Here is a 42270-nt window from a genome sequence, read left to right as displayed (position 1 = left end):
GACGAATTCAAAAGAATTCTGGTCCACTCCCTTTTTAAGTTTAATAAGTCGTTAATTAGCGCTACCTAATAATTCATTTGCTAATTCAACAACGTAGGCTAATTTAGCCCATTGTTCTTCTTCTGTGAGTTGATTTCCCTCTTCAGTAGAAGCAAACCCGCATTGTGGACTCAAACAGATATGTTCCAAATCAACATATTGCTGTGCTTCTTCAATGCGTTGTTTAATCAAGTCTTTGTCTTCGAGTTTAGGTGTTTTCGATGTGATTAAACCAAGGACCGCATATGCATCTTTATTAAAATAACGTAAAGGCTCAAAGCCGCCAGAACGATTATCGTCATATTCTAAGAAAAAGCCATCCAAATGTTCTTTGAATAAATAAGGCGCAATGGCTTCGTAACCACCTGAAATCGCCCACGTTGATTGATAATTTCCTCGACAAATATGCGTAGTTAAAATCAAATCATCCGGAAGTCCTTGTACTGCCTGATTGATTACTTTATATGCCAATTCGCGAGCTTGGACTTTTTCTTCATCCGTACGTTGACGTCCACGTACCTTTTGACTTCCCTCAGTTAAACCGGCCCAATATACATCATCAATTTGTATGTATCTTGCACCTAAATCGTAAAAATGTTGCAATGATTGACGATAAGCTTCAGCAATATCATGAGCAAAATCTTCAATGTTTGGATAAATGTCTTCGTTTAATATGTTAGGGTGAAATAATTGATTTGGACTTGGGATAGAAACTTTTGCAGTTGCGCGACCATCAACTTTATCATATAAGAATTTAAAATGGTCAAAGTGAGGATGGTTAGGATTATACTTCACTTTATCGACGATTTTCACATTATGTGCACGTGTTTCAATGCCTTCAAATTCTAAACCGTGGTCGGGTGTATAACCTTCTACACCATCAATATGCTCTAAGAAATCAAAGTGCCACCAACTTCTTCGGAATTCGCCATCAGTGATGCTATGTAACCCAATTTCTAATTGTTTCTCAATAATGCGTTCGATTTCTTCATCTTCTACTTGTTTTAGGTCATTGGCTGAAATTGTATTATTTTGATATTGTGCACGTGCTTCTTTTAAACGCTTTGGACGTAATAAACTTCCTACGTGATCTGCTTTAAATGGTCTTTTGGTCATTAACCATTCCTCCTTTATCACTTTATTTAGAATTTTCAGATAATATAATTTTAAATCTATCAAATACGCGTATTTTTGTCAATTTTCCCTAAAAAATGAATAGATGTAGTAAAATAAAACTGAAAAAATTTATGGGTTTATGTGTGTAATGCAAATAAAAACGACCAAAGATGACATTAATAGGTTAGTTTAATATAATAATGACAAGGAGTTGGTGGCTTTATGAAAATAAAATATATAGATAAACGTCACTGGCGTCGCCTATTAGAACGTGATTATATAGAAGTTAAGGTAAATAATAATAGATTTAAGGGTATTATTGGCTTGGTCACGATGAAGAAGGTTCGTGAACCTTTAGAGGTGACGGTAGTAGGCCAGAATATAATTGTTGCTAATGACAATTATCAATGGTTGCAGATTTTGCCGGAGAAGAAACGTTATAGTATTACTGCAATGTTTGATGATAAAGGAAATCCATTGGAGTATTACTTCGATATTAATATTAAAAATATTACACAAAAGGGCAATGCTAGAACACTTGATTTATTCTTAGATGTGCTCGTATTGCCATCTACTGGAGAATATGAACTCGTTGATGAGAACGACTTGGAACTAGCATTAAAAAATGAACAAATCACTAAAAAACAATATCATGAAGCCTATATGATTGCGCATCAATTGATGATTGAAATCAATGAGAATTTCGACGATTTAAATAACCGAATCATGTATTGTTATAACAAGATGGTTGGTAAATTGAAGAAACCAAATTACAATAAAACCTATAAAAAACATATTCAGCATCATAAGCCACATTTAAATAAAGGGGAACGATATTAACACAATCCTTTTATATTAGGAGCGAAACGAGACAATAAGTCAATGCAAGGCATGCGTTTTAACATTTTTCGTTTCGGTCTTAAATTTTGTGTTGCTCATAGCCAAGTTCATGAATAAACATTACTAGGGGGAAGCTATGAAAATAGAAGACTATCGATTATTAATTACACTCGATGAAACTAAGACGTTACGTAAAGCAGCAGAGATATTATATATTTCTCAACCAGCTGTAACACAACGTCTTAAAGCTATTGAACACTCATTTGGTGTGGATATATTTATTCGTACAAAGAAACAACTAATCACTACCACTGAAGGTGCTATGATTATTGAACATGCGCGTGATATGTTGAAGCGCGAACGCTTATTTTTCGATAAAATGCAAGCGCATATCGGAGAAGTGAATGGCACAATTTCGATTGGGTGTTCATCTTTAATTGGTCAAACGTTATTACCTGAAGTGTTGAGTTTATACAATTCACAATTTCCGAACGTTGAAATTCAAGTGCAAGTTGGCTCTACAGAACAAATCAAAGCCAATCATAGAGATTATCACGTAATGATTACGAGAGGTAATAAAGTCATGAATTTGACCAATACGCATCTCTTTGACGACGATCATTATTTCATCTACCCGAAAGAAAAAAGAAATGACGTTTCTAAGTTGCCTTTCATAGAATTTCAAGCGGATCCTATCTATATTAATCAAATTAAAGAATGGTATAATGAAAATCTTGGTCAAGATTATCACGCAACGATAACAGTGGATCAAGTTGCAACATGTAAAGAAATGTTAGTAAGTGGCGTAGGCGTAACGATTCTCCCAGAAATCATGATGAGAAATATCGACAAAAATATGTTCGAATTTGAAAAGGTGAATATCGATAATCAACCGCTTATTCGCTCAACATTTATGAGTTATGACAGTAGCATGTTACAGTTGCCACAAGTTGAGTCATTTGTCACTTTGATGATTAATTTTATTCGCTAATCATTAGAATGATGTGTTATATCAAAGAAGAATAGGGGTAGGAAAAATGTTTGCAGCATTGTTGCATATAAAGAACTACAAATTATTCGTTGTGAATATGATGCTATTAGGTATGGGTATCGCCATTACCGTGCCTTACTTTGTGCTATTTGCGACGAAAGAACTAGGAATGACAACAAATCAATTCGGTATTTTGCTTGCCTTAGCAGCGGTGAGTCAATTTACTGTAAATTCTATTGTCGCTCGCTTTTCTGATACGCATAGTATAAATAGAAAGGTACTCATCATTAGTGCGTTGATGATGGGGGCGATTAGTTTCTCAATATATTTTTATATTCATCATATTTGGTTGTTTATTATTGTGTACGCTATTTTTCAAGGGTTATTTGCCCCAGCAATGCCGCAGTTATATGCATCTGCACGTGAATCAATTAATGTTTCTTCCTCAAGAAATAACGCTAAATTTGCAAATACAGTTTTACGTTCAATGTTTTCTTTTGGTTTCTTGTTTGGACCATTAATTGGTGCATATTTAATTCAATTTATGGGATATGCTGGCCTTTTTGGTGGCACCGTCTTTATATTATTATTCACACTTGTTTTACAAATTTTCTTTTATAAGGATTTAAATTTATCCGCTAAAGAGCAAGTTGGTGGTACAGCTAATATTGAAAAGACTGCTCCCAATATGCTTAAGGATAAAACACTTTTTGTACCATTCATTGCATTTATTTTATTACATATAGGGCAATGGATGTACACAATGAATATGCCATTATTTGTAACGGATTACCTCAAAGAGCAAGAGGGTTATGTAGGAACGTTAGCCAGTTTGTGTGCAGGTTTGGAAGTGCCTTTTATGGTGATATTAGGAATGTTATCAGCTAAACTGGCTACACGTACGTTGTTAATTATTGGTGCAATTAGTGGTGGTGCCTTCTACTTTAGTATTGGTGTGTTTGAAAATATCTATGCCATGATGGTTGGACAAATCTTCTTAGCACTATTTCTAGCTATATTGCTTGGTTTAGGTATTAGCTATTTCCAAGATATTCTACCTGATTTCCCGGGTTATGCATCAACATTATTTGCAAATGCAATGGTCATTGGGCAATTACTCGGAAATTTATTAGGTGGAGCAATGAGTCATTGGGTTGGCTTGGAGAATGTTTTCTTCGTGTCAGCATCATCTATCTTTATAGGAATGATATTAATCTTCTTTACGAAAGATCAAAAATATACGGAAGCGGATGTGACAGTTAAATAATGGAAGTTGTTTTATGGATTTTAATACTATTATCATTTGTTTTAGCTTTTGTAGGTCTAATTAAGCCAATTATTCCATCAGTACTTGTACTATGGGTAGGCTTCTTGATTTATCAATTTGGATTTCCTCAAGAAGGGCTATCATGGATATTTTATGTTGCCATGATTTTATTTACTGTATTTATCTTAGTATCAGACTTTTTAATGAATAAATACTTTGTAAATCGATTTGGTGGTTCTAAATTAGGGGAATATGCTGCGTTAATAGGTGTAATCGTAGGGTGCTTCGTTTTCCCACCATTCGGCATTATTATCATACCGTTTATTGCAGTACTTATTGTAGAATTAATTCAGGACTTTGATTTTGGAAAAGCCCTTAAAGCAAGTGTTGGATCAGTAATCGCATTTTTAGCGAGTTCAGTTGCACAAGCATTCATTATGCTAATTATGATTATCTGGTTCTTTATAGATGTATTTTTAGTTGGATAATGATCAATAAAAAGAGGTTAAGTCATTCATATCAAATGAGCGATTCGTTGCCAATCAGTATAATGGAAACGTAATTGCATAACTTTGATAAAAATGCTTAACCTTTTTTGATAGCTCATGCGCTACTTAGCAAATGCTAAGTAATGATGCTAAAAATTATAAACTCGTATTAGAATCTTTATTCACGAAATGATGTTGTATATAAAAAGCAATCGGTGTAATGATGGCAGAGATAATAATAAATGACCAATTACTAATCAGAACATATGGACCAAAAGCTAAAAATGATTGTGGAATAAAAAAGACATAAAATAAAGCGACTAATAATAGTGCTATAATACAGTAATTTAATAGCCATACCCAGTGCGAGTTGTTGAAACTTTGTAGTTGGACAGTCTTAAATATGACTAGTATAAACATAAAAATAATAAACAATCCTGCAACAACAGTAATAGGGAATGTATATAAGTAAACTTCATTATTATCGCCACCAATAAAAAAGCCAATAAACCCTTTGAAGAAACAAAAAATACCAATTAAAAAAATAAAATTCCGAAATATATACTTAAATATATTTTGAAATGTTTCATTAGGCAAAGATTTAATTTCTTTTTTAGCGTGTGCTTTAGGGTTATGCTCGAAAAACTCTAATGCGAGTGTGCCTTCATTCTCAGCTTCTAATAATCTTTTTAATATGCGACTCAGCATTACCTCGCTATCATGCGGATTGACACTCAAGTCAGCACGAACGTATGTCATATAATTCTCAAAGATTTCTCTATCTGTATTATTTAGTCGCAATGATTTTACATTATTTTCACGTGCTAATTTCGCAGTGGATTTCATTGACTAAACTCCTTAACGTTTAAAATTAATTTATTTTTCAAAATAATAGACTATTATATGTTAAATATGGATAATCATACCATAGATAAATATAGAATATAATGTTTATAACAAAGGAAGTTATTATGCGGAAACTAACTGTTGAAGATATTGACTGGATTGAAACAATAGCCAAGATACAAGAACATCATATTGAAAGGCGAGAATTACATTACAATGCAACTCAACTATCGATTGCCTTGCGTCAAGATATGATTGTTCAACGATTAAAGCATAGTGATGATATGATTCTAGTTGAATTGCGTGAAAACACAAACCACGTCATCGCATTTATTTGGGGACATTTTGAAGCGGTGCATGAAAAAGTAATAACAGAGATGCTTTATACAGATCCACATTTTCGAGGGCTGGGATACGCTAAGCGTTTAAAAGCTGCACTCGAACGCTGGGCGATTGAAAAGCAAGCTAAATCTATTGAAGGCACAATCGATGCTAAGAATGCCGCAATGATTGAACTTAATAAAGCGAATGCTTATGAAATAAGTCATGTAAAAATGCGTAAAGACCTTAGGTAAAAAATGAATAGGTTCTAAATTCATGTTAAAATAAGATTACTCATTCGTTATAAAGGAGAAAAGCATGAAGAAATGGTTAATACTCTTACTGTCAGCAACACTAATGTTGTCTGCATGTGGTAAGAGTGATGAAAGAACATCGTTAGAAAAAGATGTGAAGCAACTACAAAAAGAAAATGATGATTTGAAAAAGCAAAAGAAAGATTTAGAACAACAAAAAGAGAAACTCAACGATCAACGTGAAAAACTTCAAAAAGAAGTGGATGAATCAGTAGCGTCAGAATCTGCTAAGGACGACTCAGATAGTGATGACAAAGATAATAGTGATTCAACGTCAACGGAATCATCAGGCAGTCATACAGATAAGCAGACTAAGAATGAAAGTACATCACAAAGTGGTGCATCAAGTAATGAATCAAGTACTTCTGAAACGCGTAATAGCAATGACGCACAATCAACTAAGAATGCCAAACACAGTCAATCAAATAGCCAAGCGCATCCTTCTAGCGAGCAAAGTAACACTCAAAATACATCATCAAGTAACAGCCATTCATAATGGTCATTTTTAAATAATAGAAGCCATCTGGCTCGCGTTATGGCAAGTTTGATATGTATGCATGAAGGGTAAAATAAATTTAAATCAATTTTGAATTCACATTTTATCTTTTTAGATGTATTTAGTGGACTAAAATGGACGACATCATAAAATGATTAAATATAAACTTTATAATATTGGAGAGATGACATATGCATGAACAAGATTTTCATATTTTAGAAGGTCGCGACATAACATTACCTGAGTTAGGACGTGAAATTGAAAATATTACTGGACGTACTATCGTTGATTCTACTGGAGAAATCAAGCGTGTTATCGCACATTTACCTAACTTTGAATCTGATACAGATACATTTGTAGCTACATTTAAACTTAATCATCGTAATGATTTTGTCGATGCAACTTTTGTTGCGCCTAAAGATCAGCGCGATCGTTTAAAAGAAATTCCAGTACACATTGAACTCGTTAGTTACATATCTCGAGGATAATGAGTTAATCAATCAAATTTAAAGATGGATAAAGTGTGCTATGGTTAATGCGCCATATCGCACTTTTTTAATCATGTATTTCTTTAAAGTGGGGTGTTGAAAATGGCTACATATATAGAAACGGAAAGACTAAAATTACGAGATTGGAAGCAAGAAGATTTATTGCCATTTCAGAAAATGAATGCCAATCCTCAAGTGCGACGCTATTTCCCAAGTCTGTTAAGTTATCGACGTTCTGAATTAGATATGAAAAAAATGGACGATATTATTAAAGAAAATGGTATTGGCTTATTTGCCGTTGAACTTAAAGAAACTGGGGAGTGGCTTGGTTTTATTGGGGTGAATTATATTCCTCAAGACAGTTCATATCCGTTCGAGGAGTTGCCATTATATGAAATTGGATGGCGTCTGATTCCAGAAGTATGGGGGAATGGGCTTGCTACAGAAGGTGCAACAGCCGTATTAGCATTTGCTAAAGAAAAGGGGATTGAATCGATTTACAGTTTTACTGCAGAAAATAATCTACCATCTAGAAAAGTGATGGAAAAGATTGGTATGACATTATATGACCATTTTGAATTACCAGAACTAAGTAAATATCACATGTTGAAACGACAAGTACGCTATTATAAACAGTTATCAATTTAAACGTGAAAGCGACATGATATTGGAAAAGTATATTTCGTGATAAGTCATCACTAAATGAAATATAAAAGTCCAAAACATGTCGCTTTATCATTAATCGTATGTACGTGTGCCTAACGGTTTAAAGTTAAGTAACCCGTTTATTAAATCTTCTTTAGTATTGTATAAAGGAGCTAAGTTTTTATATTTTTCATCAATAAAACCTTCTTTAATCATACGATCAATAAGCTGTTGAAGTGGTTCAAAGAATCCATTTAGATTATAGACGCCGATGGGTTTTTCATGAATGCCGATTTGTGCCCAGCTATATGTCTCGAAAAATTCTTCGAGCGACCCAGCGCCACCTGGTGCCATCACAAATGCATCTGCAAGTTCGGCCATTTTCTGTTTGCGCTCATGCATTGAGTCTACAAGAATCAGTTCGCTAACATTTTGACTCGTGATTTCTTTTTCATCTAACATCTTTGGCATTACACCAATAGCGTGACCACCATGATCTAACACACCATCTTGAATCGCACCCATGATACCTATAGAACCGGCACCGAAGACTAATTCGTACCCCTGTTCAGCCATATATTTTCCAAGTTCGTATGCTTCTTTAACATAAATAGGGTCTTTCCCTTTACTAGCGCCACAATATACTGCAATTCGCTTCATTATACATCCTCCTTAAGTCGCTTGATAACAGCATGAAATGCACGCTCAAATTGTTTTCTATCTTCCTTTGAAAAGGGTGGAGGTCCTTTGTGACGACCACCTTGCTTTCTTATTTGTGCATTATTATAACGTTGTTGCAATAACAAATCTATATTACTGGAATGATAACTATGACCTTTATGATGCATGACAATCTTAACTTTAGAAAGTAACAAACTGGCCAAACCATAATCTTGAGTAATTACAATGTCTTCTGACGAAGCTAATTTCACAATTTTATAATCAACAGCATCTGGACCATCATCGACATAAAGCGTTTCAACATGATTTGGAAGTACTTTATTTGAGAAGTGACTAAAGCTACGCAAAATGATAACAAAAATGCCTGTCCCAGCAGTTAATTCAATTACAGAATCAACAACTGGACAAGCATCTCCATCAATGATTACCCGTGTCATAAAGCGTTACGCCTTATTATTCTCTTCGTTTTTATTTTGTGAAACAATACTATCAGCTTCATGACCGTCCAATTTTTTCATTTCTTTGATGCGCGCTTTTTCTTCTTGCTTTTGTAATTTTTCTTCTTCTTTATGACGTTTATCAATGTTTTTTTGAAGTTTTTTATCTAGTTTATTAACGTCTTTTTTGTTCTCTTTTTCGAGTTTTTCGCCTTTTTTCTCAGTCTCATCATCAAGTTTACCAGGCGTTAAACCAACTTTTTCTTGATATTTTTGAGTCTTTTTCATATCTTTCACACGTTGTTTTTCATTCTTTTCACGTGCTTTTTCTTCTTCTTTATGGCGTTGCTCTATATTTTTTTGAAGCTTTTTGTTCATTTTATCAGCTTCTTTATAATTTTTCTTAGCTAATTTTTCGCCTTTTTTCTGAATGTATTCAGGATCGTTTTCTTTAGCAATTTTTTTCAATTCTCTCTTGTTGTCAAATTCTTGTTTCTTGTCTCCTAAATAGTCTTTTGCATCTGATGCTTTATTCGCAATAGCGTGACCAGCATTAGTCGTTGCGTTTGTTGCTTTTTGTACCTCAGGGTGAGATTTAATGCGTTTACGTTCTACAATTAGTGGCACAATAATGATTGGTAAAACATTAATTGCCGTTTTAATGAGTTTCTTTTTGTCCATACACGTTGCCTCCATTAGATTTACTATTTATCTTCATTACCCTATGATACATGATACTAAACGAAGGAACTAGCTAGAACACTCATAATATCTTGAATAAACAATAGACGTGAACATTAAATTGTCTTTCAGTGCAAAAAATGAGAGCGGGACAGAAATTAAAATAAATTCGTTGTCCCGCTCTCGTTCAATGGTATTAACCATAATTTAATTTTAAATGCCTTTACCAATGCCGAAACCGAAGTACAGAATAGCAATAATGATTACTAATACAATACGATAAATTGCAAATGGTACTAACTTAACTTTATTAATTAAGTGTAAGAACGTTTTAATTGCAATTAAGCCGACAACAAAGGCAGCCAAGAACCCAATTAAGTAAAATGGGATATGTGAAAGTTCGATATATTGATAGTTTTTAAATAGTGATAACGCACTAGCAGCTAGCATAATAGGTACAGCCATAATGAATGTAAAGTCAGAAGCAGACTTATGATCTAACTTCATTAAGACACCTGTTGAAATAGTAGATCCAGATCTACTGAAACCAGGCCACATTGCTACTGCCTGAGAGATACCAATTACAAACGCTTGAACATAATTAATCTGGTCAACAGATTGAGGATTTGTCACTTTCTTGCTATATTTGTCTGCAATGATCATATAAATTGCACCTAGGAATAAACCAATCATTACAGTAGGAACGCTAAACAAATGTTCTTCAATAAAATCATCAAATAAGACGCCTAAAATACCAGCCGGAATCATACCTACTAAGACGTGTAGTAAGTTTAAGCGACGTGGTTTAGAACGAAATTCTTCATTAATTGACGTTTTTCTGTATTTGCCAATATGTAGCATTTCGAAATAACGCTCACGGAAGACCCATGCTGCAGCAAAAACAGAACCTAATTGAATTACAACCTTGAAGGTAAAAGCTGATTCAGAACCTAAAAATTCAGTCGATTTTAGCCACATGTCGTCTACTAAAATCATGTGACCCGTAGATGAAACTGGCGCAAATTCAGTTAATCCTTCGACGATACCTAGGATAAGGCCCTTGATAAACTCGATAATAATCATAAGTAACCTCTTTCTTTTATTAGAAATTTAAAATATTGTTGTCTTTAAATATATTGTTGTCAAAATTCACTTTACTATAATATCATAATGCATTAAATCTATGCTAATAATATTAAGACAACTACTTAAGCCTTATGTATAAATGTTAGTGATGCTTTGAGTAGACTTTTATTTAAAAAGTGGAAAAGTGTTTAACGACCCACAATATATTTTTATACCTTTTCCAATGTACTAGTATAACAGAGCATTTCACAACAGTCTTAAGTATGAAATGGTTACTTTAAGAGGCGCATATATCATAAATAATTCGAATATAAAGCAAAAATACATAATCTAATAACATGTTCATTATATTGTCACTGTTTTTCAAAAGGTATTAAATGCTAAACCATTAAGAACCTTTTATAATAGGAAATTAGGTGAAGATAAAGTGAAAAAATTAATGAATTTAGTCTTTAAATATAAAATGTTTCCATTGTTAATGGGAATTGTAAGCACATGCCTAGCAATAACTGTCGTTATTCAAAATATAAGTATTGCGACTTTTTTAGATCAAGTCTTATATGATCATACAACGTCTATTTTTTCATTGTTAATTATCATTTTAATCGTCTTAATTCTAAGAGCAACATTGAATATGATTAACTTGCGATTAGGTGATACGTTAGCTAGCAAAGTGAAACATCAATTACGCAAAGAGGTTGTTTTAAAAGACACCGTCGTTGCTACAGGAACGCAAATTAATATTTTAACCGAGACTATAGACGGCCTGTCTCCATTTTTTAAAAACTATTTACCACAAGTCTTTAAGTCAATGATGATTCCTTTAATAATTATCATAGCAATGTGTTTCATCCATTTAAATACCGCATTAATTATGATTGTTACAGCACCATTCATTCCACTTTTTTACATTATTTTTGGCCTTAAAACGCGTGATGAATCTAAAGATCAAATGACGTATTTAAATCAGTTTAGTCAGCGTTTTCTCAATGTGTCTAAGGGGCTTATTACACTTAAGCTTTTTAGACAGACCGAACACACGAAAGCACATGTATATGAAGATAGTACGCGATTTCGTGATTTAACGATGTGCATATTAAAAAGCGCGTTTTTATCGAGTTTAATGCTCGAGTTCATTAGTATGTTAGGTATTGGATTGGTTGCTTTGGAGGCTGCTCTAAGTCTTGTGGTTTTTCATAGCATTGATTTTAAGACGGCAGCAATTGCCATCATATTAGCACCTGAGTTTTATAATGCGATTAAAGATTTAGGACAAGCCTTCCATACAGGTAAGCAAAGTGAGGGGGCGAGTGATGTCGTTTTTGACTTTTTAGATTCTGACAGTGCAACGCTTGTAAATCAAGAGAAGGTCAAAGTACAGCAGAAACCTCAAATTTGTATGACTCATGTAACGTATCACTATCCGAATCAATCATCTTATGCGATTCAAGATATGTCTTTAACAATCAATAGTGGGGAGACTATCGCTATTGTAGGACCAAGTGGTGCAGGTAAATCAACTTTGGCTAAGCTACTTACTCAAACGATTCGACCAACATCTGGCCAAGTAACGTTTAACTACAATGTTCATCAAATTGGAGTGTTGAGTCAAACGCCATATATTTTTTCTGCATCTATTAAAGATAATATCGCCATGTTTAAAGAAGTTGATGATGACCAAATCCTTCATGTATTAGAAATGGTTGGCTTAAAAGAGAAAGTATTGTCACTAAAAAAGGGGATTTATAGTCAAATTGGTGAAGGTGGCGAAATGTTATCAGGTGGTCAAATGCGTCGTATCGAGTTATCTAGGGTGTTACTAATGCATCCTGATGTAGTTGTGTTTGACGAACCGACGACTGGCTTAGATTTAGAAACGGAGACAATCATTCAACGTGTCATCGCTCAACACTTTAATGGTGTAACGATGATTATGATTGCACATCGTGATTCAACGATTCGCCAAGCAACACGACGATTATTTATTGAAGCGGGTCACTTAGTTGAAGATGACCAGACGATTTCTGTAAGACTAGATAAAGGTGGTGACTTCATATGAAACCACATATTCGATTTCGGCTGGATAAGGATTTAATATTAGCCATCTTGACGGGGGTTATAGGGAGCATCGTTGCCTTAGCAATGTTCTTCTTAAGCGGCTATATGGTAACCCAAAGTGCATTAGGTGCACCTTTATACGCATTAATGGTGTTGGTTGTATCAGTTAAGATGTTTGGGTTTATACGTGCTATTGCACGATATGGGGAACGTTTACTCTCGCATAGAACAACATTTACAATGTTGCGAGATGTTCGAGTTCAATTTTTAGAGCAATTAATTCCAAGAGTACCTAATTTGTATCGTAAGTACTCATCTGCTGATTTACTAACAAAAATGATAAGCAAAGTAGAAGCTTTGCAAAATATTTACTTACGAGTCTACTATCCACCGGTTGTCATTGGTTTCACAGCAATTATTGCAGCTGTCACATTAATTTATTTTAGTGCGATGCATGCGATTGTTATCGTAATAAGTATGTTATGTTCACTATGGTTGATACCGTGGTTAAGTGCTAAGCGGGTAGGCCATTTGAAGGAACAAGTTGCACAGCAACAACAAACTACGATTACGCAATTTTATGATTACAAGGAAGGATATGCTGAGTTAGCTCGTTTTAACAACGTAGAAGACTATCGTAATCATTTGATGCACGCATTAGAAGCATATGACAACATGCAATCGAAAGAATCACGATTTTTAACATTATATGATTATATGCTCAATTTAATCGCTATGCTCGCTATATTTGCGACTTTAGCATTAGGCATTTTACAAGTTAAAGAAGGACAATTAAATGTGGTGTACTTAACGAGTATTGTACTGATGATGTTAACTTTATTTGAACAAACAGTGCCGATGAGTAACTTTGCATACTATAAAGCGGATACAGATGAAGCATTGCATAGTTTGAATGATGTGTTGTCGTATCCAGTGGACGAATCGAAGCAAACGTTAGAAGTGATGCAGCACCGTGTTTATGATATTAGAGATATGTCATTTAGTTACGAACATCAAGAAATGCCTACGTTATCCAATATAAACTTAACTGTAGATAACGGCGAGAAAATAGCAATTGTTGGTCCATCAGGTTCTGGGAAAAGTACGTTACTACAAATCATGAGTGGCTTGTATGATATTGATAGTGGACAAGTAGCTCTTTATGGACAAAACGTTTCACATCTAAATGAAGACAGTCGTTTTGAACAACTTAATGTACTACTACAATCTCAACAATTATTTGATGGTACACTGCGTTCTAACATGTTCACGAATCAAAATGATATTGTTATTCAAAATGTTTTAACAAGATTGAATTTAGGCCATCTTAATTTGGAAAGACCCATTACTTTAGATGGAAATACATTATCGGGTGGAGAGATGCAACGTATTGCGCTAGCACGGCTATTTCTAAAAGATGCCAACGTATGGTTGTTAGATGAACCCACGACGGCATTGGATGAGGATAACACTAAGCAAGTGATGCAAATGGTTGAGGAACAAGCTGAAACAGTGATTGTTGCAACACACGATTTGAAATTATTGCCTCACTTTGACAAGATTGTCGTTCTCATTGATGGTCAAGTGAAAGAACAAGGACGTTATGATGAATTAAGTCACGGTGATCACTATTTGAGTCGTTTATTAAAAATGAACTAGCGCACATATGCTATAAACGAAAAACCTGAGATATCTACGATAGATAACTCAGGCTTTTCGTTATTGATAAATATATTTTAATTTGATTCGAAACGAATAACTTTAATTGGCTTAGTATTAGCATGTCATTTTATTTTGACTCGGTAAAAGCGTCGATGACTTTACCTAATAGACGATTAAGTTCGTGTACTTCATCTTTACTTAAAGAAGAAGCAGTTGCAACTTTCTTAGATGCATCGCTTAATTCAGGTTTAATTTTTTCACTCTTCTCAGTAAGATGAATGAATACTTCACGTTGATCAACTTCAGAACGTTCACGTTTGATGAGATCAACATGTTCCATTCTTTTTAATAAAGGTGATACGGTACCAGTATCTAAAGCTAGTTCTGTAACTACCTTTTTAACATTTACAGGAGATTCATCCCATAAAATACTTAGCACTAAAAATTGTGGGTAAGTAAGATTGTACTTTTTAAAGACTTTATTTGAATAGTAGCGATTAACTTGTCTTTGAGCATTGTACAAACTAAAGCAGAGTTGCTCTTTCAAATTATGTTGTTCAGACATTAAAGTTCTCCTCCAGACATTCTATCCGTCTCTCTATGTTTCGGATTAAATTTCGTCTATGTTGTATAAAATATAACTTGCAACACACTTCGTCTCAATGCCATGCTAAAATTAAAGTATGTTTAAATTCTAGAAGATATTTCTATTTTAATCAAGTGTAATCTAAAATAAATACATATATTATCATATTCGAATTAATTTTAAAAAGAAAAGAGATTTTAAAATGATAAATAATAAAAATGAAAAAATATCAATTACAATTGTAAATGGCTTTTTAGGAAGTGGTAAAACTACATTTCTAAAACATTATATAGAGCAATTATTAAAAAAAGATGAGAAAATAACAATTATTATGAATGAATTTGGCAGTTTCGACGTTGATAGTTTATTACTTGGAGATGACGTATCCATTCGTTCATTAATTAATGGCTGTGTGTGCTGTGATTTAAATAGTGACTTAGTAAATCAGATGAAGCAGTTAATTGAACTTCAAGAAACCAGTCATATCATAATCGAAGCCACAGGTTTAGCGCATCCGCTTGAGATTTATACGGCTTGCCAAGATCCGATGCTTGTAAATAACGTTCATAAACCTACAATCATTGGTATTGTAGATGCACAAAGATTTATAAAGAAAGATGTATATAGTCCGTCAACTGCTCAATTATTAGAAGAACAATTAAGTTATAGTGACACAATAATATTGAATAAAGTTGATTTAGTAGATGAAGAAGCCATCCACAACATTAAAGAAAATCTAAAGCAAATCAATCCGAATGCGCCTGTTATTGTTACCACTTACAGTCAATTTCAATATGAACAAATTCATGTTAATGCGATTCAGCACCATGAAAAACAACATAAGCATGCCCATCATCATGGTATACAATCAATGCAATATACATTTACAACTGCTATAGATCGCCAATTGTTTTATCAATTTATTATGCGTCTACCAGATAGTGTGCTTCGACTAAAAGGCTTTGTGACGTTTAGAGATTTGCCAGAGGTCACTTATGAATTTCAATATGCTATGGGATTACCTGATTATGGCATTATCGACAAAGAGGTGCCGTTGACAATTGTCATCATCGGGGAGGCATTAGATACGAATCGATTACGTAATCAACTTGATATGATTCAATTTACTTAAATAGGTTATTGTCACAGTTATGACATAGGCGTTTGCTTTTTAATCATTTATAATTGAACATAGGAGGGTTTGACCATGAATAACGAAGATAAACGTGCGAAGCAAATTCGCTTTGAATTTAGATGGATTACGATTCCATATACAATTTTTGCTATTATCGTACTGCTGTTTAATATATTTTATACCAATATTAAAGTAACAATGGTTTTATTTGGACTCTTTTTCGCTTATAATTTAGGGATTTTATTTATCGCATTCATTAATCGTTTTAAACGGACGTTGATTTTATCCTTAATCTTAACCATTCTAAGCGCAGCTACATTCTTTACATTATTATATGTTTTTGGACTAAATCGTGAAATTTTTAGTTAGGTAAATACATGTTAAATGATATGAACTTTGTGATAAGCAATTAAATGTTTATCGCAAAGTTTTTTTGTTTCTAATTGTCTGAAAAGTGACTATTTTGTGTATTTTATCATATAATCGCCTTTGATAAAGCGCTTTCTTGATATACTGACATTGACGAATTGAGGGAGGGGTAATTATGAAGAAAGTACAATCAATACAGGGCAATGATAATCTTTTAAAGCATGACAAAGAAAAGAAACGTAAAAGTGGTTATAAGCCACTTTGGATTATAATCAGTTTTGCTGTTTTATTCATCATCTTAGTATTACCAACACCAGCAGGTTTACCGATTATGGCTAAAGGCGCGCTAGCAATCTTAGCGTTTGCGGTCATTATGTGGGTGACAGAAGCTGTAACATATCCAGTATCAGCAACGATGATACTAGGTTTAATTATTTTGATTTGTGGATTTAGTCCGGTTCAACAGCTGTCAGAGAAGTTAGGTAATCCAAAAGAAGGAGATAAAATCTTGTCTGGCGCAGATTGGCTAGGTACTGGGAATGCATTGACGCATGCCTTTAGTGGCTTCTCCACATCTGCGGTTGCATTAGTTGCGGCAGCATTATTTTTAGCTGCGGCTATGCAAGAAACACAATTACACAAACGTTTAGCATTACTCGTGTTATCTATTGTTGGCAATAAAACACGAAACATTGTGATTGGTGCTATCTTGGTTTCAATATTACTTGCTTTCTTTGTTCCTTCAGCTACTGCTAGAGCAGGTGCCGTTGTACCAATCTTATTAGGAATGATTGCTGCATTCAAAGTTTCAAAAGAAAGTAAACTGGCCTCCCTTTTAATTATTACTGCAGTTCAAGCTGTTTCCATTTGGAATATAGGCATAAAAACTGCAGCTGCACAAAATATCGTAGCGACAAATTTTATTAACCAGAACTTAGGACATGACGTATCATGGGGCGAATGGTTCTTATATGCGGCGCCATGGTCTATACTTATGTCCATTGCATTATTCTTTGTCATGATGAAAGTAATGCCACCTGAACATAAAGAAATCGAAGGGGGTAAAGAATTAATAAAAGCAGAATTAGATCAATTAGGACCTGTTTCTTATAGAGAATGGCGACTTATTATTATTTCTGTATTGTTACTCTTTTTCTGGTCTACTGAGAAGGTCTTACATCCCATAGACTCTGCGTCCATTACTTTAATAGCTTTAGGTATTATGTTGACGCCTAAGATTGGTGTGATTACATGGAAAGGTGTAGAAAAAACAATACCTTGGGGAACTATTATTGTCTTCGGTGTAGGAATTTCATTAGGTAATGTTTTATTAAAAACAGGTGCTGCACAATGGCTGAGTGATAAAACATTTGGGCTTATGGGATTACAACACATGCCATTAATCGCTACGATTGCACTAATAACGTTATTCAATATCTTGATTCATCTTGGGTTTGCGAGTGCAACCAGTCTATCATCTGCACTTATTCCGGTCTTTATATCACTTACAGCAACATTACATTTAGGTGATCAATCGATTGGGTTTGTGTTAATTCAACAATTTGTTATTAGCTTTGGGTTCTTATTACCTGTGAGTGCACCACAAAATATGCTTGCCTATGGAACAGGGACATTTACAGTCAAAGACTTCTTGAAGACTGGTGTGCCGCTAACGATTATTGCGTATATCTTGGTACTAATTTTTAGTTTGACTTATTGGAAATGGTTAGGACTTGTTTAAGTGTGACACGTTCTTTGAAATTGTCATCCTATGAAGCGGATTTTAAATTGTTAGAAAAAGGGTAAAGTTAATGAACCTTTAATAACAGGAGTGAAATAATGACTATTGGTGTAATACTTAATCGCGTTTTTAGAATTCATAATAATCCATTATTTGAATATATAAATCAAAATAAAGAAGATATTGAGAAATGTTATCTCATTATTCCACAGGAAATATTTGAAGAAGATGGTACAGAAATGAAAGCAAATTACTATTATGGTGTCTTGCAATCATTTCTTGAAGCACTTCATCAATACGATATCGAGCCGTTTTTATTAGATTATCGTGAATTAGGAGATTTTTGTTCTGATAAGGGCATCGACGAAGTTGTCATTGCTGGGGATATTATGAGCTATCATCATGAAAGTTATGACATTCGTCATTTGAAAAAGGCTTTCAACAAATACAATATTACGGTTACTACCGTTCGTGCAAATCACTATTTCAAACCAAGCACAACGATGAATAAACAAGGTGAACCTTACAAAGTCTTTACGAGTTTTTACAAGGCACATCGCTCTAAACTTAGACAACATGAATCATATAATTACGAACTACGTGATTTGTCACACTTATGTGTCAAATCGCAGCAAACACTAAAACAAGATTATTCAAATAAGGGTCTTTCAGAATCACAGGCTATAAGCAATTGGAATAACTACATCGAGCAAGATATACAAAATTATGAAACCAATCGTGAATATTTACCTGAAGTCTTAACAAGCCAACTCAGCATTGTGTTAGCTTATGGCTTAATAGATATTAAGCAAATTGTTACACAATTGTTAGAGGCTTATGAAGAGGATGAACATAATATTGAACAATTTATCAGAGAGCTTATGTTTAGAGAATTTTATTATGTATTAATGACCCATTATCCACATACTGCGCATGAGGCGTTCAATGAGAAGTATCGTGATATTCAATGGTCATATAATAAAAATAATTTTAAATGTTGGTGTGAAGGACAAACGGGTTTTCCAATTGTTGATGCAGCTATGTCTGAGTTAAATCAAACTGGATTTATGCATAATAGAATGAGAATGGTCGTTTCTCAGTTCCTAACGAAAGATTTATTTATAGATTGGACGTGGGGGGAAGATTATTTCAGAAGACGATTAATTGATTTCGACTCTGCGTCCAATGTACATGGATGGCAGTGGTCTGCTTCAACTGGAACAGATGCTGCGCCATATTTCAGAATGTTTAATCCAAGTCGTCAAAGTGAACGATTTGATAAGGACGCATTATATATTAAGACCTATATACCACAGTTAAATGATGTTAATGCTAAATATTTACACGAACCTTTCAAACATGAAGAAGCATTGGAACAAGAAGAAATTAAATTGGGACAAGACTATCCCAAGCCTTTAGTGGATCATAAAGAAGCGAGAGCACATGTGATGTCAGTATTTAAGCAAATTTAAAATAATTGAAGTGGGCCTGGAATAAAACAAATTATTTCAGCCCACTTTATTGTTTTGGCAGTGGCTGACTAAGTTGAAATGATGCTTCAATCAAGCTTCTTTCAAATCTAGTCATCTTTGCCGAAGGACCCCTAATATAAAATTTTCCTTCGAAACATTCTATAATTAGGGGCCCGTTACAACATGATTTATATTTCATTTCTAGATTTTCGTAGCATTTGAAAAATAAGACTTTTTTCATATTTGCTTAGTCTTAATGTTCTAGGCTTTGAGTTTATTTTAAAGCGAATAAGCAAATATAAACCGCCACATATTCTAAGAAAGTGATGATATACATGTATTTTAATCTTAATTTGATATCAAGTGGCACTTCCCAATTAGGATAGTGACGTTCATAATAAAAGATTTGAATAAGATACAAACCAATCCCTAATGGTAATAGCATGAGGAGAATGCTATGTGTCATGCTGAAACCATTTTTATGAAAGAAATGACCGATAATGAGTTGTAACAATATAATAATGAGAAAAAGAATAAACATATGCCCAATCATTTAGCAACTCTCACTCCTTTCACAAAGATAATGATAACGGTTTGTAATAGAACCATTAGTAAAATAAAGGTAATGGTCTGTGTATTTAAAGACGTGATCACTTGATGAATGATTGTGAATGGTTCAGTAATTAAATGAACAGTATGGAATCGTAAAAAGCGTCCCATATAAATTCCTAAACCATTTAAAAACATAAGAACAATAATTAAAGTCCGATTAAGCCATACTTTTGTAGTAAAATGCATAATATTTATAAAAATAAGAATCATACAATACATTGCTAAGAAAACACCTAGTAATATGTAGGTGAAATATAGCCATTCCATAATATTTAATCGAACATAAAAATCAAATGTGAATTGATTTAAATGAATTAAATCTGTCAGCATATAAAATGTATTAGGTACTAGTAATATAAAAATCAAACCAAATACGATAAAGAGTGGCCACTCATAATTTTTTCTTGGTTTGAATAAGTGTAATAGTAAGCATAATTCAAATGGAATATATGCTAAAAATAGATTTAAGCTCATAAAGTTAAAAACACGTGTTTCAAATAATGAGAATGTGAAAAGGATTATAAAATAGAGTCTGGCAATATAACGCGAAGTCATGTTATACACTACTTTCTTTAAAACTAAATGTTCATTTTTGTTAGTCAATGATTAATAATAAAGGTTACTTAAATGGTAATCAAATAATAAAGCATTTATCTTATCTAAATAGGTAGCATGAATCATTGTAAAAAATGAAGGAAGATATAAATAACCCATAGATGCGTAACTAAATAGGCTATCTATGGGTTATTATCGTTGTATTAAGGTCTTAATAAGTTTAATCCAGTTTCTTCATCATGTGTGCGATTAATATCTAAGTTTGTCATTTGGATTACGATTTCTGCAGTAGCTGATACCACAGCTTGAGTTAGATGACCACTTAACGTTTGGAAATCACGTGTGCCAAAGGTACCGTGTAAATGGGCAAATGGTTTATCATCTATGTGAGAAATATTGCCAAGTAAACTTGTTAATTCTAAAGGTTCTTTAATTTCACGTGCTTCATATTTTTGACTATCTAAATTATAAAAATTGAGTGTTACATTATCACAGGCACCGATACCACTGACTGATCCAAATTTCATTTCTTGTTCCACAGCAAATTGTGTAACAGCTTCTACAATATCTTCGCCTTTATCTAGTACTAAAAGAAACGTTTGACCATCTTTTTTATATTTCATCATTGTCACCTCAATTTGATTAGTTACATCTATTATACTAGCCAGTAAGTTTAATTGCTTAGAATTTAAATTTTACTATTGTAATATAGAAGTTAAATAGTATACAATGTCCTAATATTATGTAATTTTCAACTATGTCATTGTACATTGCTCGTTTAAATTGAATCAAAAGCAAGATTAAATTTAAATGAGACGATTGAATTTACCAATTATTTATGAAATGAGGTGTCATCATGAAAAAACAATTATTTACATTGTACTTCAATATTTTCTTAATCTTTGTAGGTATCGGATTGGTTATACCTGTACTTCCTGTATACTTAAAGGATTTAGGCCTAAAAGGTAGTGACTTAGGTATATTGGTAGCAGTGTTTGCCTTGTCTCAAATGATTATTTCACCATTTGGCGGTACGATGGCCGACAAACTTGGTAAAAAATTAATTATCTGCATTGGTTTAGTTTTATTTGCTATATCTGAATTTCTATTTGCGATTGGTCATCATTTTCCTGTGCTCATTGCTTCCCGTATATTAGGTGGTTTTAGTGCTGGAATGGTTATGCCTGGTGTAACAGGTATGATTGCAGATATCTCACCAGCAAAAGACAAAGCAAAGAATTTCGGATATATGTCAGCCATTATTAATTCAGGTTTTATTTTAGGTCCAGGAATTGGAGGATTTTTAGCAGAATTCTCACATCGTGCGCCATTTTACTTTGCGGGTGCATTGGGTGTAGTAGCCTTTATCATGTCTTTAATATTAATTCATAATCCACGCAAAGAAACAACAGATGGTTTCACAACAATTGAGCCGGAAGTATTTACTAAAATTAACTGGAAAGTATTTATTACACCAATTATTTTGACGCTGGTATTAGCTTTTGGACTATCAGCATTTGAAACTTTATTCTCTTTATATACAGCTGAAAAAGCTAACTATACGCCAAGAGATATATCCATCGCAATTGTTGGAGGCGGTGTGGCCGGAGCGCTATTCCAAGTCTTCTTCTTTGATAAATTTATGAAATATATGACTGAATTAACCTTTATTATTTGGTCATTACTATATTCAGCGATTGTGCTTGGCTTGTTGATAGTGTCACATAGCTACTGGACAATCATGTTTATTAGTTTCATTGTTTTCATTGGTTTCGATTTAATCCGTCCTGCACTTACCAATTATTACTCAAATATTGCAGGCAATCGTCAAGGTTTTGCTGGTGGTTTAAACTCCACATTTACAAGTATGGGGAACTTTGTTGGCCCGTTAGTGGCAGGTGCCTTGTTTGATGTTAACGTAGAGTTCCCATTGTATATGGCTATTATAGTCATGTTGTTTGGTATAGTGATTATTTTTGTTGAAAAAGCACTCCAAGCCACAAGACGTCGAAAACGTGCTGCGAAATAATTAATAGTCGCAAAAAATGATAATATGAATATTAAATCTAATAAGCAATGACATTATTCGTTTTTAAAGGATTAAATGATGATGTCATTGCTTATTTTTACATTTAGGTTGTTAAATTGTAACAATATAGCGTCGTTTATTAATAGAAGTATTACAAAGATTACAGTTATTTTAAATTGCAGTCTACATAATTATTTTTACTCAATTTATATGTTAAGATAAATAAAAATTTAGAGAGAAATGTGGGTAAGGAGATGAATTTAAAAAACATACTTTTAGGTATGGTAGCTGTTATTCTATCAATTTGTTTAGCGTTTTTATTATTCATAGCTACGAATCAAAATGCCTTAGCTAAAGTACATCAAACGATTTCTACATTTTCAAAGATGAATAATGTTTCTGTAGCAGAGAAAATGTTAAATATAACGGCAAGTCACACTGCTAAAGCATCAGAAAAAGACGTCAATGAACGTAAAATAGAAGCACATTATAATAAATTAGATTCAACTACGCGAGATAACGACAAGCGCAACAAACATGAATACTCTTCAGAAGAATGTAGAATCATTGCTCAAAATTATACAAATCACCAATACGGCAAAGTTGTTAATTTAGAGCGTAGCGGTGAAACCAATCAAGATATTACGTATCAATTGAATACACATCATTCATCGCCAAATAGCAATATCGCAGTAAATAAAACGGGTAAAATAGAAACAACATCAAATAACGCACAATGATAGCGCCTTTTCTAATAGTAGAGAAGAGCGCTATTTTTATTTTTTATAGCAAGGTAGTAATATAATAGGTAAAGATGAATAGAGGTGGATGTGAATGAAACACAAGAAAACAAATGCAATGCGTATGTTAGACAGAGCCAAAATAGATTATGAAGTCAAAACATTTGAAGTTGAAGAAGGTCATATGGATGGCGAACGCGTTGCAGAACTCGTCGGTGAAAATGTCCAAGATGTTTTTAAAACACTTGTATTAGAAAACACTGCGCACGAGCATTTTGTGTTTGTAGTTCCAGTAAGTGGCTCATTAGATATGAAAGTAGCGGCACATGTTGTTAATGAAAAGAAATTACAACTTATGCCATTAGATCATTTAAAACAAGTGACTGGTTATATACGTGGTGGGTGTTCTCCAATAGGTATGAAACATTTATTCCCAACGACGATTGATCAATCTGCATCGTTACGAGACAAAATTATAGTGAGTGGTGGGCAACGAGGTGTTCAAATTGTATTGCAACTAGAAGATTTAGTGTCAATGACAAATGCTCAATTAGAAGACATCGTTCAAAAATAGCAATATAGTGACAGATATTACCAATGGGATGACAAATTGTGTAATATCTGTTAATTTTTAAATTGAAATGAATGTTTTTGATTGTTTTTGACGATTTTTGATTGAAAATTGTAAGCGTACACATTATAATGTGAGGTGAAGCGGGGTGGTTATATGATTTCTGAAAAAAGACACGACTTAATACTTCAGGAATTAAGAAAAAAAGATTTTCTTACACTCCAAGAATTAATAGAGCGAACAGGTTGCAGCGCTTCAACTGTTAGAAGAGATTTATCGAAATTGCAACAACAAGGTCGACTTCAAAGAGTTCATGGAGGAGCAACATTAAATAGTAATAGAAATAATGAGCCGATTCTGTCGGATAAAATGTCTCGAAATCTAAAAGAAAAAAGAGTTATTGGTCAAATTGCAGCCAAACACATTCAAGACAATGACTGCATTTTTATGGATGCTGGTTCATCAACAATTGAAATGATTCCATTTATAAAAGCGCGAAATATCGTAGTGGTTACAAATGGATTAACCCATGTTGAAAAGTTGCTTAAGCAAGGCATTAAAACATTAATGATAGGTGGACAAGTTAAAGAAACAACACTTGCAACTGTAGGTGCCAGTGCACTTGATACATTAAGTCGTTATTGCTTTGATAAAGCATTTCTTGGAATGAATGGTTTAGATTTAAAACACGGTCTAACAACCCCAGATGAAAAAGAGGCATTAATTAAAGAAAAGGCTATGGAACAAGCAAATCAATCATATGTTTTACTTGATCATTCAAAAATAGGTGCTGTTTATTTTGCGCACGTTCCAATTAGTGATAACCATGTTGAAATGATCATAGCTAAACAAACAGTAGCACATTTAAATTTTAGTAAATATAAAGAGAAATATGCATTCATTGGAGGTTAATCATGATTTATACAGTTACATTCAATCCATCGATAGATTACATTATGTTTACTGATGGCTTTGAATTAAAAGGATTAAACAGAGCGACATCTACTTATAAATTTGCAGGTGGGAAAGGTATTAATGTTTCACGTGTATTAAAAACTTTAGGTGTTTCATCTACTGCATTAGGATTTGCTGGTGGTTTTCCTGGAGCGTTTATTGCACAAACACTCGAAAAAAGCCACATTAAAACGGACTTTATTAAAGTAGATGAAGATACGCGTATTAATGTCAAATTGAAGTCTGGAGATGAAACAGAAATTAATGCACCTGGGCCATCAATCACAGATGATCAATTTCAAGCATTATTAAATCAAATTAAACAGACAACGAACGAAGATACCGTAATTGTTGCTGGCAGTGTGCCAAAGAGTATTCCAAGTGATGCTTATGCGCAGATTGCTGAAATCACACAGCAAACGGGAGCAAAATTAGTGGTCGATGCTGAAAAAGATTTAGTGAATACAGTATTAAAATACAAACCATTATTTATTAAACCTAATAAGGATGAATTAGAAGAAATGTTTGATATGACTGTAGAAAGTGACCAAGATGTTGTTAAATATGGTCGTGAAATCTTAAAAGAAGGCGCACAATCAGTCATTATATCTTTAGGCGGAGATGGTGCGATTTATATTGATAACGAACGTAGTATTAAAGCTCAAAACCCTAAAGGTACGGTGATCAATACAGTGGGTTCAGGCGATAGTACTGTTGCAGGTATGGTCGCTGGTCTTGAATCAGGATTGACACTTGAGGAATCATTTAGACAAGCAGTCGCTTCAGGAACAGCTACAGCATTTACAGAGGACTTGGCAACAAAAGAAGGTATTGAAAAAATAAAATCACAAGTTACAGTGACGTTACTTGATGGGGAGTGAAATAAATGAGAATAACAGAACTACTAACTAAAGAAACCATAGCAATGGACTTGGCAGCAAATGATAAAAATGGCGTTATCGAAGAATTAGTAAATCAATTAGATAAAGCTGGGAAATTAAGTGATATTGCACAATTTAAGGAGGCCATTCACAATCGTGAATCTCAAAGTACTACTGGTATAGGTGAAGGTATCGCCATTCCACACGCAAAAGTGGCAGCGGTTAAATCTCCAGCTATTGCGTTTGGTAAATCTAAAGCGGGCGTTGATTATCAAAGTTTAGATGGTCAACCAGCACATTTATTCTTTATGATTGCTGCACCAGAAGGTGGTGCGCAAACACATTTAGATGCACTTGCGAAATTATCAGGCATTTTAATGGATGATAAAGTGAGAGAAAATCTATTGCACGCTAATTCGCACGAAGAAGTCTTACAAATTATCGATAATGCGGATGACGAGGCTACAAAAGAAGAAGAACAAGAAGCGCAAGAACAAGCGGCTTCATCAGGAGCTGTAGCAGGTAGCGGTAATGTGGCAGATTCAAATGAACCATACGTATTAGCAGTAACGGCATGTCCTACAGGTATTGCACATACGTACATGGCTCGTGATGCATTGAAAAAGCAAGCCGACAAAATGGGCATTAAAATGAAAGTTGAAACAAATGGCTCAGGCGGTATTAAAAACCATATCACACAACAAGATATAGACCGCGCAACAGGTATTATTGTTGCAGCAGATGTACATGTGGAAACAGATCGTTTCGATGGTAAAAATGTTGTAGAAGTACCCGTAGCTGATGGTATTAAACGACCAGAGGAACTCATTAATACAGCGTTAGATACAAGCCGTAAACCATTTGTTGCACGCGGTGGAAGTTCAAAATCAAAAGATAGTGAAAGTAATGAAAAACAAAGCTTTGGTAAAGCATTCTACAAACACTTAATGAATGGTGTATCCAATATGTTACCGCTTGTTATTGCTGGTGGTATCTTAATGGCAATCGTATTCTTATTCGGTGCGAACTCATTTGATCCAAAAAGTGCTGAACATAACGCCTTTGCTGAACAATTATGGAATATTGGTAATAAAAGTGCCTTTGCTTTAATTATTCCAATTTTATCTGGTTTCATTGCACGTAGTATTGCTGATAAACCAGGATTTGCAGCCGGTTTAGTAGGTGGTATGTTAGCTATTTCTGGTGGTTCTGGGTTCATTGGCGGTATCATTGCAGGTTTCTTAGCAGGTTACTTAACTCAAGGTATTAAATATATTACGCGTGGTTTACCACAAGCAGTTGAAGGTTTAAAACCAACGTTAATTTATCCATTATTAAGTGTAACAATCACAGGATTATTAATGATATATGCATTCAACCCGCCAGCAGCGTGGTTAAATAACTTATTGCTTAACGGTTTAAATAACTTATCAGGTTCTAACATTGTATTACTTGGATTAGTTATTGGTGCTATGATGGCCATCGATATGGGTGGACCATTTAACAAAGCAGCCTATGTATTCGCGACAGCCGCATTAACAGAAGGTAATGCAGCACCAATTACGGCAGCAATGGTTGGTGGTATGATTCCACCATTAGCAATTGCTACAGCGATGTTATTCTTTAAACGTAAATTCACTAAAGAACAACGCGGTTCTATCGTGCCTAACTATGTAATGGGCTTATCATTTATCACTGAGGGTGCCATTCCATTTGCAGCAGCTGACCCATTACGTGTGATTCCATCAATGATGGTTGGTTCAGGTGTAGGTGGTGCAATTGCATTAGCACTTGGTTCAAGTATCAATGCACCACATGGTGGTATTATCGTAATTGCAGCAACAGACTTTAGTCATATTTTACAAACATTAATTGCATTGATTGTTGGTACACTTGTTTCAGCAATTATGTATGGTTTATTAAAACCAAAAGTTACTGAAAATGAAATTGAAGCATCAAAAGCTATGGATGAATAGATGCGATAAGAGTTTATGATATAAATAATATAACGATGCTATTTTGCAAATTTGCAGTAGCTAACAGAACCGAGAAGGTGTAAGCTTTCTCGGTTCTAGTCATTTTTGTGGGCCTGCATAGCAAATAAAATTTAATCAAGAAATGATATAAGCAAAGCAAGTTGGGAGTGGACGACGAATTTAAAAGAATGCTGCCCCACTCCCATTCAACTAAATCGTTTAATTTATTGAATAATGAATGTTAAAACATACAAAAATGGGTAAACATATGAGAATATAGAATAAGAAGGCAAGTGAATGCGTAATAAAGTCTTAAGCTTTAAATATGGAAATTTAATGACCGGCAAAAGTACTTCAATTAAGGTACCGTTTTTGTATGTTAGTTCATTGTACGTTGGTTTCTGTCACTTTACGCTTACCTTTCTTGACTATTACGCAATATTAGTTTTAAATGATAAGTTGTAACTTTTTAATCAAAAGGGTTACAATCAACTATTTGTAATTGATATATGATAAAATAAAAGTAATACATTTTTTCGGGGGTGTCGCAATGGGAAGGTCTTAACATGTGCATATATTGTTAATAAGCAAAACACAATAAATCCGTGTTACCCATATGGGACACATAATATTTGGAGGTGAATCCCTAGAAATAGGGAATTAATTGGAAACAGTGACCATAATAAATTTAGTAATATTCTTTCTATTAATCGCATTAACAACAGTATTCGTAGGATCGGAGTTTGCATTAGTTAAAGTGCGTTCAACGCGTATTGAACAACTCGCTGAAGAGGGTAATCGTGGTGCTAAAATTGTCAAAAAGATGATTGCAAACCTTGACTATTATTTATCAGCCTGTCAATTAGGTATTACAGTTACTTCTTTAGGATTAGGTTGGTTAGGAGAACCGACATTTGAGAAATTGTTGCATCCTATTTTTAATTTATTACAATTACCTGATGCATTAACTACAACGATTTCATTTGTAATTTCATTCATAGTCGTAACTTATTTACACGTTGTATTAGGTGAATTAGCACCGAAATCGATTGCGATTCAGCATACCGAGAAGTTAGCGTTAACATACGCAAGACCATTGTATTACTTTGGTAATATAATGAAACCTTTAATCTGGTTAATGAATGGTTCAGCACGTGTAATTATTAGAATGTTAGGCGTTGATCCTGATGCTCAAACAGATGCTATGTCTGAAGAAGAAATTAAGATCATTATTAACAACAGTTATAATGGTGGCGAAATCAACCAAACAGAATTAAACTATATGCAAAATATCTTTCAATTTGATGAAAGACATGCAAAAGATATCATGGTACCACGTACTCAAATGGTGACTTTAAATGAACCATTTAATGTTGATGAATTATTAGAGACGATTAAAGAACATCAATTTACGCGTTACCCAATTACTGAAGACGGAGATAAAGACCATATCAAAGGTTTCATCAATGTTAAAGAATTTTTAACAGAATACGCTTCTGGTAAACCGATTAAAATTAACAATTACATCCATGAACTGCCAATGATTTCAGAAACAACACGCATTAGTGATGCATTAGTTAGAATGCAACGTGAACACGTACATATCAGTTTAATTATTGATGAATACGGTGGTACAGCTGGTATTTTAACAATGGAAGATATTCTTGAAGAAATCGTAGGTGAAATTCGAGATGAATTTGACGATGATGAGGTGAATGACATTGTTAAATTAGGCGATGACACTTACCAAATTAATGGCCGCGTTCTATTGGATGACTTAAATGAACAATTCGACATTGAGTTTGAAGATTCAGAAGACATTGATACTATAGGTGGTTGGCTTCAAGCCCATAACACTAACCTACAAGTTGAAGATCATATCGATACGCAATACGATCGTTGGATAGTATCTGAAATGGATAACCATCAATTAGTTTGGGTTGTACTTAAATATGAATTCATCGATAATCGACCAACATTCGGTGGAGATGAAGATGAAAATGAAGACAAAAAAGATAAAAAAGACGAAACACATGACTAATTTAAAATGATTAATAAAGTAGCATTTGAGACATAGATACTATGATAATGCTACTTGGCAAATTCGCAGTAGTTGACTGAACTGAGAAGGCGCTTAAATCNNCTGGGAGTGGGACGACGAATTAAAAATTCTGTCCTGCTCCCTTCTTCTGTATATTTAAATTACATACGATTTATTTGTCTATCCTATTACAATTGAGTTATCCTAAATGATGATAATGTAAAGCATTAATAGAAAAGTCAGGAGAAGATAGAATGGTTAATGATACACAAATTTTAAATAATGGTTATCCAATGCCAAAAATCGGCTTAGGTGTTTATAAAGTCTCAGATGAAGAAATGGAAACAGCGATTCAGGCTGCAATAGACGATGGTTATCGTGCATTTGATACAGCATATTTTTACAAGAATGAAGAGGCACTTGGAAAAGCATTAAAAAATAGTGGCGTACCTCGTGAAGACTTATTTATTACAACAAAATTATGGAATGATCACCAAGGGTATGACCGTACACTTGAGTATTTTAATCGCTCATTAGACAATTTAGGTTTAGACTATATCGATTTATATTTAATTCATTGGCCTTGTGAGAACGATCAACTTTATATTGAAACGTATAAAGCACTAGAAAAATTATATGAAGAAGGTAAAGTGAAAGCGATAGGTGTATGTAATTTTAAAGTGCATCATTTAGAAACATTGATGCGTGAAACGACTATTGTTCCTCAAGTCAATCAAATTGAAGTTCATCCTTACTTTAATCAACAAGATGTTCAAGATTACTGTGATAAACATGATATTGTTGTGACAGCATGGATGCCATTAATGAGAAACAGAGGTTTACTAGAAGACCCAACAATTACTAAATTAGCAAAACAATACGATAAGACACCAGCACAAATCGTATTGCGTTGGCATATTGCGCATAATCGTATTGTTATTCCAAAATCTAAAACACCATCACGTATTCGAGAAAATCATAATATATTTGACTTTAACTTAGAACTTACAGAAATCGCAGAAATTGATAGTTTAAATCGTAACGCGCGCCAAGGTAAAGACCCTGATGATGTTAGCATAGGCGATTTGAAATAGCATTGTCTCTTTAATTCAATTGGATAGATAAAATATAGAATAATTGTATTGTTTTCATTTAATTTTTATTAATTATTTGTTAATTGCATAGTTTTTAGTAGAATAGTTGCCAATTTTATTGATAAAATAGTAATAAGAATGATGAAAAGGATGTAATTTAATGAAAATCAGAGTCATTGTGCCTTGTTTTAACGAAGGTGAAGTCGTAACAAAAACGTACGACAAATTGACTGAAATTTTGATGGAAGATAGTTTGGACAAAGGGTATGATTATGACCTATTGTTTGTCGATGATGGCAGTAAAGATAATACGATCGACCATGTCCAACATTTAGCAAGCGAAGACCAACATGTTAAATATATTTCTTTCAGCCGAAATTTCGGTAAAGAATCAGCAATGATAGCTGGTTTTCAACATAGTGTACAATGTGATGCTGTAGTGATGGTAGATGGGGATTTACAACATCCACCTGAATTTATTCCACAAATGATAGAGGGATTTAAAGAGGGCTATGACCAGGTTATCGCTAAGCGTGATAGAACTGGAGAAAATATCGCTCGGAAATCAATGACAAAGCTATACTATAAATTGATTAACAGTTTTGTCGAGGATATTGAATTTATAGATGGTGTCGGAGACTTTAGATTATTAAGTCAACGCGCAGTTAAATCAATTGCTTCACTTAAAGAATATAATCGTTTTTCAAAAGGTTTATTTGAATGGATAGGTTATAATACGAAAATCTTTACATATCAAAATGTTGAACGTGAAGCCGGTCATTCTAAATGGACATTCACGAAATTACTAAACTATGGCATTGACGGGCTCATTTCATTTAATAATAAACCTTTACGTGCGATGATTTACCTTGGAATGACTATATTCAGTTTAAGTATTGTTTATATCCTATATTTGTTGATAGGTATCATGGTAAATGGTATTAATAATCCAGGTTATTTTACAACGATAGCAGCAGTCCTACTCATTGGTGGCATTCAATTAATGTCTATAGGTGTGGTAGGAGAATATATTGGTCGTATTTATTATGAGGTTAAGCAAAGACCTAAATACATTGTGCAAGCATCAAATTTAAAAGAACCTTCCTACGATCTCAAATTAGTTGAGCAGGAAAAGGAAAAAGTACATTAAATAGAATAAACGCTTGAAGTTTCATTAATAAGAACTTCAAGCGTTTATTTGTGTGTTAAATGTTGTTTTAATTTAGCGTGTTTCAACTGCCAAGCAAGATAAACACCAAATAGTACATATATAACTAAGAAAACATACCAAAAAGGTGTCAAAATCGTTAATAATACAATAGACATAATAATAAGCATGTAGCCAATCATAATTGGAAACTTGAGTTTGTTGATGAATTTAAATATGCCAAGTTCACCTTTAGAAAAGGTACCTAAAAATATTGCACTTGCGCCTATTAAAAATATGGTTGGTGCTAAATATGGAACGGACATGTAAATTGATTGATCACTTGAACCATAAGTGATAAATAATGAACAACTTACAATAATCGAAAATATTAAAGCAATCGATTTATATTCGGAAATCATAAAAGTATAGTATTGATGATTCAAATAATATTGCAGTCCCATCCAACCTATAAAAAAGGCAATTGAACTTAATGTTATAAAGTTAAATTTGTCAATGACAATAGCATTAATTAAAGCGTTAATCGCTATAACGATTAATACGGAGCTGAATTTGAGTTGTTTGAATTGGTGCTTATATAAGTCAAAGCCGAGTATGCCAAGCACAACGGCGATATTAATCAATACATATATAATCATGCTGTACTCCTATCTCACATAGTTCATTAGAACATTATACCAATTAAAACAAACTTAATCATTTCAAAACACTTAGAAAATATTTTTCATTTATAATGGAATGATTAAACGCCTTTTTTGTTGCTCCATAAGAGTGTGTGTAGCTGTGGTAAAACATAGACACGGTTCATATCATCACTCGTCATAACCTTATCAACTAATGTTTCATATCGATTTAAAAGTTTATCGGTATGATTGTCTACATCATCATCTAAGTATGGATTACCAACTTGTAAGTAAAAAGGAATATTTGGGTAGCGATGATGTATCATTTTAGCGAAATCATAATCTGCATCATCAAAAATAACGACCTTTAAATTAAGTGTTGAAGCAATACATTGTTCAATGACGCTATCTAGTATGTCAATGTTAGGAGTCATATTAGAACTTGGTGGTTTAGGACTAATGGTTAAGTCGTTAATTTGTCTCATCCACGGTTGGAATTTGCTTCCTTGTGTTTCTAATGCGGTATAAATCTGTTTCTCTTCAAATAGATCAACTAATTCTTGTATCCCTTTAATGAGTGCCGGATTACCACCAGAAATCGTAACATGATCGAAACAATCACCACCAATCGCTTTTAGCTGATGATAAATTTCTTCAGCAGACATTAATTGAATATCTTCCTTGGCACTGCCATCCCAGGTGAAAGCAGAGTCACACCAACTACAACGATAATCACAACCTGCAGTTCTAACAAACATTGTTTTACGACCGATAACACGTCCCTCACCTTGAATCGTAGGTCCGAAAATTTCAAGTACTGGAATTTTAGCTGTCATTATTTAAACTCCTTTGGACGATATACTACATAACTTGTTGGTGTTTCACGTAAGTAGACTTGCACACATTGCGGGTGATTATCGTAGCTTTGGAGGTGTGTTTGTACCATTTTATATATCGTTTGTGCCACAACCTCTGTTGAAGGACTTTTATCTTTAAATTGAGGTAAGTCATTTAACAGATAGTGGTCAAATTGATCATGGATTAATTTTTTTAATTCACTGAAATTAATTAAGAAACCATTGTGGTCCAAGTGATCCCCAGCAATTGTTAAATTGACAAAATAAGTATGCCCATGTGTTCTCATACATTTACCAGCATCTTCGCTTGGGATGTAGTGCGCCGCTGAAAAGTTAAAATCTTTATTAAGTTCAAAACTATAGGGATGATTAACAGTTGGGTAAAGTTGTTGCATCATTTTAATTCGCTCCTTTAGTTTCTAAATAGTGTTGTAGGCCACGTTGGCGTAAATGACATGCAGGGCATTCGCCACAACCATCTCCAATAATGCCGTTGTAGCATGTCAGTGTATTGTATCGGATATAATCTAGCACACCCAATTTGTCGCTAAGTTCCCAAGTTTGTGATTTATCTAACCACATTAAAGGCGTATGGATAACGAAATCTTTATCCATAGATAAACTAAGTGTTACATTCATAGATTTAATAAAGCTATCACGGCAATCTGGATAACCAGAAAAGTCTGTTTCACACATCCCTGTAATGATATGTTTAGCATTGCGTTGATATGCTAATGCGCCAGCAAATGATAAGAATAATAAATTACGTGCTGGTACAAAGGTATTCGGAATCCCATCTTCGCCCGTTTCAATGTCCATATCATGTTGTGTTAAGGCATTTGGAGTTAATTGCGATAATAATGACATATCTAATATATGATGTTTTAAGTTTTGTTCTTTAGCGATACGTGTCGCAACTTCAATTTCTGTATCATGACGTTGACCGTAATTAAATGTTACAAGTTCAACTTCCTTAAAATGCTTTTTAGCGTAAAATAAGCACGTCGTACTGTCTTGCCCTCCGCTAAATACTACAATTGCTTTATCCTTATTTAAATCTTTGTTTGTCATGAATATTCTCCTTTTTGAAAAGATTAGAATGATACTTTATGCCGTCTCTAACCTAGCCATGAGAACATAAAAAAAGTCTATCTCTATAAAAAAGATAGACTTAGAAACATTGTAATCAGTTATATAAAAGAAAATTAACTTTCAAACTAAATATTTCGTAAATTGTCTAGTTTTTTATAGAGGGTTTCAGCTAGGAACCTCTTTTGAGTTTTTGTACGCTAGTTAGCGTAATACATTCATTTCTTAAAATCAAGTTATAATTTAGTACAATATAAAGGTAAACCCTTACATTTTCAAAAGTTTAATATTTATAATAAGGTAAGAGATGAAGTTATTTAACATAGAGTTGGAGCGACATGCATGATTATAGTTATAGATAATAAAGATTCATTTACATATAATTTGATAGACTATTTTAAGACAGAGACAGCGCATGAGATCGTTGTATACGAAGTGGATCAAGTATCCGTTGAGCAAATAAGGGCATCTAATGTAGAGGCTATTGTTATCTCGCCAGGACCGGGTAAACCGAGTGATTATCCTATTTTAACGGAAATTATGAATCAGTTTGAGGGGGAAGTACCTATATTAGGTGTTTGTTTAGGCTTTCAATTTCTGTACGAATATTATGGGGGCGCAATTGTACATGGCGCAAAGCCGGTTCATGGTCATACAACGCCATTAACGCATAATGAAACAGGATTATTTAAAGGGCTTCCTCAAGCATTCAAAGTAATGCGCTATCATTCACTCATTGCGGATCAAACACATATTCCTGCGTCTTTAAATATTTCCGCCCATAATGATGAGGGGATTTTAATGGCGTTTGAACATAAACACTATCCTATATTTGGCGTTCAGTATCACCCTGAATCGATTTTAAGTGAATACGGACATGAGCAAATACGATTATTTTTGGAAAAGGTGGGCGCGTAAACTATGGACATCACGTTTAATTATCGTTACTATACAACGCCTGATCATTTTGAAACGATAGCAGTGCGCTTTAACACGTACGTCTCAAAAATGGTGGCATATACACTGGAAGAGGTCGGTAAAGTTATTCAATTTGCGCAGGCTGAGCAAGCACAAGGACGGTATGTGGCATTGTATCTGCCATATGAAGCGGCAAGTTATTTTAATCACCATATGGCAACACATGAATTGGAAGCACATCAAATCGTAGCATTAGCATATAGTTTTAGTCCGAGTATGGCTGAGACGTCACCTGAACAACCAAGTCAACAGTACATCCCTAAACATCACTTTCGATTCATGGAGAGTGATGCACAAATGGAAGACAAAATTAAACACGTTCAGGATGCAATTATTGAAGGCGAAACGTATCAAGTGAACTATACAACACGTTTAGTGAGTGATGTATATTATCCGATAGCTGATTTATATTATTATTTAACGCAAACGAATAATGGTGGTTACACTGCTTTATTAGATGTAGAAGAGGTTAAAGTTGCTTCTATTTCTCCTGAATTATTCTTCCAAAAAGGTGAATTTAATCATCATAAAAATGTAGTTGTAAGTAAACCAATGAAAGGTACTATGCCACGTAGCAATGACGACGATGAAGATTTAAAGAATTATGACACATTGAAGCATTCACTTAAAGATCGTGCTGAAAATGTTATGATTGTCGATTTATTGCGCAATGACATTTCCAGAATTTGTAAACCTGGAACGATCCACGTAAACAAGCCATTTTTTATTGAAACCTATAAGACCGTTTATCAAATGACGAGTATGGTTACAGGTCACTTGCAAGATGACGTGCGTCTCACGGATATTTTAAAAGCATTATTCCCTTGTGGTTCCATTACAGGGGCACCAAAGCGCAATACGATGGCGTATATTAAAGCGCTCGAGCCACATCCTAGATACATTTATTGTGGCACAATCGGTTTATTATGTCCGGATGATAAAATGATATTTAATATACCTATTCGTACGCTTGAGTATCGAAATGATCAAGTTCACTATGGTGTAGGTGCAGGGATTACGATTGATTCGGTACCCGAAAAAGAAGTTCAAGAGTTTCGAGATAAAACAAAGATATTGGAGATGCTATAGATGAAATTGTTTGAAACGATGCGCCTCGATAATGGTAAGATTCCTAGACTTCAATATCATATGACACGAGTGCAACAGTCATGCGAACGATTAGGGTATTCATTTTCAAAAGAGGTCTGGATGCAACGCGTCAATGAGGTTATAAGTCATCATCCCAAAGGAATCTATAGACTGAAAATAGAAATCGATAAATCCGGCCAAATAGACCATATGATTAAGCCCCTACCTTCTAAAACATTATTTACGGCTAAATTTAAACAAGCACAGTCGAATTACAATGACCAATACGTTATTAATAAGACATCACAACGACAACACTTAGCACACAATCATGAGACAGATTTAGTATTATTGTATGATGAAACTGATAAAATTCTGGAGTTTGATATTGGTAATATCATGATAGAAGAAGCTGGTGTGTGTTATACACCAAGGTATGATCATGATTTTTTATTAGGATGTATGCGTCAAAGCCTTTTGGACCAAGGCAAACTGGTTATTAAAGACTATACTAAATCAGAACTCATCGACAAAATACAGAAACAACAGATTCGTATCTATTTATTAAATAGTTTACGAGAGGTTGCCGATGTATCTATTTATCTATAAAATAATATGGGAAGTATATGCGAATTGATTGATAACAATGAACTAACGGAGTGAGCTATGACTATATTATGGGTTGCAATAATTGTGATTTTAAATGTGGTAAGTAAATATTTAGCAGATCGATATTTAAAAAATAATGCACTCATTAAGGCACGTGTCGTTGCAACCGTTACCGTTTTAATTCAATGTGTATTCGTTTATTTGTTAATTAAATCAATCATGCCCTATGTGGTGGAATTTCTAAATATATTTTACCATCACTAAATATGATTACTTTGAGGTGGCGTTATGAAGATTTATAGTCAAGGAGATCAAGCAATTGTAATTGCGGTTGAAAAGGATGTATCTAAAAATGTAACAACTGAATTAATCGCAGTACGTTATCATTTATTAAAGAAAGCATTACCATTTATCACAGAAATTGTGCCTACTGAATCAGATATGATGATTTGCTATGATGCTCGAGATATGATTAAACATCATAATATTGCTTCACCTTTTCAATATATGAAGGCATTAGTCACTTCAATACAAGAAGAATTAAAACAATTAGAAACGTGTAAAGATGAAAGCACGACCTATGAAATTCCTATTATTTATGGTGACGAGTTTGGTCCAGACTTACCGGATTTATTAAAGTATTACAAGTTAACTCAAGATGAATTTGTTCAATTACATTCTGATAAACCGTATTTTGTGTCTATGATGGGCTATGCACCGGGTTTCCCATATTTAACTGGAATGAATGAAGCATTGTACGTTAATCATACGAGTAAAAAGAAGAAGCTTGTCACTGCAGGTTCAGTTATTATTGAAGGGAAAAAGTGCGGCATCGTAACAACTGATACCTATAACGATTGGTTAGTGATAGGGTACACGCCAATGACATTATTCACTCCTGAAAAAGATGATTTTACACTGTTAAAATTAGGAGACAATGTTATTTTTAAACCACAGAAACGCAAAGATATTGAATTAGGAGAATTTAAACCATGTCAATCATAATAGAAAAAGCCGGATTGTTTAGTAGCTTTCAAGATTTTGGACGTCATGGATATGAATATGCAGGTGTTATTCCGTGTGGTGCGTTAGACACACTAGGTCATGAAATTGCAAATCGTTTAGTTGCTAATAATAAAAATGAAGCAACGCTTGAAATGACACACATTATGGCTAAAATTCGATTTACTGAGCCTACATTAATTGCTTTAACAGGTCATAACTTTGAAGCTTACACGCAAACTATGCAAGTAAAACCGTATAAATTATACCTTTTAGATAAAGGAGACGTCCTGTCTTTTAAAGAAACAAATAAAACGTCACGTGTGTATCTTGCAATCGGTGGCGGATTCAAATTAGATGATTGGCTAGGATCAACATCAACAGATTTAAATGTTAAAATCGGCGGTTATCACGGACGTAAACTTGAAAATGGCGATGAAGTAGAAATGAAACGACACTATACAGAACGTCATCAAAAGTTATTTGAAAATTTAAAAGAAAAACGTACCACTGATTGGGGTATAGACGGTTATGCACTGTCATTTAACTATGTTTCTGATGTGTTTCATGTTATTGCCAACAAAGGGACAGAAGATTTTGATAAAGAAACGCAATCTCACTTTATTAGAGGAGAATATAAAGTGACGAATAAATCAAATCGTGTTGGTATGTTACTAGATGGTGAGAAGATCAAAGCATATTACGACGATATGCCAGCACATCAATCAGTTAAAAGGGGAACGATTCAAGTTAAGCGAGATGGTACACCTATCATCTTATTAAATGATCATTATACAATCGGAAGTTATCCTCAAATTGGTACAATTGCAAGCTACCATTTAACTAAGCTTGCTCAGAAGCCACAAGGCTCACGTTTGAAGTTCCAATTTATTGATATAGAAACTGCTGAAAAGAATGTTGTGAAATTTAGTAATTGGATGAATCAGCTATTTCACGGAATTGAATACAGAATGCAATTAGAAATGATGAAATAAGACATGATATATGAAGGTCAACATACTTAAATAAAGTACTTATAATTTATGTCGGACTATGGTCTGATTAAAAAATGCAATTAAGAAGCTATAATGAATAAATCAGTGAATCGTCTTAATGGGACAATATTTTGTAACAAACAATGAAAGCGTCGTTATATTAAAATGCTTTTTCTTGATAAATGAGTAAAAATACTATATATTTATATATTGAACTACGGGCAATGTTACAATAATATTACAAAGTTCATGATTTGTTAATATGCCATTAATGATGACATAGAATAGCATCCAACATAATATACATAAATAATTACAGACGTATAGTGCGCATTGGGAATGCGATTTATTGATGAACTATCGTTAATGTAAAATGTATTTGTAAGGTATATGCTTAAATTAATTTAAATAATATAAATGAAATTAAAAAACGAGTAAGTAATTGCATAACGGTCATATTTGAGTAAGTGTTTAAGTCTTCAGTTAAGTCTTTAACATTTCTTCAAAGTTGAATAACTATAAACGGAGGAAACATACATGAGTTTACACAAAAAGAAAATAAGTCTTTTTGCGTTTTTCTTACTGACTGTGTTTACAGTGACATTGAAGACGTATTTTTCATATTATGTTGATTTTTCTTTGGGTGTTAAAGGACTAGTTCAAAACTTAATACTATTGATGAATCCATATAGTTTAATCGCGCTTATTTTAAGTGTGTTCTTATTCTTTAAAGGGAAAAAAGCATATTGGTTCATCTTTATTGGGGGATTTTTACTAACATTCTTGCTATATGCAAATGTAGTTTACTTTAGATTCTTCTCGGACTTTTTAACATTCAGTACGCTTAACCAAGCAAGTAATGTTGAGTCTATGGGTGGTGCTGTTGGCGCATCATTTAAATGGTATGATTTTGTTTACTTTATAGATACAATTATTTATCTATTCATCCTTATTTTCAAAGGAAGTTGGTTGGATAAACGTGTCTTCAGTAAAAAGTTTGTGCCAGTTGTAATGGCTGCATCTGTAGCATTATTCTTCTTAAATTTAGCTTTTGCTGAAACAGACCGTCCTGAGTTATTAACACGTACATTTGACCATAAATATTTAGTGAAATATTTAGGTCCATATAACTTCACAGTTTATGATGGTGTTAAGACGATTCAAAATAACCAACAAAAAGCATTAGCTTCTGAAGATGATTTAACTAAAGTGTTAAATTATACGAAACAAAAAAATACAACACCAAATTCAGAGTACTTTGGCGTTGCTAAGAAGAAAAATATTATTAAAATACATTTAGAAAGTTTCCAAACTTTCTTAATCAATAAAAAGGTCAATGGTAAAGAAGTTACACCGTTCTTAAATAAATTATCAACGGGCAATGATGATTTTAGATATTATCCAAACTTCTTCCACCAAACAGGTCAAGGTAAAACATCAGATGCTGAGTTTACAATGGATAACAGCCTTTATGGTTTACCACAGGGTTCTGCATTTTCATTGAAAGGTGATAATACTTACCAATCATTACCTGCGATTTTAGACCAAAAGCAAGGTTACACATCTGACGTTATGCACGGTGACTACAAAACATTCTGGAACCGTGACCAAGTCTATAAACATTTTGGTATTGATAAATTCTATGATGCGACATACTACGATATGTCTGATGACAATATTGTCAACTTAGGTTTAAAAGATAAACCATTCTTTAAAGAGTCAGCAGAGTATCAATCTAAAATGAAAGGACCTTTCTATTCACACTTAATTACATTAACAAACCATTACCCATTCACATTGAGTGAAGAAGATGCAGATATTGATAAACCTAATACAGGTGATTCAACTGTTGATGGTTACATTCAAACAGCACATTATTTAGACCAAGCACTTGAAGAATATATTACTGATCTTAAGAAAAAAGGTCTATATGATGATTCAGTTATTATGATTTATGGTGACCACTATGGTATTTCAGAAAATCATAATAACGCAATGGAAAAATTATTAGGTGAAAAGATTACGCCAGCGAAATTTATGGACTTAAACCGCACAGGTTTCTGGCTTAAAATTCCTGGTAAAGAAGGTACAGTAGATAAAACATATGCTGGACAAGTAGACGTTATGCCTACTATCTTACATTTAGTAGGAATTGATTCTAAAAACTACTTAATGTTCGGTACGGATATGTTGTCTAAAGATCATGATGATGTCATTCCATTCCGAAATGGTGACTTCATTACGAAAGACTATAAATTTGTTAATGGTAAAGCGTATTCTAATAAAACAAACGAATTATTAGAAACGCCACCTAAAGATTTAGAAAAGAATAAGAAACAGGTTGAGAAAGATTTAGAAATGAGTGACAATGTCTTAAATGGTGACTTGTTCAGATTCTACAACAACCCTGATTTCAAGAAAATTGATCCATCAAAATATGAATATAAAACTGGACCACAAGGTAATCAAAAATAATTGAAACAGTGTTTGGTTTTAATGTAAAAGTAAGAAGCCAGTAAATGCGTTTTAACAAATTCATTTACTGGCTTCTTTATTTACAATACTCCGAATTGTTGCTTGCCCAACGTGCTTTGCTTGTAGAAACTGATTAAATCAGTTTCTCTGTGTTGGGGCCCCAACACAAAAAA

Annotated in this window: 44 protein-coding genes and 1 riboswitch; of the genes, 30 read left to right on the top strand and 14 right to left on the bottom strand. The window is 33.6% G+C overall.

Annotated features, from left to right (window positions below):
• Positions 1-51: 51 nt before the first annotated feature.
• The gene (locus JVV30_RS07570; RefSeq protein WP_070854494.1) at positions 52-1155 is read right to left on the bottom strand and encodes a 5-methyltetrahydropteroyltriglutamate--homocysteine S-methyltransferase; all 1104 of its coding nucleotides are present in this window, start codon (positions 1153-1155) and stop codon (positions 52-54) included.
• Positions 1156-1377: 222 nt separating this feature from the next.
• Here JVV30_RS07570 and JVV30_RS07565 point away from each other — a divergent pair, with 222 nt between their 5' ends.
• From JVV30_RS07565 to JVV30_RS07550, 4 genes are all read left to right on the top strand, one after another.
• Positions 1378-1995 (top strand): ribonuclease FAU-1 family protein, encoded by a 618-nt coding sequence (locus JVV30_RS07565; protein WP_070854493.1) that lies wholly within the window; start codon positions 1378-1380, stop codon positions 1993-1995.
• Between the two features lie 136 nt (positions 1996-2131).
• Entirely contained in the window at positions 2132-2986 is an 855-nt protein-coding gene (locus JVV30_RS07560) for a LysR family transcriptional regulator (protein WP_053030001.1), read from the top strand.
• 46 nt (positions 2987-3032) lie between these two features.
• Positions 3033-4253 (top strand): MFS transporter, encoded by a 1221-nt coding sequence (locus JVV30_RS07555; RefSeq protein WP_053030000.1) that lies wholly within the window; start codon positions 3033-3035, stop codon positions 4251-4253.
• Positions 4253-4741, top strand: coding sequence for a DUF456 domain-containing protein (locus tag JVV30_RS07550; RefSeq protein WP_070854491.1), 489 nt, complete (start codon positions 4253-4255; stop codon positions 4739-4741). The genes JVV30_RS07555 and JVV30_RS07550 overlap by 1 nt, the downstream gene beginning before the upstream one ends.
• 156 nt (positions 4742-4897) lie before the next feature.
• Here the strand turns inward: JVV30_RS07550 and JVV30_RS07545 are convergent, their stop codons facing one another.
• Entirely contained in the window at positions 4898-5587 is a 690-nt protein-coding gene (locus JVV30_RS07545) for a DUF1129 family protein (protein ID WP_053029998.1), read from the bottom strand.
• A 125-nt stretch (positions 5588-5712) separates the two neighbouring features.
• Here JVV30_RS07545 and JVV30_RS07540 point away from each other — a divergent pair, with 125 nt between their 5' ends.
• From JVV30_RS07540 to JVV30_RS07525, 4 genes are all read left to right on the top strand, one after another.
• Positions 5713-6162, top strand: a complete 450-nt coding sequence (locus tag JVV30_RS07540) for a GNAT family N-acetyltransferase (protein WP_070854489.1) — start codon at positions 5713-5715, stop codon at positions 6160-6162.
• Positions 6163-6226: 64 nt separating this feature from the next.
• A complete protein-coding gene (locus tag JVV30_RS07535) occupies positions 6227-6718 on the top strand; it encodes an SA0632 family lipoprotein (RefSeq protein ID WP_070854488.1) in 492 nt (163 codons plus the stop codon).
• 191 nt (positions 6719-6909) lie between these two features.
• A complete protein-coding gene (locus JVV30_RS07530) occupies positions 6910-7206 on the top strand; it encodes a hypothetical protein (RefSeq protein WP_053029995.1) in 297 nt (98 codons plus the stop codon).
• A 102-nt stretch (positions 7207-7308) separates the two neighbouring features.
• Complete coding sequence (locus JVV30_RS07525; RefSeq protein ID WP_053029994.1) at positions 7309-7854, top strand: GNAT family N-acetyltransferase; 546 nt, start codon at positions 7309-7311, stop codon at positions 7852-7854.
• A gap of 90 nt (positions 7855-7944) precedes the next feature.
• Here JVV30_RS07525 and JVV30_RS07520 read toward each other — a convergent pair whose 3' ends face one another.
• The 4 genes from JVV30_RS07520 to JVV30_RS07505 all read right to left on the bottom strand — a co-directional run bounded on the left by JVV30_RS07520 (position 7945) and on the right by JVV30_RS07505 (position 10733).
• A complete protein-coding gene (locus tag JVV30_RS07520; RefSeq protein ID WP_070854486.1) occupies positions 7945-8511 on the bottom strand; it encodes an LOG family protein in 567 nt (188 codons plus the stop codon).
• The gene (locus JVV30_RS07515; RefSeq protein ID WP_070854484.1) at positions 8511-8969 is read right to left on the bottom strand and encodes a YaiI/YqxD family protein; all 459 of its coding nucleotides are present in this window, start codon (positions 8967-8969) and stop codon (positions 8511-8513) included. Before JVV30_RS07515 ends, JVV30_RS07520 begins: the two co-directional genes overlap by 1 nt.
• 6 nt (positions 8970-8975) lie before the next feature.
• A complete protein-coding gene (locus JVV30_RS07510) occupies positions 8976-9650 on the bottom strand; it encodes a hypothetical protein (RefSeq protein ID WP_070854482.1) in 675 nt (224 codons plus the stop codon).
• 213 nt (positions 9651-9863) lie between these two features.
• Positions 9864-10733, bottom strand: coding sequence for an undecaprenyl-diphosphate phosphatase (locus tag JVV30_RS07505; protein WP_053029990.1), 870 nt, complete (start codon positions 10731-10733; stop codon positions 9864-9866).
• 430 nt (positions 10734-11163) lie between these two features.
• Here JVV30_RS07505 and JVV30_RS07500 point away from each other — a divergent pair, with 430 nt between their 5' ends.
• Together JVV30_RS07500 and JVV30_RS07495 are read left to right on the top strand one after the other, a co-directional pair.
• Entirely contained in the window at positions 11164-12795 is a 1632-nt protein-coding gene (locus JVV30_RS07500; protein WP_204193930.1) for an ATP-binding cassette domain-containing protein, read from the top strand.
• Positions 12792-14453, top strand: a complete 1662-nt coding sequence (locus JVV30_RS07495) for an amino acid ABC transporter ATP-binding/permease protein (RefSeq protein WP_070854477.1) — start codon at positions 12792-12794, stop codon at positions 14451-14453. The genes JVV30_RS07500 and JVV30_RS07495 overlap by 4 nt, the downstream gene beginning before the upstream one ends.
• Before the next feature lie 130 nt (positions 14454-14583).
• Here the strand turns inward: JVV30_RS07495 and mgrA are convergent, their stop codons facing one another.
• Complete coding sequence (mgrA, locus tag JVV30_RS07490) at positions 14584-15021, bottom strand: global transcriptional regulator MgrA (protein WP_053029987.1); 438 nt, start codon at positions 15019-15021, stop codon at positions 14584-14586.
• 223 nt (positions 15022-15244) lie between these two features.
• On the opposite strand from mgrA, the gene JVV30_RS07485 reads away from it, so the two are divergent.
• The 4 genes from JVV30_RS07485 (at position 15245) to JVV30_RS07470 (ending at position 19759) form a co-directional block, all read left to right on the top strand.
• Positions 15245-16174 (top strand): CobW family GTP-binding protein, encoded by a 930-nt coding sequence (locus tag JVV30_RS07485; protein ID WP_204193929.1) that lies wholly within the window; start codon positions 15245-15247, stop codon positions 16172-16174.
• Positions 16175-16249: 75 nt separating this feature from the next.
• A complete protein-coding gene (locus JVV30_RS07480) occupies positions 16250-16546 on the top strand; it encodes a hypothetical protein (protein WP_070854474.1) in 297 nt (98 codons plus the stop codon).
• A gap of 175 nt (positions 16547-16721) precedes the next feature.
• Positions 16722-18287: an SLC13 family permease gene (locus tag JVV30_RS07475; RefSeq protein WP_070854472.1), complete on the top strand. Its 1566-nt coding sequence runs from the start codon at positions 16722-16724 to the stop codon at positions 18285-18287.
• 98 nt (positions 18288-18385) lie between these two features.
• A complete protein-coding gene (locus JVV30_RS07470) occupies positions 18386-19759 on the top strand; it encodes a cryptochrome/photolyase family protein (protein WP_204193927.1) in 1374 nt (457 codons plus the stop codon).
• A 274-nt stretch (positions 19760-20033) separates the two neighbouring features.
• On the opposite strand, the gene JVV30_RS07465 is transcribed toward JVV30_RS07470, so the two are convergent.
• The 3 genes from JVV30_RS07465 to JVV30_RS07455 form a co-directional block, all read right to left on the bottom strand.
• Complete coding sequence (locus tag JVV30_RS07465) at positions 20034-20312, bottom strand: hypothetical protein (protein WP_070854468.1); 279 nt, start codon at positions 20310-20312, stop codon at positions 20034-20036.
• Entirely contained in the window at positions 20309-20926 is a 618-nt protein-coding gene (locus JVV30_RS07460) for a DUF1361 domain-containing protein (RefSeq protein ID WP_070854466.1), read from the bottom strand. The genes JVV30_RS07465 and JVV30_RS07460 overlap by 4 nt, the downstream gene beginning before the upstream one ends.
• A gap of 203 nt (positions 20927-21129) precedes the next feature.
• On the bottom strand, positions 21130-21549 hold the full coding sequence (locus JVV30_RS07455; RefSeq protein WP_070854464.1) for a PPC domain-containing DNA-binding protein: 420 nt from the start codon (positions 21547-21549) through the stop codon (positions 21130-21132).
• Positions 21550-21782: 233 nt separating this feature from the next.
• Here JVV30_RS07455 and norA point away from each other — a divergent pair, with 233 nt between their 5' ends.
• From norA to JVV30_RS07410, 9 genes are all read left to right on the top strand, one after another.
• The gene (gene norA / locus JVV30_RS07450; RefSeq protein ID WP_053029979.1) at positions 21783-22955 is read left to right on the top strand and encodes a multidrug efflux MFS transporter NorA; all 1173 of its coding nucleotides are present in this window, start codon (positions 21783-21785) and stop codon (positions 22953-22955) included.
• A 254-nt stretch (positions 22956-23209) separates the two neighbouring features.
• The gene (locus tag JVV30_RS07445; RefSeq protein WP_070854462.1) at positions 23210-23695 is read left to right on the top strand and encodes a hypothetical protein; all 486 of its coding nucleotides are present in this window, start codon (positions 23210-23212) and stop codon (positions 23693-23695) included.
• 94 nt (positions 23696-23789) lie between these two features.
• Positions 23790-24269 carry a Cys-tRNA(Pro) deacylase gene (gene ybaK, locus JVV30_RS07440; protein ID WP_070854461.1) on the top strand — a complete coding sequence of 160 codons (480 nt, stop codon included), beginning with the start codon at positions 23790-23792 and terminating at the stop codon, positions 24267-24269.
• Between the two features lie 153 nt (positions 24270-24422).
• Positions 24423-25178 (top strand): DeoR/GlpR family DNA-binding transcription regulator, encoded by a 756-nt coding sequence (locus tag JVV30_RS07435; protein WP_070854459.1) that lies wholly within the window; start codon positions 24423-24425, stop codon positions 25176-25178.
• 2 nt (positions 25179-25180) lie between these two features.
• The gene (pfkB, locus tag JVV30_RS07430; protein WP_070854457.1) at positions 25181-26101 is read left to right on the top strand and encodes a 1-phosphofructokinase; all 921 of its coding nucleotides are present in this window, start codon (positions 25181-25183) and stop codon (positions 26099-26101) included.
• A gap of 5 nt (positions 26102-26106) precedes the next feature.
• On the top strand, positions 26107-28077 hold the full coding sequence (locus JVV30_RS07425) for a PTS fructose transporter subunit IIABC (RefSeq protein ID WP_053029974.1): 1971 nt from the start codon (positions 26107-26109) through the stop codon (positions 28075-28077).
• A gap of 664 nt (positions 28078-28741) precedes the next feature.
• Positions 28742-30118 carry a hemolysin family protein gene (locus JVV30_RS07420; protein ID WP_053029973.1) on the top strand — a complete coding sequence of 459 codons (1377 nt, stop codon included), beginning with the start codon at positions 28742-28744 and terminating at the stop codon, positions 30116-30118.
• A gap of 254 nt (positions 30119-30372) precedes the next feature.
• The gene (locus JVV30_RS07415) at positions 30373-31212 is read left to right on the top strand and encodes an aldo/keto reductase (RefSeq protein WP_070854456.1); all 840 of its coding nucleotides are present in this window, start codon (positions 30373-30375) and stop codon (positions 31210-31212) included.
• A gap of 160 nt (positions 31213-31372) precedes the next feature.
• Positions 31373-32362: a glycosyltransferase family 2 protein gene (locus tag JVV30_RS07410; RefSeq protein WP_053029971.1), complete on the top strand. Its 990-nt coding sequence runs from the start codon at positions 31373-31375 to the stop codon at positions 32360-32362.
• Between the two features lie 44 nt (positions 32363-32406).
• On the opposite strand, the gene JVV30_RS07405 is transcribed toward JVV30_RS07410, so the two are convergent.
• From JVV30_RS07405 to queC, 4 genes are all read right to left on the bottom strand, one after another.
• Positions 32407-33018, bottom strand: a complete 612-nt coding sequence (locus JVV30_RS07405; RefSeq protein WP_070854454.1) for a hypothetical protein — start codon at positions 33016-33018, stop codon at positions 32407-32409.
• Positions 33019-33122: 104 nt separating this feature from the next.
• Positions 33123-33839 carry a 7-carboxy-7-deazaguanine synthase QueE gene (queE, locus tag JVV30_RS07400; RefSeq protein WP_053029969.1) on the bottom strand — a complete coding sequence of 239 codons (717 nt, stop codon included), beginning with the start codon at positions 33837-33839 and terminating at the stop codon, positions 33123-33125.
• The gene (queD, locus tag JVV30_RS07395) at positions 33839-34258 is read right to left on the bottom strand and encodes a 6-carboxytetrahydropterin synthase QueD (RefSeq protein ID WP_053029968.1); all 420 of its coding nucleotides are present in this window, start codon (positions 34256-34258) and stop codon (positions 33839-33841) included. The genes queE and queD overlap by 1 nt, the downstream gene beginning before the upstream one ends.
• A gap of 1 nt (position 34259) precedes the next feature.
• Positions 34260-34931 carry a 7-cyano-7-deazaguanine synthase QueC gene (gene queC / locus JVV30_RS07390; RefSeq protein ID WP_204193925.1) on the bottom strand — a complete coding sequence of 224 codons (672 nt, stop codon included), beginning with the start codon at positions 34929-34931 and terminating at the stop codon, positions 34260-34262.
• A gap of 160 nt (positions 34932-35091) precedes the next feature.
• Positions 35092-35138, bottom strand: a riboswitch (PreQ1 riboswitch).
• A gap of 153 nt (positions 35139-35291) precedes the next feature.
• Between queC and JVV30_RS07385 the strand changes: the two genes are divergently transcribed.
• The 7 genes from JVV30_RS07385 to ltaS all read left to right on the top strand — a co-directional run bounded on the left by JVV30_RS07385 (position 35292) and on the right by ltaS (position 42097).
• Positions 35292-35867 (top strand): anthranilate synthase component II, encoded by a 576-nt coding sequence (locus JVV30_RS07385; protein ID WP_070854452.1) that lies wholly within the window; start codon positions 35292-35294, stop codon positions 35865-35867.
• Positions 35868-35870: 3 nt separating this feature from the next.
• Positions 35871-37016 (top strand): chorismate-binding protein, encoded by a 1146-nt coding sequence (locus JVV30_RS07380; protein ID WP_070854450.1) that lies wholly within the window; start codon positions 35871-35873, stop codon positions 37014-37016.
• Positions 37017-37625 (top strand): aminotransferase class IV, encoded by a 609-nt coding sequence (locus tag JVV30_RS07375; RefSeq protein WP_204193923.1) that lies wholly within the window; start codon positions 37017-37019, stop codon positions 37623-37625.
• Positions 37626-37682: 57 nt separating this feature from the next.
• Positions 37683-37889 (top strand): hypothetical protein, encoded by a 207-nt coding sequence (locus tag JVV30_RS07370; RefSeq protein WP_053029963.1) that lies wholly within the window; start codon positions 37683-37685, stop codon positions 37887-37889.
• 24 nt (positions 37890-37913) lie between these two features.
• Positions 37914-38630, top strand: coding sequence for a 5-oxoprolinase subunit B family protein (locus tag JVV30_RS07365; RefSeq protein WP_053029962.1), 717 nt, complete (start codon positions 37914-37916; stop codon positions 38628-38630).
• Positions 38618-39622 (top strand): 5-oxoprolinase subunit C family protein, encoded by a 1005-nt coding sequence (locus JVV30_RS07360; RefSeq protein WP_053029961.1) that lies wholly within the window; start codon positions 38618-38620, stop codon positions 39620-39622. Before JVV30_RS07365 ends, JVV30_RS07360 begins: the two co-directional genes overlap by 13 nt.
• Positions 39623-40159: 537 nt before the next feature.
• Positions 40160-42097, top strand: coding sequence for a polyglycerol-phosphate lipoteichoic acid synthase LtaS (ltaS, locus tag JVV30_RS07355; RefSeq protein WP_053029960.1), 1938 nt, complete (start codon positions 40160-40162; stop codon positions 42095-42097).
• Positions 42098-42270 lie beyond the last annotated feature (173 nt).

It is taken from the genome of Staphylococcus sp. GDY8P47P (genome assembly GCF_016892225.1).
GTDB lineage: Bacteria > Bacillota > Bacilli > Staphylococcales > Staphylococcaceae > Staphylococcus > Staphylococcus borealis.
This window is presented reverse-complemented; position numbering and strand designations above follow the sequence as displayed.

Coding starts and splice junctions, on each gene's coding strand:
- JVV30_RS07465 (WP_070854468.1), bottom strand. CDS start 20,312: ATGATTGGGCATATGTTTATTCTTTTTCTCATTATTATATTGTTACAA.
- JVV30_RS07445 (WP_070854462.1), top strand. CDS start 23,210: ATGAATTTAAAAAACATACTTTTAGGTATGGTAGCTGTTATTCTATCA.
- JVV30_RS07505 (WP_053029990.1), bottom strand. CDS start 10,733: ATGATTATTATCGAGTTTATCAAGGGCCTTATCCTAGGTATCGTCGAA.
- JVV30_RS07535 (WP_070854488.1), top strand. CDS start 6,227: ATGAAGAAATGGTTAATACTCTTACTGTCAGCAACACTAATGTTGTCT.
- JVV30_RS07560 (WP_053030001.1), top strand. CDS start 2,132: ATGAAAATAGAAGACTATCGATTATTAATTACACTCGATGAAACTAAG.
- JVV30_RS07405 (WP_070854454.1), bottom strand. CDS start 33,018: ATGATTATATATGTATTGATTAATATCGCCGTTGTGCTTGGCATACTC.
- ybaK (WP_070854461.1), top strand. CDS start 23,790: ATGAAACACAAGAAAACAAATGCAATGCGTATGTTAGACAGAGCCAAA.
- JVV30_RS07550 (WP_070854491.1), top strand. CDS start 4,253: ATGGAAGTTGTTTTATGGATTTTAATACTATTATCATTTGTTTTAGCT.
- JVV30_RS07555 (WP_053030000.1), top strand. CDS start 3,033: ATGTTTGCAGCATTGTTGCATATAAAGAACTACAAATTATTCGTTGTG.
- JVV30_RS07410 (WP_053029971.1), top strand. CDS start 31,373: ATGAAAATCAGAGTCATTGTGCCTTGTTTTAACGAAGGTGAAGTCGTA.
- JVV30_RS07570 (WP_070854494.1), bottom strand. CDS start 1,155: ATGACCAAAAGACCATTTAAAGCAGATCACGTAGGAAGTTTATTACGT.
- JVV30_RS07510 (WP_070854482.1), bottom strand. CDS start 9,650: ATGGACAAAAAGAAACTCATTAAAACGGCAATTAATGTTTTACCAATC.
- JVV30_RS07530 (WP_053029995.1), top strand. CDS start 6,910: ATGCATGAACAAGATTTTCATATTTTAGAAGGTCGCGACATAACATTA.
- JVV30_RS07540 (WP_070854489.1), top strand. CDS start 5,713: ATGCGGAAACTAACTGTTGAAGATATTGACTGGATTGAAACAATAGCC.
- JVV30_RS07435 (WP_070854459.1), top strand. CDS start 24,423: ATGATTTCTGAAAAAAGACACGACTTAATACTTCAGGAATTAAGAAAA.
- JVV30_RS07495 (WP_070854477.1), top strand. CDS start 12,792: ATGAAACCACATATTCGATTTCGGCTGGATAAGGATTTAATATTAGCC.
- JVV30_RS07545 (WP_053029998.1), bottom strand. CDS start 5,587: ATGAAATCCACTGCGAAATTAGCACGTGAAAATAATGTAAAATCATTG.
- JVV30_RS07515 (WP_070854484.1), bottom strand. CDS start 8,969: ATGACACGGGTAATCATTGATGGAGATGCTTGTCCAGTTGTTGATTCT.
- JVV30_RS07525 (WP_053029994.1), top strand. CDS start 7,309: ATGGCTACATATATAGAAACGGAAAGACTAAAATTACGAGATTGGAAG.
- norA (WP_053029979.1), top strand. CDS start 21,783: ATGAAAAAACAATTATTTACATTGTACTTCAATATTTTCTTAATCTTT.
- JVV30_RS07480 (WP_070854474.1), top strand. CDS start 16,250: ATGAATAACGAAGATAAACGTGCGAAGCAAATTCGCTTTGAATTTAGA.
- JVV30_RS07475 (WP_070854472.1), top strand. CDS start 16,722: ATGAAGAAAGTACAATCAATACAGGGCAATGATAATCTTTTAAAGCAT.
- JVV30_RS07365 (WP_053029962.1), top strand. CDS start 37,914: ATGAAGATTTATAGTCAAGGAGATCAAGCAATTGTAATTGCGGTTGAA.
- JVV30_RS07565 (WP_070854493.1), top strand. CDS start 1,378: ATGAAAATAAAATATATAGATAAACGTCACTGGCGTCGCCTATTAGAA.
- JVV30_RS07470 (WP_204193927.1), top strand. CDS start 18,386: ATGACTATTGGTGTAATACTTAATCGCGTTTTTAGAATTCATAATAAT.
- queD (WP_053029968.1), bottom strand. CDS start 34,258: ATGATGCAACAACTTTACCCAACTGTTAATCATCCCTATAGTTTTGAA.
- JVV30_RS07380 (WP_070854450.1), top strand. CDS start 35,871: ATGGACATCACGTTTAATTATCGTTACTATACAACGCCTGATCATTTT.
- JVV30_RS07425 (WP_053029974.1), top strand. CDS start 26,107: ATGAGAATAACAGAACTACTAACTAAAGAAACCATAGCAATGGACTTG.
- JVV30_RS07360 (WP_053029961.1), top strand. CDS start 38,618: ATGTCAATCATAATAGAAAAAGCCGGATTGTTTAGTAGCTTTCAAGAT.
- mgrA (WP_053029987.1), bottom strand. CDS start 15,021: ATGTCTGAACAACATAATTTGAAAGAGCAACTCTGCTTTAGTTTGTAC.
- JVV30_RS07370 (WP_053029963.1), top strand. CDS start 37,683: ATGACTATATTATGGGTTGCAATAATTGTGATTTTAAATGTGGTAAGT.
- ltaS (WP_053029960.1), top strand. CDS start 40,160: ATGAGTTTACACAAAAAGAAAATAAGTCTTTTTGCGTTTTTCTTACTG.
- JVV30_RS07375 (WP_204193923.1), top strand. CDS start 37,017: ATGAAATTGTTTGAAACGATGCGCCTCGATAATGGTAAGATTCCTAGA.
- JVV30_RS07385 (WP_070854452.1), top strand. CDS start 35,292: ATGATTATAGTTATAGATAATAAAGATTCATTTACATATAATTTGATA.
- JVV30_RS07520 (WP_070854486.1), bottom strand. CDS start 8,511: ATGAAGCGAATTGCAGTATATTGTGGCGCTAGTAAAGGGAAAGACCCT.
- queC (WP_204193925.1), bottom strand. CDS start 34,931: ATGACAAACAAAGATTTAAATAAGGATAAAGCAATTGTAGTATTTAGC.
- pfkB (WP_070854457.1), top strand. CDS start 25,181: ATGATTTATACAGTTACATTCAATCCATCGATAGATTACATTATGTTT.
- JVV30_RS07455 (WP_070854464.1), bottom strand. CDS start 21,549: ATGAAATATAAAAAAGATGGTCAAACGTTTCTTTTAGTACTAGATAAA.
- JVV30_RS07485 (WP_204193929.1), top strand. CDS start 15,245: ATGATAAATAATAAAAATGAAAAAATATCAATTACAATTGTAAATGGC.
- queE (WP_053029969.1), bottom strand. CDS start 33,839: ATGACAGCTAAAATTCCAGTACTTGAAATTTTCGGACCTACGATTCAA.
- JVV30_RS07415 (WP_070854456.1), top strand. CDS start 30,373: ATGGTTAATGATACACAAATTTTAAATAATGGTTATCCAATGCCAAAA.
- JVV30_RS07460 (WP_070854466.1), bottom strand. CDS start 20,926: ATGACTTCGCGTTATATTGCCAGACTCTATTTTATAATCCTTTTCACA.